The sequence below is a fragment of the Enterococcus sp. DIV0187 genome, assembly GCF_051713785.1.
GTDB lineage: Bacteria > Bacillota > Bacilli > Lactobacillales > Enterococcaceae > Enterococcus_A > Enterococcus_A avium.
On record NZ_JBIOQO010000001.1, the window covers coordinates 3,931,887 to 3,989,557 of the forward strand.

Below are 57,671 nucleotides of genomic sequence, written 5' to 3' on the forward strand. Positions count from 1 at the left end.
GTCCCTCAGACGCACGCCCGTGTTGTGGAGCCGCCGGAGAAGAAAATTCTAAATAAAAATACCGGCAATGTATTTACTCAAATTATCGGCTCTACTGGAAGTATGCGTAATGCAGTAGAGCAAGCCAAAGCAGCAATATTGTATCCACCTCGTGGATTGAATTGCTTGATTACCGGTCCAACTGGTTCGGGGAAAACCTTTTTTGCCCATGCTATGTTTCAGTTTGCTCAGACAGAAGGAGTAGTAGAAGCGGATCGCGAATTGGTCGTTTTCAACTGTGCCGACTATGCAAATAATCCTGAATTGTTGATGAGTCACTTATTTGGTTACGAAAAGGGCGCCTTCACTGGTGCAGACACAGAAAAAGATGGTTTAATCCAGCAAGCCGATGGCGGCATGCTGTTCTTAGATGAGATTCACCGTTTACCGCCAGAAGGACAAGAAATGATTTTCTATTTTATGGATCATGGAACCTATAGCCGGCTTGGTGAAACAGGCAAAAATCGTTTTGCGAATGTTCGAATCGTTGGAGCAACAACAGAAGACCCCCATTCAGCATTATTAGACACCTTTGTTCGACGTATTCCGATCAATATTCAAATGCCGGCATTTGGCAGTCGGCCAGCGGCTGAACAATTGGACTTAGTTCGTGTAATGGTGGCAATGGAGGCTAATCGAATTCAAAGGAAAATCACCTTGACAGAAGATGTTGTGAAAGCTTTATTAGGCAGCGTTTCTTACGGGAATGTCGGACAGCTGAAGTCCAATGTACAATTAATTTGCGCCCGCGGGTTCATGAATCATATGATGCAAGAAGAGATTCATATTACTCTAAATGACCTGACTGAAGGGATCAAAGCAGGATTGGTACAGCTTTCCGCTGATCGAATCAAATCAACAGATGTATCGCCATATCTTGAGCCAGAGATGGTGGTCACCCCCAATGAGATCGATGAGTTAATCAAAACAGACACTTATGAATTGCCATATAACTTATATGATATCATCGGTGATAAAGCGGCTTTACTAAAGACAGAGGGTTTGGATCAAGAAACGATCAATCATTTTATTTCTACGGATATTAATGTTCATTTGAAATCATTTTATAAGGATCATGGCTTTACTTTTGATACGGAGACTCGACTGACAGAGTTTGTTGACAAGCATGTGATCGATGTCAGCAACAAAATTGCCGCTTTAGTTAGTGAACGTTTAGATACACATTTCCAACAAAACTTTATTTATGCTATGAGTCTTCACATTTCTTCCTTCTTGAAAAAAATTCATGTTGGAGAAACGCGAGAGACGAATGCCAATATTCGGGAAATGGCGAAGGATTATCCAACAGAGTTTGCAGTAGCACGTGAAATTCGTCGCTTAGTTGAAAAAGAATTTCAAGTGGATATTCCCGACAGTGAAGAATACTATTTGACTGTTCTGCTTGTTTCCTTACGAGAAGATCAGTCTTCAGGAAAAATCGGTGTAGTCGTGGCAGCTCACGGGAATAGTACAGCTACTTCAATGGCTCAAGTCGTTCGTGAGTTATTAGATGTAACGAATATTATTGCTGTTGATATGCCCTTAGATATGCATCCAAGAGTTGCTTACGAAAAGATGCGTGAAGCTGTGACTCAGATCGATGAGGGCAGCGGAGTATTAATCATGGTAGATATGGGATCATTAGCTACATTTAATGAAGAAATTCAAAAAGATACTGGAATCGAAGTTTGTACGCTAGATATGGTCACAACTCCTTTACTTATCGAAGCTGCTCGGAAATCAAGCGTATTAGGTTCAGGAGTAGATGAATTGTATGAGTCCTTACAAGGCTTTCGAGGATATGGTCACGTAATGAATGAAAAAGCAGAACCGCAGGAAAAACAAGCGATTTTAGCTATTTGTGCTTCTGGCGAAGGAACAGCTCAACGCTTAAAGGAAATTATTGAACGACCGTTGCAGCAACGAAATTTGAAGCATATTGACGTATTGACTTTAGCGGTTGCAGACATTAAAACAAAGGTGCCTATCTTTAAAGAAGAATACAAGATTTTAGCCACGACAGGGATCATGGATCCGAAAGTTGGTGCTCCATATATTCCAATGGAGAAATTTATCAATCAAAAAGCTGATCAGATTTTAGATGAGCTATTGCTGGAAAATGATTTGTCTGAACAAGAAGAAGTTGTGTTAGATGCAAACAAAGCACGGGAATTGTGTATCAAGTTTATGGAGGAAAGCTTTACTTTTATTAATCCGAATAAACTGATCGATCCGCTTTGGCGTTTAGCAAAAACCATCATTACTAATGATGGGGTTTCTTCTGAATATGCATTAATGGTAAATTTCGTAATGCACATGGCCGGAACGATCGAACGAGGAATCTTGCAGCAGCCATTGAAAATTGATGAGGAATCAAAACGGATTTATCAGAACGTTACAGATAATGTAGTAATGAATCGTGGATTGAATGAGTTAGAAAGTCAATTACGTATCACAATTCCAACATCAGAACGATACTATATTTATCAATTGCTTAAGAACAATGAAGAAATTAGCGTATAAATAATACACAAAAAGGGATACAGTATACTGTATCCCTTTTTTGTGTATCGTTGAAAAGGCGTTAAATAAAGAAATTTTAATTAGTGTATTTTGGCACGGTACTTGCTTTATTATAGGTGAGTGCCTATGTAATACTGTACTCAAAGAATGTAGCGCAAGTCTTTTAGCATCTGAGCCTTGTAATTTGCAGGAGGTGGTGGGATGGTAATGGATATTCGACTCACTCGGATCGATGATCGTTTGATTCATGGTCAGGTAGCGACAGTTTGGTCCAAAGCAACAGGGATCGAGCGAATCTTAGTAGTTAGTGATGAGGTTGCGAACGATGAGTTGCGTAAGTTTCTCCTAAAACAAGCCGCGCCACCAGGAATCAAGTCCAATGTCGTCACAAAAAGAAAACTGGTTGAAGTGTATCAAGATCAATTGTTTGATGGAATGAAGGTCATGCTGTTGTTTGCTTCTCCGCAAGATGTAGTAGAGGTCGTTGAGGCAGGTGTTGATTTGAAATCAGTCAATATTGGCGGTATGCGATTTGGCGAAGGAAAGAAAATGATTACTAATTTTATTTCTGTGGATAGTAAAGATGTCGAGTCTTTTCTTGATTTAATGAATGCAGGAATCGAATTAGAAATTCGTCAAGTGCCGACAGATCGAAAAACAGATCTGATGCAATTAATCAAAAAAGAGAAGATGCTGCAATAATTAATTTTGGTTACAGGTTTTGTAAGAACTTATTTATATTTTTGAGCTGTAACAATAATAGTAGGAGGTATAAAGATGGTAGGAATTATCATTGCCAGTCATGGTGAATTCGCTAATGGTATCTTGCAATCCGGAGCGATGATCTTTGGAGAACAAGAAAATGTCAAAGCAGTAACTTTGATGCCGAGTGAAGGACCTGATGACGTCAAGGCAAAAATGGAAGAAGCAATCGCCTCTTTCGAAAACCAAGATGAAGTATTGTTCTTAGTTGATCTTTGGGGTGGAACGCCTTTCAATCAAGCTAACAGTCTGTTTGAAGAACACAAAGATTCGTGGGCAATCGTTGCTGGTATGAACTTACCGATGGTTATTGAAGCATACGCTTCACGTTTCTCAATGGAAACGGCGCATGAAATTGCTGCTCATATTTCAGGAACGGCAAAAGAAGGCGTAAGAATTCGTCCAGAGGAGTTAGAACCAGTTGAAGCAGCTCCAGTAGCGGCTGAAGGCGGACAGCCAACAGGTGCTATCCCTGAAGGAACTGTATTAGGTGATGGTCATATCAAGTTTGTATTAGCTCGTGTAGACTCTCGTTTACTTCATGGTCAAGTTGCAACTGCGTGGACAAAAACGACAGGTCCTAGCCGGATTATTGTTGTTTCAGATGCGGTAGCTAAAGATGATCTTCGCAAGAGATTAATCGAACAAGCTGCTCCTCCAGGTGTTAAGGCAAACGTTATCCCCGTTGATAAAATGATTGAAATCTCAAAGGACCCTCGTTTCGGAAATACAAAAGCGTTGTTACTATTTGAAAATCCTCAAGATGTATTGCGTGCTGTTGAAGGCGGCGTTGATATCAAAGAAGTCAACGTTGGATCAATGGCTCACTCAGTTGGGAAAGTCGTAGTAAGCAAAGTATTGTCAATGGGACAAGATGATGTTGATACTTTTGAGAAGTTGAAAGCAAAAGGAATCAAGTTTGATGTACGTAAAGTACCTAATGATTCTAAAGACAACATGGATGAAATCCTTAACAAAGCAAAAAATGAATTGAAAAACGCTTAAGCAAGATAATTAACTTAAATAGGAGGGCTTATAATGTCTGGTATTTCAATGGTATTAGTAGTAATCGTTGCCTTTCTAGCAGGTATGGAAGGGATTTTGGATGAATTCCAATTCCATCAACCGCTAGTAGCATGTACATTAATTGGTTTAGTAACCGGTAATTTAGAAGCTGGGATCGTGTTAGGCGGCTCACTTCAAATGATCGCCTTAGGTTGGGCAAACATCGGGGCTGCTGTGGCACCGGATGCTGCGTTAGCATCTGTTGCATCTGCAATTATTTTAGTTTTAGGTGGTCAAGGAGTTAAAGGTGTTTCTTCAGCTATCGCAATCGCTGTTCCTTTAGCTGTAGCTGGTTTGTTCTTAACAATGATCGTTCGTACATTAGCTGTGCCAATCGTTCACTTTATGGATGCTGCAGCTGAAAAAGGAAATATGCGTCAAGTTGAAATGTGGCATATTATCGCTGTATGTATGCAAGGTGTTCGTATTGCGATTCCTTCAGCTGCATTATTAGTAATTCCTGCTGACACTGTACGTGGATTCTTAGAATCAATGCCTGCTTGGTTAACTGATGGTATGGCTATCGGTGGTGGTATGGTCGTTGCCGTTGGTTACGCTATGGTTATCAACATGATGGCTACAAAAGAAGTATGGCCATTCTTCGCGATTGGTTTTGCTATCGCAGCACTTTCTGAATTAACGTTGATCGCACTAGGTGTTATCGCAGTTGCATTCGCTTTGATTTACTTGAACCTACAAGAAAGTTCTGGTGGATCTTCTAATGGTGGCGGAGGCAATACTGGCGATCCGCTTGGCGATATTTTGAATGATTATTAATCTTGAAGGAGGAGAAATAAAATGGCAGAAAAAATCGAATTAAGTAAAAGAGATCGTTTAGCCGTTGCATGGCGTTCTACCTTCATTCAAGGTTCTTGGAACTACGAACGTATGCAAAATGGTGGTTGGTGTTTTGCAATGCTACCAGCGATCAAAAAATTATACAAAACAAAAGAAGACCGTACGTTAGCAATGCAACGTCACTTGGAATTCTTTAATACACACCCATATATCGCTTCACCAATCATCGGAGTAACTCTTGCGCTTGAAGAAGAACGCGCAAATGGCGCTCCAGTTGATGATGTAGCAATCCAAGGGGTTAAGGTTGGTATGATGGGACCTTTAGCCGGTGTTGGTGACCCAGTGTTCTGGTTTACTGTACGTCCGATGTTAGGTGCTCTAGGTGCTTCATTAGCGTTAGCTGGAAACATTTTAGGACCAATCATTTTCTTCCTTGCTTGGAATATTATTCGTTGGGCATTCATGTGGTATACACAAGAATTTGGCTATCGTGCTGGTTCTAAAATCACTGATGACCTTTCAGGTGGTCTATTACAAAAGGTTACTAAAGGTGCATCCATTCTAGGTATGTTTGTTTTAGGAGCTTTAGTGCAACGGTGGGTAAACGTGAAATTTACACCGGTTGTTTCTACTGTTAAGTTAGACAAAGGTGCTTATATCGAATGGGACAAATTACCTGCTGGTGCTCAAGGAATTAAAGAAGCTCTTTCTCAACAAGCTTCTGGTCTTGCTTTAGATAGTTCTAAAGTAACTACTTTACAAGATAACTTAGATTCATTAATTCCAGGTCTTGCTGCATTACTATTGACATTGCTTTGCATGTGGTTATTGAAGAAAAAAGTTTCTCCAATCGTTATCATTCTTGGCTTGTTCGTAGTAGGCGTTGGCTTGCACGTATTAGGTATTATGTAAAAAAGTCACTCATTAATGAAAAATGCTCGGGCTTGCCCGAGCATTTTTTGCTTAATAAGAGTAAAATAAAGTATAATGATTCAATAGATACATATAAGGAAATGGAGTAGGTCTTATGGTTCAGTCAATCAATACAAAGGTCGATTTGACAATCGATGCTACCTCGTACTTAGGTGTCGCAGATTATGGGAAGATTATGATTGGTGATAAGGGATTTGAATTTTTCAATAATCGAGATGCAAGAAAGTTTGTTCAAATTCCTTGGGAAGAAGTAGATTACGTTATTGCTTCTGTTGTTTTTAAGGGAAAATGGATTCCACGTTACGCGATACAAACGAAAAAGAATGGCACTTATTCTTTTGCATCAAAGGAACCCAAAAAAGTGTTAAGAGCAATACGTGAATACGTAGATCCAGATCATATGGTTCGATCACTAGGATTTTTTGATGTTATCAAACGTGGGGTACGAAACAAATTTAATAAGTAAGACAAAGTCGTTTATCTATTAGATAAGCGGCTTTTAATTTTGGCTCTAAGTCAAATCGTGTTGTTTTCATTAAATCACTGAAAGGAAATGCTTCGGCGTTTCCTTTTTTCTTTTTGTTTTCTTGTTCAAATAATGTCGCAAAGGTTCTGTTGAATTAGAATTCGCATACGAAGGTGGCGAAAGGTTCTAAAACCGAATGCCACTCTCTTGATCACTTTAATCAAGTTATTCTTCCCTTCAAGTTTTCCGTTCGAATAGGGGTATTTTAATGCATTGATAATCGCTTGTTTGTGTTTGTTTAAGTAAAGAATCGCTTTTTTAAATGCTGGATCAAGCATCGTGGGTAAGTGATCAATGCGTTCGTAAAAGTCTTTATAATCTTTGGCATCAAAGGCATCCAACAAATTTTGATACACATCATAGCTTGTCCGTAAGTGCTCGTCAATCGATAATAAATAGTCCAATACTTCCGATTCCGTCAGGTATTTCCGTTGGAAAAGCGGGTATTGTTTGAGCGAAGAATAATTGATTTTTCTATTTTTCTTCAGAATGGTTCGCCAATATTTCTTAAGCTTGCGATACTTTTTCATGGCTTGCGGGTCGCTCTTTTTCAAGTGATTCATGGTTTTTATCCGTTGTTTGTTAAACGCACGATTGAGTTGTTGGATCACATGGAACCGATCAATGGAAACCCGAGCATTTGGGAAAACGACCTTTGTCACAGAATCATAGCCCGCATTCATATCCATCACGACATGAGAAACGTTTTTCCGTGCGTGATAAGTAAAGCGCATAAAATAAGCGATCAGCTTGAAGCTTCTTCGATCCTCTAAAATATCAAAGATTTTCCCCGTATCCGCGTCACTGAGAATAAAACACATGGCGCCCTGACAGTCCTTAGTTCCTTTGAATTCATCAATCAATAGATGTTTGGGTAAGTAATTGGGCTTCAGTCGTGGTTCTTCAAAAAAAGAATCCAAGACCCGTTCGACCGTTTTAGCGGAAACCAAATAACGCTGAGCGATATCTTTCATCGAAATTTTCTTCTTTAAATCAACAGCGATCGCAAACTTGAGTGCTTGGGAGAGATAACAGTTTTCTGCGACATAATAGGTTTTAGCTGAAAAGGTATGGTGACACTGTTTACAATAAAACCGTTGTTTATAGAGATGAAGATAGGTAGACACCTCTTGATAAGGGAGTAATTGAATCCAGCTATCTTTGTAGCCATGATGGATGACGGAGTCGTAGCCGCAACACTCACATTGAGGAGACGGATAGCTCAGTCGACCAGTAAAGACGGTGGCCATTCTGTCATGGACTTTTTCTTTTGAAACGGCGTCTTTAGAAAAAGTAATGTTGGAATCGTGAATATTTAGGATTTGTTTGATGGTTTTGTCTAGGCAATTATCTTTATATTTGATATTCTTAATACTGGACATTTGGTTCGCCTCCTATGATTGGGTTCAGCGATTTAATTATAGGACAACCAAATGTCTTTTTGTATAAAAAAATGCTTGGTGTTCTCGCTCAAAAAGAGTAACAACACCAAATATTATAGAACCTTAATTTTGGCACAAACTTCTGTGCCAAAACTCTATCTACATTTGATTGAAAGCGGATACTCATGGATATATGATAAATATGTAAACGAAATCATTTCATAATTATTTCTAAGGAGGAAAAGAAGATGGAAATGCAAGCTACTGGACAAAAGGGTGGACTAAAAGCAAAAGTCCAGCGTCTCGGAAGTCATTTGTCGGGAATGGTTATGCCCAATATTGGCGGATTTATTGCTTGGGGTGTTATCACTGCTTTATTTATTCCAGATGGGTATATTCCAAATGAACAGCTAGCTTCACTGGTTGATCCAATGCTGAAATTTTTATTGCCATTATTAATCGCTTATACAGGCGGCAGCATGGTACATGGACAACGTGGTGCAGTTGTTGGGGCAATCGCAGCTATGGGGGTTATCGTAGGATCGGATGTACCGATGTTTATCGGTGCAATGATGATGGGACCTTTGGGTGGATGGTGCATCAAGAAGTTTGATGACGCTTTCCAAGAAAAGATTAAGGCTGGATTTGAAATGTTAGTCAATAACTTTTCTTCTGGTTTGATTGGATTTGCTTTAGCAATTGTTGGGTATTATGCGATTGGCCCAGTTGTTGGCTCGTTAACCAATTTGATGGCAGCCGGTGTTGAGTCAATTATCAACATGCATTTGTTACCATTGGCAAATATTTTTATTGAACCTGCAAAAATTTTATTCTTGAACAATGCGATTAACCACGGAATTTTGACTCCGCTAGGTATTGAACAAGCAGCAGAAGCTGGAAAATCAGTCCTATTCTTATTAGAAGCAAATCCTGGACCAGGTTTAGGAATCTTATTAGCCTTCACATTGTTTGGAAAAGGTGCGGCGAAATCTTCTGCACCGGGCGCGATCATTATTCAATTTTTAGGTGGGATTCATGAGATTTATTTCCCATACGTAATGATGAAACCACTTTTATTCCTAGCTGTTATGGCAGGCGGGGTTGCTGGAACATTTACTTTCCAATTATTAGGTGCCGGTTTACGAGCAGCAGCATCACCAGGTTCGATCATTGCTGTTATGGCTATGACACCGCCAGATGCGATTTTTGCTAACTTAGCAGGGATTGTTGTAGGATGCGTTGTTTCGTTCTTAGTGGCTATGGTTATTATTAAATCGGATCATAATGAAGAAGAAGACTTAGCGGCGACTCAAGCAGCAGTTGCCGATGCAAAAGCACAAAGCAAAGGTCAAAGTGCAATGAAAGCTGACAATCAAGAAATGTTTGGCAACATTAACAAAATCATCTTTGCTTGCGATGCTGGTATGGGATCAAGTGCAATGGGTGCATCAGTATTGCGTGATAAAGTGAAAAAAGCTGGATTATCATTACCAGTTTCTAACTCGGCAATCAATAACTTGAGTGATGATCCGAATGCTTTGATCGTGACACAAGAAGAACTGCATGATCGTGCAAGCCAAAAAGCACCAAGTGCAACCTTCGTTCAAGTGGAAAACTTCATGAACTCTCCACGCTATGATGAAATCGTGGAACGCTTATCCGCAGAACCAGCAGCAGGTGACAGCGAAAAAAAGCCTCTGACAGATGATGTGGTACAAGGTTTAGCAGACTACTCGAAAGTCGATCACATTGTCTTTGGTTATGATCAAGTGAAAGGATCTGCCAATATGGGTGCAACGATTTTGAAAAAATTATTGAAAGACAACGGAATGGATTATCCTGTAACAGTTGAACTAATCAATGTTTTACAAGATAAGCCGAGTGCTTTAATCATTACAAACAGTGAAGAGACAGTTAAAGCAGAGCAACAGGCACCAAGTGCTACACATGTGCCATTAAACGATCTAGTTGCTTCTGAAAAATATGACAAGGTCATTCAAAATTTAAGGAAATAAGTGGTCTTTTATCCAGAATCGTATTACTCTTAAAGCAGTGAGGATTCTCACTGCTTTTACCCTTTTGACATTATTGGAGGAGATATTGTGTATTTTTCGATTCGCGAAAAAAAGATACTTTACCTTTTATTAGATTATCCAAATGGCATTACTTCAGAAGAATTGCAAGATATTTTACAGGTTAGCAAACGAACGGTTTACCGAGAGATCTCAAGTATAGAAAAGACGATTAAGTCACAGGATATTCAGATTATCAAGCCTCGTGGCGAAGGCTATCGAATTGTGGGAGAAACTTTAAACTTAGAACGTTTGCAGCAGCAATTAGGCGAAAAACAAGCAGAACTATTTACAGATAACGTTCAGCGGCAAAGTGCAATTGTTTGTTCTTTATTGTTAATGGATGAAGAAGCGACGATTGAGGGCTTAGCGATTGATTTTAAAGTAAGTTCAGCGACGATTACTTCTGATTTAGCTACAATAGAAAAAAGCTTGATTGATTACCGATTAGAGCTGCAGCGTCTCAAGGGTCGCGGCATACGAATTGTCGGTCGTGAAAAGCAACGTCGTCAGTTATTAAGTAATTTGATCTATAACGGTGTTAGTGAGTTTGATTTTTTCCAATTCATTGATTCCCTAGATGAAAAGAAAAAAACGACGGATAACTTCTTTTTGAATTTGTTGAGTCAATCAAGTCTATTGTTAGCTCGAAGAATTTTTGAGCAGATTTCTCAGCAGTCGTTTGAGCAGGTTACAGACAATCAACTACAGCGTGTATTGATTTTATTGGCTCTATCGATTGATCGTATGTCTCAAGAGCGTTTTGTAGAAGTTGAGCAGGAGACAAAAGCAAAGCCTGAAAGTATGCAGATTGCTAGTCAAATCATGATTAAAGTTGCAACGACGCTGAAAAAATCGATACCGCCACAGGAGGTTCGTTTCTTTGCCTTTCAATTAGAAGGGGTAAATTATAAGAAGCCGCAAAATATTTTCATTGACAGTTTTGATGTAGAGCTTTCCTATAAGATTAAAGAATTGATTCGTTTGGTTTCTGAAACGTCTGGTATTGATTTTCGAAAAGATGAACAGCTTTTCAATGATTTATCGGCCCATATGTCGGCCGCTTTAAAACGAAATTTGACCGTTCTTCAGGGAGCAAACAACCCGTTATTACAAAAAATTCGTGATAAGTATCAAGAATTGACAGCAGCGATCATCAAAGAATTGGCGGTTGTTTTTCCGGATCATCAATTTACTGCTGATGAATTAGGTTACGTCGTGATCCATTTCGCAACTTCTCTGGAGCGTCATCCTAGTGGGCGAGCACTATCTGCATTAGTATTATGTTCCAGTGGGATTGGGACAGCACGAATATTAGAGAGTCGAATTCACAAGTATTTAAACGAGATTGAAAAAGTGCAAGTGGCAAAAATTTCTGAAATGAATCAATTGGATTATAAAAGCTATGATCTGATTCTAGCGACGGTCTTTTTACCAGGATTTAATTTGCCGTACAAAGTGATTTCACCTTTATTATTGGATGACGAAATTAAAGAAATCAAAGACTATATCCAAACGCTGCACCCAGATAAGGCGTATGTACATGTAGATGAACCGGAACAAGAGCCTAGCGAAGCCTTTGATGAGATTTATGAGACCATGCGAATCGCCAATAGTCTATTACAAAACTTTGATGTTAAACAGATAAACACAAAAGAAACAATTGAGCTGACCTTAGAAGAGATTATTGATCAGATGCAAGGTACGATCGTATCAGATGCCAAAATCGTGACGAACAAAGTGATTCAACGATATTTGGTGGCGCCGATTGGTGTGCCGAAAACCAATTTTGCCTTATTTCATTGTGCGGATGCACATGTCAAGGAACCATTATTTACCATTTATGACTTAGATCGGAAGTTCTTGATTCAAGGAATGGATAAAAAAAGTATTGATTTAACCCGGGTACTATTACTGTTAGCACCCGATCCAATGCCAGAAAGCCAACAAAGTTTGTTAGGAAAAATCAGCAGTTCGGTCATCGAAAGTGATCTGAATACTGAAATCTACAAATTCGGCAATAAAGAGATTATCTATCAATTATTGAGTTCTTTGTTTGTCAAAGAAATTCGAGAAAACTAGCGCAAGCTTTTAAAAATCGGGGAGGAATTTAAAATGGAATTACAGCCAGAAATGATTTTATTAGACCAAGAATTTGCCAACAAGGAAGAGGCGATCCGTGCAAGCGGACAGTTGTTAGTGGATGCTGGTTGTGTGGAAGAAGGCTATGTTGATGCCATGATCGAAAGAAATAAGCTGGTCTCTGTTTATATGGGAAACTTTATCGCGATCCCTCATGGAACCGATGAAGCGAAGCGCTATGTAAAGAAAAGCGGTATTTCGGTGATCCAGGTTCCTACGGGGGTTCACTTTGGGAAAGATGATACAGAAGACGTAGCGATGGTGCTATTTGGAATTGCTGGGATCGAAAACGAGCATTTAGATATCTTGCAAAAGATCGCAATCTTTTGTTCTGATGTTGAAAATGTCGTTAAATTAGCAGATGCAAAAACAAAAGAAGAAGTCATTAGCTATCTTCAGGAGGTAGAATAGGATGCAAGCAACACACTTTGGCGCAGGAAATATTGGACGTGGATTTATTGGAGAAATTTTAGCAAAAAATGGTTTTTCAATTGATTTTGTTGATATCAATGAAACAATTATCAATGCATTGAATGAACGCAACGAATACACGATTCAATTAGCAGATGAAAGTCAAAAAGAAATTCATGTCGCAAATGTGGACGGCTTGAACAATCAAACCAATCCAGAGGCTGTGATTGATTCCGTTAGTAAAGCAGATATTGTAACGACAGCGATTGGACCCAATATCTTACCCTTTATCGCAGAATTAATTGCTAAAGGGATTCAAAAACGTCGCAGTGAAGGCAATACAGCTGCTCTAGATGTAGTAGCCTGCGAAAATATGATTGGCGGTAGTCAATTTTTATTTGAAAAGGTCCAAACTTTTTTATCCGCAGAAGATCTGGCTTTTGTAGACCAATGCATCGGATTTCCCAATGCGGCAGTCGATCGAATTGTGCCAATCCAACATCACGATGATCCATTGTTCGTATCAGTGGAACCTTTCAGTGAATGGGTAATTGATGCGACACAAAGTAAAAACAAAGAGCTGCGTCTAGAAGGTGTGGAATATGTAGAGGATTTGGAACCTTATATTGAACGGAAGTTATTCTCCGTCAATACTGGACATGCGACGGTTGCTTATACTGGAGCATATGCAGGGTATCAAACAATCGATGAAGCGATTGCCGATGAACGTGTGCTAGAGAAATTACGTGCAGTTCTTGGCGAAACGGGAGAGTTATTGATTAATAAATGGAATTTTGATAAAGAGAAGCATTTTGCTTACATTGATAAGATCGTTAGTCGTTTCGAAAATAAATACATTTCAGATAGTATCAGTCGTGTGGCGCGGACACCGATTCGTAAGTTGGGCTTTGATGAACGATTCATTCGTCCGATTCGGGAATTGAAGGAGCGCGGACTTGAATACGATAATTTAGTAGATGTCGTAGCAATGGTTTTGAAATACGATGATCCGAACGATGAACAAAGTGTTGAATTGCAAGGGTTGCTAAAAGAGAAATCAGCAGCCGAAGTGATCCAGCAGGTTACTGATTTAAAAGATAATGAGTTAATCGCTGAAATTTCAGCAACATATCACAAATAGCTCTTCCTTTCTCCACCGCGATAAATAATTGCGGTGGGGAATTTTTTTATTTATAAAGAAATTTCGTTTCAAAAACCGGCTGAAAATTATCTGTTTTCAAATTTATAAATAAGTTTTTTGGACGAGTTTTGAAAATTACATCATTTTAAACATTATCTATTTGGCAAATAAATAAACATTATGAGTTGTGATTGCCGAAATAGTTCGTGTTTTTGGCAAAATGCTCTTGATTCTTTCTTTTTAAAAAGATATTATAAACAAGTCGAGAAATTTCGTTTCATGAAGCACTCGAATGAAATAGGCGTTCTATGCTTAAAGAGTGACAATTTATACTAGTTTCTTAACTATTCATTTTTGAATGACAATAAGGGGGAGTTAAATGACGACGTTTGCTAAGTATTATCAACAATTGAAGGAATTTACGGAAGATTTATTTTTACATCCAGAACTGGGCTATAAAGAACATCGCACATCTGAAAAAGTAATCGAAGAGTTGACCCGAATTCATCCATCGATAGAATTGTCTAAATTTTCAGAAACAGGGATTAAAACATTTTTATCAACAGATAAAAAACGAACGATGGCATTTATTGCAGAGTTAGACGCGGTTTATGCACCGACACATTTTCAAGCAGATCCTCAGACGGGGGCTGCTCACAATTGTGGGCATTTTACTCAGGTGGCAATCGCATTGTCCTTGTATGATCATTACATTAAAACTGGAAACTATAAGAAATTAGACTTTAATTTATGCTTTATCTTTGTACCGGCGGAAGAATATTTAGATTTGGATTATCGTAAAGAGCTTCGAGCTGCTGGTAAAATCCAGTTCTTAGGGGGAAAACCGGAAGCAATGTCATTAGGGATTTTTGATGATGTTGATTTTGGTGTTTGTGTCCATGCTATCGGGGAAGTCTTCGAACGGCCGACGATCGAAGTGAATTGTGATTTAGCCGGCTTCCTGTATAAGCGTTATCATTTTTCTGGAAAAGCGGCTCATGCGGGCTTTGATCCTTTTTCAGGTATTAATGCCTACAGTATATCGACGTTATTCAATACAGCGATCGGGTTAAGTCGCCAACAGTTTAAGGATACAGAATCGATTCGAGTGAACCCCATTGTAATGGAGAGCGATATGTCGACAAATGTTGTTCCGAATCACATTACGGTAGGAACTGACCTGCGCTGTAAGACACTAGAATACATGCCAGAAGTAGCGCGAAAGCTAGATCGTGCCGCACAAGGAAGTGCGTATGCTTTGGAGGGCGAAGTAACGATTGAAACGGAGCTGGGCTACCTGCCATTTGTTCAAGATCGTTATCTAAATAGTTTTGTGGAGCGGACCTTTGCGAAGTTCGATAAGATTCCGGACATTATTGATGATCGTGGCGGGATTGCAGCAGCTGGTGATATTGGTGATTTAGCATTTATGATGCCTTGTATCCAAATCAGTTATGGTGGATTTGAAGGAACAATTCATGGAGATGATTTTAAAATGATCGATCCAGAATTTGTTTTAGAGACCTTCCCAGAATTTTTATCAGAGGTGCTAATGGAAATGTCTGGCAACTTGGATGAGGAAAAAATCTATCGTCGTTCATTTAAAGAATATAAAGAATTAATTGATTCAATTGGAGGGAATGTATGAAGAAGCAATTAGTGTGGTTAGTTGGTTTTGTGGTGGCGGTGGTAACGATCGCAGAATTGATCGGGATGCAATTCATTACGTTAGGAAATACGACTGTTACCGTTTTACCGTTAGTATTTTCTGTTTTATTGGCGATGCTGTTTGGATTACCAGTGCTTCGCAAAGGGTTAGTTGCTAAAATTTATTCAAAGGGCAATATTCAATTTTCAGCGAAGTATTTATTGTATATTATGCTGCCGTTAATGGCACGTTATGGCGCGGATGTAGCCCCAAGATTGAAGGAAATATTGAGTGTTGGCTGGGTGTTCTTATTCCAAGAATTGGGAAACGTGGGAACGGTTCTTATTGGTTTGCCAGTAGCGCTTATGTTAGGCTTGCGTCGGGAGGCTATCGGTGCAACTCTGGGTCTAGGTCGGGAAGGCGAGCTAGCGTATATTTCTGAAAAGTATACACTAGATTCTGCCGAAGGACGCGGGGTATTATCGCTTTATTTGATTGGTACATTATTCGGGTCGATTTTCTTTAGTATTTTTGCGCCGATCATGGCTGGGCTTGGTTTTGATTATCGCGCGTTAGCCATGAGTTCAGGAGTCGGCTCTGCCAGCATGATGACGGCAGCTTCATCTTCTTTAATTGCTTTAATGCCTGAAAATGAAACGACGATCGCAGCCTATGCCGCTGCGAGTCAATTGTTGACCAGTTTTTTAGGAACCTATACGATGGTATTTATTGCAGTGCCATTGCAGCGTTTCATGTACAACTTACTGACAGGAGGATCACGCCGTGGAAAAGAAACAGTCTAATGAATATATTAAGATTTCACTTGTATTATTATTAAGTATCTGCTTGATTTTATTTACACAGGGAATTAAATTACTTAAAAATCCAGCCTCTACTCCGATTACCTTTAACACGATTCAAGGATTAGTGGTATTGTGGGCTTTTTCTATGATTGGCGTATTTATCTCAACGTTAGTGAAGAAAACCAACATCAAAATTCTAGCTGATTTTCCAATTTTAGGCTGGGTGTCCTTAACATCCTTGTTTTTCTGTCTACTTTCTGACTTTTTTGTTCAAGCGATTGCCGGTGTTGACTTTTTATCGATCACCACGCCGATTTTAGCGTTTGCGGGTCTGTCAGTGGCAGATAGTTTGATGGATTTACGGAAGACTTCTTGGCGCGTTGCGATTGTTGCTATCTTTGTTTTTATTGGAACGTATCTTGGAAGTGCGATCATTGCACAGATCGGATTGCTTTTAACAGGGAAATAAAAAAATCTCCAGAGCAGAGAAAATTCTGTTCTGGAGATTTTTTTGGAAAAGCTTTACCTTCTTAATGAAATTGATAATAATGATCTTAAGCATGAACAGTAGAAAAACTTAATATTTTGGTCTAGACTTTCTTATTGAAAAATTCGTTGATCGGTGTTAAAATTGGTGTATACCAAATTGATAAAGGAGCGTTTACCCATGAAAGTAATTCGTGTGAAAGATGCCAATGAAGGCGGAAAAAAAGCATTTGAAATCATCAAAGATGGAATGGAAAACGGCGTAAAAGTATTAGGTCTAGCAACAGGCAGCACTCCTGAAACCTTATATAAAGAAATGACAACTAGCGATTTAGATTTTTCAGATATGACTTCTGTAAACTTAGATGAATATGTAGGATTAGATGGATCAGACGATCAAAGCTATCGTTATTTCATGAATGATCATTTATTCAACAAAAAACCATTTAAAGAAACATTCGTGCCAAATGGAAAAGCAGAAGACTTGGAAGCTGAATGCAAACGTTACGATGAAGTGATTGCTGAACATCCACTTGACTTGCAAGTATTAGGAATTGGCCGTAATGGACATATCGGTTTTAACGAACCAGGAACACCATTTGATGTCACTACGCATGTGGTTGAATTAACAGAATCAACAATCGAAGCTAATAAACGTTACTTCGATAAAGTTGAAGATGTTCCGACTCATGCATTGTCAATGGGAATCGGTTCAATTATGCAAAGTAAAAAAATCTTGTTGATGGCTTTCGGTACGGATAAAGCTGACGCAATCAAAGGCATGATTGATGGTGAAGTAACTGTTGATCTACCTGCAAGTGTTTTACAAAACCATGCTGACGTAACAGTGATCATTGACGAAGACGCAGCAAGCAAATTATAATCGTATTCAATGAAGTGCCGAGGAAAATTCCTCGGTACTTTTTTTGTGAGTTCCTCTTCGTACTTCAAGTACGTTAGTGGAATCGTGTATGCGGAGATAATAAAACTCATTTTTCGCTGTTTGCTTAGTGAACGTATTAATAGCTAGCTACTATATTAATTAAGGTTAAGGTTAAAGCTCTCAAGTGATATACTTATTTCAAGGAGCGTGAACGTATGAAGCGGTGCATTGTTTTAACTGGAATGGTTAGCTAACGAAAAAAAGGAGGAGAGAACTATTCCAGTAGAAAAGCTTTACCCTAGAAGTAATGATCATGAAACGATTTATTTGCAGCAAGCGATTACCCGACCGGCTATTTCAGTTGGAGACTACACGATTTATAATGATTTTCGCAGCGATCCCTGTGACTTTGAAAAGAACAATGTCTTGTATCAGTATCCAATCAATCATGATCGTTTGGTTATTGGCAAATTTTGTTCGATTGCTTGTGGTGCAACGTTTATTTTTAATAGCGCAAATCATAAGCAGTCAGCCCTTTCGACCTACACCTTTCCTTTATTTTATGAGGAATGGCAGCTGAAGAAGGAAGACGTGGCTTCAGCATGGGACAATAAAGGCGATATCGTGATAGGAAATGATGTCTGGATCGGCTATGAAGCAACGATTTTATCCGGTGTAACGATCGGAGATGGCGCGATCATCGGAGCAAAGGCAGTGGTGACGAAAGATGTTCCACCCTATAGCGTAGTCGGCGGTGTTCCAGCAAAGAAAATCAAACAACGATTTGATGCGGAAACGATTCAAAAATTGCAGCAGCTCAAATGGTGGGATTGGCCGGATGAAAAAATTCGACAAGCAATCCCCTATTTAAAAAATGGTGAGATCGATCAATTATTTGAATAAGCAGTACAAGCTCAGTCGATTATACGGCTGAGCTTGCTTCTTTTTCTTCTTTTGACTATAGTGAACACTAGAAAAGTAAGGTGGAGGATTTAAAGAATATGCGTTTAGACAAATTTTTAGCGGAGGTCGGCTTAGGCAGTCGTAAAGAGGTGAAACAGCTGATCAAAAAAGGTCAAATCAGCGTGAACCAGAAAATCGAAAAATCAGATAAAAAACAGATTGATCCAGAGAAGGATCAGGTTGACTATCAAGGCGAAATCTTGCATTATCAAGAGTTTTACTACTATTTATTACATAAGCCGGCTGGTGTCGTGAGTGCAACAGAGGACAAGCACGATCAGACCGTGATGGATATATTTTCACCCTCTGATTACCGCAGTGATCTTTTTCCAGTGGGTCGTTTGGATAAGAATACTGAAGGGTTATTGTTAATTACCAATGATGGGAAATTAGCGCATGATTTGCTGTCTCCAAAGAAACATGTAGAAAAGGAGTATTTCGCTGAGGTTCAAGGAGTAATGACGGCTGAAGATCAACAGCGTTTTGTTGACGGGTTTTTATTAGATGGAGAACGGACGCTGCCAGCAGAATTATTGATTGATGAAGTAACGGAAAATAAATCAAAGGTACGAATTATTCTACATGAGGGGAAATTCCATCAAGTCAAACGAATGGTTAAGGCCTGCGGCAAAGAAGTGACTTATCTAAAGAGAATTCGTATGGGGAAGCTGCTGTTGACTAAAGAGTTAGTCAAAGGAGCCTACCGCTCATTAACTGAAGATGAATTAAAGGGACTAAAAGGTTAATTGGCGTTCTTTTTTTACTACCGTGCTATACTAAAGGAGAAAGCTTTTCAGAATAAAAGCAGAACTGAAGGGGTGGTGCACAGATGGATTTGAAATTATCCGTTTATGAAATTATGCTGCGGCTATTTTTAGCTATGATCATGGGTGGTGCCATCGGGATTGAACGGGAATATAAAAACCGACCTGCTGGAATTCGTACGCATATTTTAGTTTGTATGGGTGCGACGATCATCGCATTGATCCAAGTGGAGATTGCTGATCAGGCCTTGCGTTATGCAGCGGCGAAGCCAGAATTCGTCGGTGTGGTACGAGCAGATGAAGCGCGTCTAATTGCACAGGTCGTCAGCGGAATCGGTTTTCTTGGCGCCGGTACAATCATGGTCAGCAACCGTTCGGTTAAAGGGCTGACAACAGCTGCTTCGATTTGGGCAGGTGCTGGTTTGGGGATTGCCATCGGTATGGGCTATTACACGATCGCTATTTGCAGTTTTGTTGGTATTATTTTGGCTTTGACAGTGGTAAAAAGGGTCATCAAAATTAATGCCATCAAAAAGCTGGAGATTCGTTATATCCACCGCGAAGCAACCAAGGAATTTATTATGAATTATTTTGAGAGTAAAAAAATCGAAGTCGAAGATGTTGATTTCGACGTGGATTTCATGGATGATTATCGGATTTATACGAATGTCTATACGATTGATTTACCACGTGGAATGAATTATACGGATGTGATTGAGGATCTATCCATGTATAAAAATATCACAAAACTACGCATGATTAACGTGTGAAACAGAGGATAAAATCATTTAACGATGATTTTGTCCTCTTTTTTTGAATAAAGTAGTATTGTCAGAGCTTCTGTTCATTGATAGAGTTAGAAGTAAGAGTTAGAAGTAAGAGTTAGTAAAATGGGATTATTTGGTATATATAGGAGGAAAAATGGGGAAAATTCTTTTATTAGAGGACGATCAAAATTTAAATAATGGGATTCAATTATGTTTGACCAGAGAAGGATACGAGGTCACGGCTTGTTTAGATATTACTTCGGCTGAACGGGCATTTGAACAACAGGAGATTGATTTAATCATCAGCGATCTTTCTTTGCCAGATGGCAGCGGCTTGGATTTTTGTCAGAAAGTTCGTGAACGATCGAATGTCTTGATATTAATGCTGACTTCTTATAATCAGGAACACGACATTGTGTCGGGTTATGTTCATGGCGCTGATGATTATATGACCAAGCCCTTTAGTTTAATGGTTTTAGTCTCAAAGGTACAGGCACTGATGAAGCGAGTAGTGCGTAATCAAGGACAAGAATTGATTTCTGGAGAATTATCAGTCTCGTTAAACGAAATGAAGGTTAAGCTGCAAGGAGAACTTTTGCCGTTGAGTAAGACGGAGATCCAATTGCTGGTGCTTTTCATGGAAAATCCGAAGCAAATTCTCTCAACAGATCAGTTACTTGATCAAATCTGGGATACTAAAGGCGAGTACGTTGACACGAATACTGTTTCAGTGAATATTAGCCGCCTGCGGCAGAAAATCGGTAAGGAACGAATTAAAACTGTTCGAGGAGTGGGGTATTTATGGATCAACGACGTTCAAAAAAAATAGTTTTGATTTACGTGTTGATATCTGTAGCCTGTTTTGCGTTGTTTATCACTCAAAATTTTAAAATGTATTCGGAAATTGAACAAGATCGCCAAGCGACTTTAGCACTGTTAGTAAAGGAAGAAAAATTTTCAGAAGCTGCGTTAATCAAGACTTTTAAAGTAAATAAGACCTCTGACTTGGCTAACGAGGGGGCTTCCTTAGAAGCAAAATATAATTTGATTGATAAAATGGATCATCCACGCCTGCTACGGACACTTCTTATTAGAAACCTGCAAATATTTACACTTTGCTGGCTGCTGATTTCGTTACTATTTTTCTGGCAGATGAAGGAAAAAATAAAACTTCAAAAAAGCTTAGAAAAGGAAACCAAAGAGTATCACGAGAGTTCAATTCAAAATGAATTGTTATTGCAGCGAAGTCAGCGTGAAGAAGGAAATTTGAAATCCAGTATTACGGATATCACGCATCAGCTAAAAACTCCAGTGGCATCATTGAAACTAAGCTTGGATATCGCACTTTCAGATCAATATGAGGAGCAGGAGCGAAGAAATTTTGCCGACCAAGCAGAAGTTCAGATCAACAAGTTGAACTTGATGCTGGATGGTTTAGCAAAAATCTCACAGCTAGAAACGGATCTGATTCAACTGAAGCCACAAAAGCTTTCCTTACAACAATTGATTAATGAAGCAGTCAATGGTGTAATCATGAAAGCAGTCGAAAAGGACATTGAGTTGGAAGTTGAATTGTCAGAGGATACTTTTGTTATGGTTGATAAAAAATGGACGCTAGAAGCTTTAGGAAATGTGTTGGAAAATGCGGTGAAATATTCGCCAAAGCAAACCACAGTGATTCTTCGGGCTTCTTCATTGGTGACTTATGTGTTGGTTGAAATTAAAGATGAAGGACCTGGAATTCCTACTGATGAGCAAAATAAGATTTATCAGCGTTTTTACCGCGGCAGTTCTAGCACGACGGCAGAAGGTTCTGGAGTAGGACTATATCTGACTCGGAAAATCATTGAAGAACAAGGCGGGACAGTTATGGTGAAGCAACGGCATCCTCGGGGATCGAATTTTCAATTGACCTTGCCAGCAACGTAATTTCTTTTCTTACAAATTTGTTATGTTCGGTGAAAGAATCCTGCAAGGGTTCTTTTTTATACTAAGAGTATAGAAATGAGATGAGGAAAGAAGGAGACGAAAATGATTTTAACAATTAGAGATCTAGTAAAGCATTATAATGATGGGGGTTCCGTCGTAAAGGCAGTTGACCATATTGATTTGGAAGTACAAAAGGGTGATTTTGTTGCGATAGTTGGTAAATCGGGCTCTGGTAAAAGTACGCTGTTGAACTTAATCGGTAGTTTAGATCGACCAGATTCAGGGCAAGTCATCATTGATGGGAAGAATGTTTTTCGAATGAAGGATGAGCAATTGGCTGTCTTTCGTCGTCAAAAGATCGGTTTTATTTTTCAGAATTACAATTTAATCCCATCATTGAATGTTTGGGAAAATGTCGTTTTACCGATCGGTTTAGATAATCGAAGAGTCAATACAGCATTTGTCGAAGACTTGTTGAAGACAATTGGATTAAGTGACCGTAAAAAAGCCTTGCCAAGCATGCTTTCTGGTGGTCAGCAGCAACGTGTGGCGATCGCACGAGCGATTGCAGCAGAACCAGCAATTATCTTGGCCGATGAGCCGACAGGAAACTTAGATACCAAGACAGAATTAGAAGTAATGTCACTTTTAAAAAAATCAGTTGAAAAATTTGGCCAAACACTAATTATGATTACTCACGATGAAGGAATCGCGCAAACGGCTGATCACATTGTCCACCTTGAAGATGGGCGGGTGATCTAAATGAAGATGATCAACCGGGTAGCGTTGGCCAACACGAAGTATCATAAAGGGAAAAATCTACTTTCCGGGATTGCAATTATTTTGACAAGTGTGTTAGTTTTCTTGATAACTTCGATTGGATTAGGGGTAGTAAATGTTCAGAATGCGGCAGTCAACAAGGTTTATCCAACATGGCATGCGATGTATCGCCAAGTCTCTGAAGAAAATATGGAGAAAATTGCTCAGCATGATTTGATTGGGGAATACGGTCTGCGTCAGGATGTCGGTGAATCCGTACTAAATAAAGATGACTTTGTCCTCATTAGCTATTTGGATAACGGTGCACAAAAATTAGCTAAACAAACCTTTACGAAAGGACACGCTCCGAAAAAAGGGAACGACGCGGTGCTTTCAAGGGATGCATTAAAGACGTTGGGTTATCCGAATGCGAAAATTGGGGATACAATTAAAATTCCGATTCAGATCTATGAAGCGGACGGCATGGGTTTACAGCAGGAAAAAACATTTCGCTTAACTGGTTTTTCTCCTGATATAAAAAACCAAAATGATGAAAAAATTTTTTCAATGCTCGTTTCAAAAGATTTTATGGAGGAAGTCATTCCCAAAAAACAGCGAAGCTATCGCATGATGATTCGTCTGAATGAAACTGCTGCGACTTCAACCGATGCTATTAAGGAGCAAGTCAAGGAAATTGGAAAAAATTTCGATGTTACTGAAGATAATATCGTTGAAAATAGCGACTATCTTTTTGCTAATTATATCGATCCTGCTTTTTATTCAGGGATGGCGATTATTGTAGGAATTATTTTGATTGCCGGAGCGTTAACGATTTACAGTATTTATTATGTATCTTTGATCAATAAGGTCCAAGAGTTTGGAAAATTGGCAGCTTTAGGAGCGACTAAAAGACAGATACGTCAAATCATTTTACGAGAGAACTTGATCGTTGCAGGGCTTTCGATTCCTGCTGGACTACTAATCGGGATTGCTGCAGTAAAATTTGTTTTCTTTCAGTTGATCTCATCAATTTCAAGTGAACAAGCTATGACAAAGGAGATGCGTCAGGTACTTGATAATGGCGAGGTATCCTTGATCCTTCCCTGGATTATCGCGATGACAATTGGGGTCACTTTACTAACAGTTATTTTGGCTTCTTTGAAACCTATGCGTCAAGCTAGTAAAATCATGCCGATTGAGGCAATGCGCTATACTGGGCAAATGCAAGGCAATAAAAAACAACGTAAGGGATTTATTGATCTTAATCTGCGACGCTTAGCCAATGCAAACCTTTCTAGAAATAAAAAGCGAACAATGGTCACGATTTTTTCATTGGGGATGATTGGAATTTTGTTTGTCGTCATTTCAACTGTTTTTAGTTGTATGAATCCCAAACAGGCCGCCCGTGATACGATCGCTGAAGATTATTGTATGAGTATTGCTTCACGAGAAGGTGATAAGATGCGACCAGAACTTAAATGGACTGTGATTCAACAAAATAATCCCTTAAACAATAAGGTAATTAATAAAATTAAAGCAATCGATGGTGTTGAAAAAGTAGATGCATTTCAATCTATTACAGGAGAAGTTCCGAGTGTTAAGGATCCTGGGACAGACAAGCCAATGAGCTTATCAATTGGCGGTATTTCTAAGGATCAAATGGCTCTGATCAATAGAGATATTGAGAAAGGACATGCGACTTATGAGGAATTAAACTCAGGAGATAAAGTTATTGCGACAGGTTATATATTAGCAAATTATCCAGAAATCAAGATCGGCGATACATTGACCTTCAAATTCTTTGATGGGAATCGTACGTTTGAAAAAGACATGACAATCATTGGTGGAGGAAGCTTTGCACAATCGGTTACGAACTTTGATAATTTCTTAATGAGCAACGAGGCGATAAAAAAACTATCGAAAAATAATTTAACCTACTATGTGAATATTAAAGCTGCTAAAGGAAAAACTAAAACCGTTCAATCAGCCATTGAAAATATTGAAGAAGGAAATGAGCTGTTTCGTTTAGAAAGTTATGAAGAAGTTTTGAAACAGTGGGAAGACACGTTGCAACTGACAGCTGGGGCTGGGTATGCGATTATGCTAGTTTTGGCAATCGTTGGGATCATGAACCTAATCAATACGACAATCGATAGTATTTTAAGTCGAAAAAAAGAATTAGGCGTTATGCAGGCAATCGGCATGTCTAATCAACAAATGAAGAAAATGCTTCGAACAGAGGGTTTCGTCTATGCAGGTGGTATTATTTTACTAGCGGGAGGCCTAGGCAGTATTCTCGGATATCTGGTTTACTTGTATGCGGAAAGTCATTCGTTGATGCAAATTAAAGTGTATCAATACCCATTAATCCAAGTTTTGCTGATGATTTTCTTAGTTGTTATCGTACAATTGATTCTGACTTATGCAACGACCACGATCGTCAATAAAGAAACAGTCATCAAACGAATTCAGGCGTCAGAATAAAAAAATGCAGCCCGCAAGAAACTGCGGGCTGCATTTTGCTTTATTCTAAACCAATCAAATAATCATCATCATTCATGGCTTCCACTTGACCAAGCAAGTAGCCATTGCCGACTTGTGAGAAGAAATCATGGTTACTAGTTCCGGTGGAAATCCCGTTCATAACGATCGGGTTCACATCATCTGCGGTATCTGGGAAAAGTGGATCCATGCCTAGATTCATCAAAGCTTTATTGGCATTGTAGCGCAAGAACGTTTTGACTTCTTCGGTCCAGCCGATTTCATCGTATAATTCTTCGGTATAACGTTCTTCATTTTCGTACAATTCATACAATAAATCGTACATCCATTCCTTCAAACGTTCTTGTTCTTCTTCGGTTTGTTCGTTGAATCCGCGTTGGAATTTGTAACCAATGTAGGTGCCATGAACCGATTCATCACGAATGATCAATTTGATGATCTCCGCTACATTGGCCAACTTATTATTTCCTAAATAATATAGAGGTGTGTAAAAACCAGAATAGAAAAGGAAAGTCTCAAGAAAGACACTGGCGATTTTCTTTTCTAATGGTGTGCCGTTTTTATAGATCTCGTTGATCCGTTCGGCCTTTTTTTGCAGGTATTGATTGGTATTGGTCCATTCAAAGATTTCATTGATTTCCGTTTTGGTATTCAAGGTACTGAAAATTGATGAATAGCTTTTCGCGTGAACAGATTCCATAAATTGAATATTGTTCAAGACAGCTTCTTCGTGGGGCGTCCGAACATCTTTACGCAGCTGATCCATTCCGCTTTCTGATTGGACGGTATCCAATAAGGTCAGACCGCCGAATACATAACCCACAGTTTGTTTTTCTAGGTCAGATAGTTTACGCCAATCGTCTAAGTCGTTAGACAACGGAATCCGTGTATCCAACCAAAATTGTTCAGTCAATTTTTCCCACGTCGATTTATCGATGACGTCTTCGATTTCATTCCAGTTAATGGCTTCATAATAAGTTTCTGCCATGGATATTCCCCCTATTTCGTATTAATAAATTTATTTTTTTAAAGTCCAAAAAAATAAATTTAATGCTCTCCACGTATATCATCCAACTATACATGTTCATATCTAATATAAATCAATTTGTCCTGTTTTAAGTGAATGAAAACTGTGAAAAGTTGGCCTGACATCCTAAAGTAGTTATTTACGCAGAGCATTCCCTCTCGAACAGAAGTGCGAGAGGGAACAATGATTTAGATTACACAGCTTTCACATTGGTTTGAGCCAATTTCTTCGGCATCATCAGTAAATGTTCGAACGTAATAAATGGATTTACAGCCCTTATAAAAAGCGTAGTTACGCAGGATGTTCAAATCACGTGTTGTTTGTTTGCTTTCAGTTTTCCATTCATATAGTCCTTCAGGAATTTCCGAACGCATAAACAAGGTCAAGCTCATTCCTTGGTCGATATGTTGCTGAGCAGTCGCATAAACGTCAATGACTTTGCGCATATCCATATCATAGGCAGAAGTATAATAAGGCAAGGTTTCATTATTCAAGTAAGGCGCTGGATAATAGATCTTACCGATTTTCTTTTCTTGACGCTCTTCAATTAAACGAGTGATTGGGTGTAAGCTGGCACTTGTATCGTTAATATAAGAAATCGAACCATTTGGTGCAACAGCTAACCGATTTTGGTGGTATAGGCCATCTTTTTGAACAGCTTCTTTTAGTGCTTGCCAATCTTCGGCAGTTGGGACAAAGATATCCTTGAAGATTTCTTTGACTTTATCTGTTTTAGGAACAAATTCGCCAGTCGTGTATTTATCAAAATATGAGCCATCAGCATAGGCTGATTTTTCAAAGTTATGGAAGGTTGTCTGGCGTTCTTTTGCTAATTCATTGCTTTCCATCAAAGTCCAGTAGTTAAGCAGTGTGAAATAAATATTTGTGAAGTCAATTGATTCTTCTGAACCATATTCCATCAAGTGTTTCGCAAAGAAGCTGTGCAGGCCCATCGCACCTAAACCGATCGTATGATTTAGTTTATTCCCATTTTGAATCGAAGGAACGACGTCAATATCGGATTCATCTGTTACAAAAGTTAGAGCACGAACCATTGTCCGAACAGATTGACCAAAATCGGGACTTTCCATCAAGTTCACGATATTGGTTGAACCAAGATTACATGAAATATCTGTTCCTAATACATCATATTCTTGCCGACCATTGATCGTAGAAGGTGTTTGTACTTGCAGAATCTCAGAACATAAATTACTCATGACAATTTTTCCATCCACTGGATTTGCACGGTTTGCTGTATCAATGTTGATGATATAAGGATAACCAGATTCTTGCTGCAATTTTGAGATTTCATTTTCTAAATCGCGGGCACGAATTTTTTTCTTGCGAATATTTGGATTTGCGACTAAATTATCGTATTCCTTCGTAATATCTACATAAGAATAAGGAACACCGTATTCACGTTCAATGCCGTAAGGACTAAACAAATACATATCTTCATTTTTACGAGCCAATTCGTAAAATTTATCTGGCACAGTCACACCAAGAGAAAGAGTCTTCACACGGATTTTTTCGTCGGCGTTTTCCTTTTTGGCAGATAGGAACATTTCAATATCCGGATGGAAGACGTCTAAGTAAACGACACCAGCACCTTGACGTTGGCCTAATTGGTTCGAATAAGAAAAGCTGTCTTCAAATAATTTCATAACAGGAACGACACCACTAGCAGCGCCATCATAACCTTTAATCGGTGAACCGGCTTCACGCAAGTTCGATAGATTGATTCCGACACCGCCGCCGATGCGTGATAATTGCAAAGCGGAGTTGATTGACCGCCCAATACTATTCATATCGTCCGTTACTTGAATTAAGAAACAAGAAACCAATTCTCCACGACGTTTGCGGCCCGCATTCAAGAAGGATGGGGTAGCAGGCTGGTAACGTTGATGGATCATTTCATCTGCTAAGGATAAAGCTAATTTTTCATCGCCGTCTGCAAAGTATAAGGCATTGAAAGCAACCCGATCCTCATAGCTTTCTAAATATTCCGTTCCATCATTGCTTTTCAACGCATACTGAGAATAAAACTTATATGCCGCCATAAATGATTTAAAGGTAAAATTTTGTTCCTCTAAATAGGTATAAAGTTTTTCGATAAAAGCAGTCGTATATTTTGCAAGAAACTCGGCCTCTAAAAATTCTTCTTCTATTAAATAGTTGATTTTCTCTTGCACTGAAGAAAATGCATGGGTATTTGGTTCAACATTTTCTTTGAAAAAAGCGGCTAATGCTTCTTTATCTTTATTTAGTGGAATCTGTCCATTCACTGGACGATTAATTTCGTTATTCAGCTTGAAGTAAGATACTTCACCTAGGTCTTTCAGGCTCATTTCGTCACATCTTTCTATATATAGTGTCTGTATGTTTTTGTTTTGGCTGACTAATCGTTCAAATAAGTTTCTTCACCAGTGATCAATTGTGAATCAATATTTACTCTTTCACTAAGCAAACTGTAAAAAGGTGGAACTGGGAATAAAGAAAACTTTGCAATCGTGGATCGCAAAGTTTTCGAAAAAAGGTGCTCTAGAAGTAGCTTATTCGGAAATAATTCTTCTTATTGCTGTGAGACACAGCGATTGTTCATCTGAACTAATCTGGAACAGTACCTAATTGGTACTTGAAGCAAAACGCTTCTGCCGCAACCTTTCAAATTTACGCTAATGCTTTCAATTGATCTGGACGAAAACCGATGATGGCTTGTTGTCCGCCGAAAATAACTGGGACACTTTGGAAACCTTGATCTTTTAGAAAACCTAGAGCTTCGGGTTCATTGTCGATGTTGATTTCTTCGAATGAAATTTGATTTTCGGTTAAATAACGCTTTGTCATTTTGCACTGCATACAATTATTTTTTGAATAGACTTTTACCATAAGACTACCTCCCTTGATTTCTACAATTACTAGTATAAAAGATGTAGGGAAAAAGTCAATCGTTAAACACCATATATTGTGTTGGTAGATTATTGGTATACTACTCTTTGTGTTTTTTGCAAAAAGGTTGAAAACGGATAGCTGCAAAGAAAAATCCCTTTACAGAATTAGAAAAACTGCTATAAGATGTTTTTTTACAAGGAAAAAGTTTTTTTAATAACGAGAAAAACAGGATCGAACCAAATAAATCAATGATTGTCAAACAACTTGCTCAGAAAAAAGAGAAAATCTTCGACCATTTATTGACTTTGCACTCAAATGAAGCTATTCTTAGTGAGAAAGATTCTCATTATTAATTAGATGCAAAAGTCGAACAGTAAGGTGGAGGAAAATATGACAACTTTGGCAGATATTTCATTGAACTATGTCGTTCAGATTAGCGAAATGCCTTTAGAAAATGATTTAAAGCACCGGTTACAGGACTTGGGAATGATTGTCGGTTCAAAAGTTGCCGTCGTAAATCATTCTGGCGATAATGGCATTATTCTACTACATAATACACGACTGGCTTTATCCCAGTCTTTACTTAAGCAGATACTTGTGAAGGAACTAACGGAAGATCAAGAAACTTGGGTTTCGCTTGACCAATTAAATGCAGGCGAAGAAGGCGTTGTAGTGAATGTTCACGGCAGCGGGTCGATCAAACGTCGCTTAATGGATATGGGTTTAACAAAAGGCACAGCAGTAAAAGTTGTCAAACTGGCTCCTTTAGGTGATCCAATTGAACTTCGTGTTCGTGGATATGAGCTGAGTTTACGAAAAAGCGAATCAGAGATGGTGGTTGTATCGAAGGAGGTAGAATAAATGGCTAAGATACATATTGCTTTAGCAGGAAATCCCAACAGCGGAAAAACGAGCACTTTTAATGTTTTAACCGGAACCAACCAATTTGTGGGAAATTGGCCAGGCGTAACGGTTGAACGTAAAGAGGGGATCTATAAGAAGGATTCTGAAGTAAGTATTGATGACCTGCCAGGAATTTATTCACTATCGCCTTACTCTCCAGAAGAAGTAGTGGCTCGGGATTATTTACTCTCAGGCACGCCGGATGCCATCATTAATATTATTGATGGGACGAACCTCGAGCGTAATCTTTACTTAACGACACAACTGATCGAAACAGGAATTCCAGTAGTCGTTGCTGTGAATATGATGGACATCATCAAAAAAAGTGGTAAGCAGATTAATCTAGAGAAGCTTGCTTATGCTTTAGGTGTTCCAGTAGTAGGAATCAGTGCATTAAGGAATTGGGGACTGGATAAAGCAGTCAGCGAAGCCCTTCATCTAGTTAAAAAAGGAGTAGAGGAAGTCAATTTTCCTCACTATGATAAACGTTTAGAGGCGGCCTTAAGTGAAATCGAAGATGTTTTAGGCAGTACGGTTGTTGCTAAGTATAGCCGCTGGTACAGTTTGAAATTATTTGAACGGGATGAACGCGCACAAAAGGGCTTAAATCTGAGTCCGATTCAGGAAAAAGAGTTGCAAGAGATTATAAAGATCACAGAGAAAATCTTCGGTGAGGATGCGGAAAGCTTAGTTATTAATGAGCGTTATAATTTCATAACCGATTTGAAAACGTTATGTGTCATTGATGAGGATCAGTTTAAGCTATCGATCTCAGACAAAATAGATCGAATTGTAACCAATCGTTTTTTAGCATTGCCGATTTTTGCGTTAGTCATGTGGTTAATCTATTATATTGCAATCCAAACAGTTGGGGCGATGGGAACGGATTGGGTGAATGATAATTTATTTGGCGATATCGTGCCAAATTTTGTCAGCTCGACTTTGCAGTCGTGGAATGTTGCTGAATGGATGCAAAGCTTGATATTAGATGGAATCATTGCTGGAGTGGGAGCTGTTTTAGGCTTCCTTCCACAATTAATGGTGCTTTTCTTATGTTTGGCGCTTTTGGAAGATTGCGGCTATATGTCTCGAATTGCATTTGTTATGGATCGAATCTTCCGTAAGTTCGGTTTATCCGGGAAGTCATTCATTCCTATGTTGATTGCGACAGGCTGTGGTGTACCTGGAGTAATGGCCAGTCGTACGATTGAAAATGAAAAAGATCGACGAATGACGGCAATGTTGACGACATTTATGCCTTGTTCGGCAAAACTGCCGATCATTGCTCTAATTGCTGGAGCATTCTTCCCCAATAGTAGCTGGGTAGCACCATCAGCATACTTTGTTGGAATGGGTGCCATCGTTTTATCGGGAATCGCTTTAAAGAAAACCAAACTGTTTGCTGGTGACCCAACACCATTTATTATGGAGCTTCCCTTATACCATATGCCTCGAATCGGCAATACAGTACGGTATACCTATGATCATAGTAAAGCTTTCGTTAAACGTGCTGGAACAATCATTTTTGTATCTAGTATCGTGATCTGGTTTATTTCCAGCTACAACTTCTCGTTACAAGCGGTAAATGAAAATGACAGCATTTTAGCTGCTTTGGGTGGCTTGATTGCACCATTATTTGCTCCATTGGGTTGGGGCGACTGGCGTGGAGCGGTTGCAGCGATTACTGGTCTGGTAGCAAAAGAGAATGTGATTGGGACCTTCGGAATTTTGTATCGTCATGCCGAAGTTGCTGAAAATGGCGTAGAAATCTGGAAGTCGTTACAGGCAGCCTATACACCGATTGCTGGTTATTCGTTCTTAGTCTTTAACTTGCTATGTGCACCTTGTTTTGCCGCAATTGGTGCAATCCATCGTGAAATGGGTGATATCAAGTGGACGTGGCGTGCGATCGGTTACCAATGTAGTTTGGCTTATGCTGTAAGTTTTGTTGTCTATCAATTCGGTCATGTGATGTTTGAAAACGGGAAGTTCGGTATTGGTTTAATCTTAGCGGCTTTCGTACTTGCTGCGATGATTTACTTCATCGTAAGACGCCCTGTTAAACAAGCACCGACGATTACAATCGAAGAAATCAAAGAGGTGAAAGAATGGCAACTATAATATTGAGTATCTTAATCTTTGGTGGTGCTGGAGTGGTTGTTTATCGAAGAATCAAAAATGGCAGCTCATGCGAAGACTGTGACAGTGGTTGTCCAGTAAAAGAGGAACAGCATAAACATTAATCTGAAGTAAGAGCCTAGTGAATCTCACTAGGTTCTTTTTTGTCATTCATGCTCTTAACCATTTAATTGAATAAATAAAAAAATATTACAAAGTTGTTGACAACTGTTCGGTACCGAACTATAATGGCAAGCGTAATAAAGTTAGGTACCGAACTTTATCGTTATTTCTCTAAATTTTGACAGTATTAGAAAAGATTAGCCAATAACGATGAGCTCGTTTCCAACAAACGAAGAAGAAGTTACGGTACGAATATCAATAATAGTAAGGAGATCCTTTTTATGAGTGAGTTTACAAAAGATTTGATGCGTCAGCTGCGTTTTATTAGTTCAGCTAGTAATGCATTTATGAGTACAAGACAGAAGTTAACTGGTCAGCAACGAGTTTTAGCAATTTTGGTAAAAGAAGACGGACTAATCCAAAGCCAATTAGCTGAAATTCTTGATATTCGCCCAAGTTCCTTAGCAGAGTTAATGAAGAAAATGGAGAAAAGTAACGATGTTCTGCGAAAAGAAGAAAAGCATGACAAACGAATCAAACGTGTTTTCCTAACTGAAAAAGGAAGACAAAAGGCGAAAAAAATAAGTCATGTCGGTGAGGATATGAGTGAAGCCTTCTTTGCCGGATTGACGGAAGAAGAACAGGAAAATTTCAGCGAGTATCTGCAAAAGATTTCCGCTGGCTGGCAGGAAGAGTTTCAAAAACAAGCAGGACGATTTGTTGATCCAATGGATCGTTTGCGTCAGATGCAAGCAATGCGTGAACATTTCGCTGAAAATTGGCAAGAGGATTGGCAAAATCTTTCGCGAGAAGAGCAGCATCTTATACGGCATCAAATGCAACGGGAGATGCGCAATGCGTCACGAGAGTTTTCTCGGAATTTCAATCATGATTTTCGTCGAAACTTTTGCGGCAATCCTGACTGCTATAACGGACCAGACAAAACGAAAGGTCCAGAAAATACAGAATGGGACGATTTTTAACATAGAAGGGAAATTGGTTTCGTATAAATAAATGAGGATGTCAGTTCAACTTTTCGCAGAAAGTATAGGCGAAAAGGTACTCAGTAAAAAAGTGAATTAATTGATTGAGCGCATTAGTTGAATGGTATACGGCATTCGAATCAAACTAATTTTTTCTAAAAAAAATTAGTAGATTTACGCGAATAAGGAGGTACCAATTATGGATCGGGATATGAGTATAGCGCCTGAAGAAACAATTAAAGAAGAAAAGAAGAGTAACTATAAATTAAAAGATTTTTTACGTTTGATTATGAGTGTCAATCCTAAGAAATCACTGTTTGCTATCGGTTTGTTTTTGAGTCTATTAACAAGTGGGGCAAGCTTGATCGTTCCGCAATTGACGAAAGGATTAATTGATACAAGTAAATTGGCACAAATCGACAAAAGGATGCTGATTGTTTTAGTTTTGGCTTTCGTAGCACAACTAGCATTTGGTGCGATTGGCAGCTTTTTATTGCGATATGTTGGTGAAAGTGCTGTTAAAACGTTACGAGAAAAATTATGGAGCCATTTATTACAAATGCCCGTGGGTTACTATGATGATCATAAATCAGGTGAGAGCAGCTCACGGCTGGTGAATGACACGACAGTTATTAAAGATTTAGTCGCAACGCAGTTTCCTAATTTTATTACTGGTGCGATCCAATTAGTTGGATCTATGATTATTCTATTTGTAATGGATTGGAAAATGGCGGCGATGATGTTCTTAGCAGTGCCGATCATGGCATTGATTATGATGCCGATTGGACGAATTATGTCACGCTTGGGTCGGCAATTGCAGGCGGCAACCGCTGACTTCAATGCGGAAGCCAGTGAAAAGTTATGGCTCTTCGTCAAATCGTGTTGGTGAAGACAAATTTGAATAAAACTTAGTCCGATATGCGGCGCGTTCTGTGCGCCGCATATTTTTTTAGTTTTCAAAGATCAGACCTTGTTGTAAATAGATCCGTGCCCGAAAGTTATAAAAGTTGCGATAACCAAACGCAATTCGTTTAATCAGCTTGATCTTGTTATTCAGCCCCTCCGTGACACCGTTTGAGTGGGACACTTTAAAGGCATTTGAAATGCCCGATTGGTAGCGATGGAAGATCGTGAATTTCTTTTTAAACGACTGAGGTAACGTAGATGAAATTGTTTTAAGGGTTTCTTGAAAGCCTTCCGTATCTCGTTTAACGAAATAATAGCGTAATAATTGACAAAAATGATACGCTGTTCGCAATTCTTCGTTGTAGCTTAACAGTTCATCGACGATTTCTGTTTGACTAATTGGTCGTTTAAACAGTCGATGATAATGCCGTTTGAGTGGCTCCAATGTCGTGGAATCTTTGAGTAAGAGTTTCCAATATCGCTTGAGCCGACGGTACTTCTTCTGATTTTCAGAGTGTGAGGTTCGAAAACGATTCATGATCTGGACACGTAATTGATTGAAGCTGCGATTGATGTGTTGGACAATATGAAAGCGGTCAGTTACGATCTCCGCATTTGGAAAGACCGTTTTAAGCAACTGACAATAGCTGGCATTCATGTCCATCACTAGGTACTTGACCTTTAAACGGGCCTTTCTAGGAAAGCGCAGGAAGTATTGAGTTAGTTTGTAAAGTCTGCGATCTTCAAGGATCGTAAATAGCTGATTGGTTGTCCCATCAACACAAATAAAACTCATGGAACCAGAAACAGACTTCATTGATTTGAACTCATCCATACACAACACCGTCGGAAGGAAGTTCATACGTGGCTGGTAATGCTTCGTTGCTTCACGCAAGATCCGTGTCACCGTCCCATCCGAGACGAAGTACTTCTTAGCGATTAGTTTACGTGATTGATTTTCGTACAGTTCCATGAGAATCGCCTGCTTCAGTTCCTTTGTTAGTTGATGATGTTCATCAACTAAGTCCGTTTTCGCAGAAAAGGTCCGTCCACAATCATGGCAGAGAAAACGGGTACGTTTTAATTCTAAAATAGTTAACTTTTCTTTGACTTTCAACATCTGAGTGCGTGTCGTATAGGAACCGTTGCGGATAATACGAACCGATCGACAGTGTTCACAACAGGAAGGAGAGTCATCCAATTTTCCTTTAATAAACTGCGCTTGAACGCCTTTATATTCTTTTTCAATCAGCCATTCTTCATCAAAAAATAAATGTTTATCTGTTAATCCGAGTAATTTTCTAGTATGATTATCCATTGAGAGACTCCTTTGGTAGGGTGACGTTTTGGTCGACTAAATTTTACCAAAAGTGAGTCTCTTTTTGAGTTGAAACGAAGAAAAAAGTGTTAGTAGAAAATCGCCTTCGATTTTCCACCAACACAAAATATTATAGAACCAAAGTTATCTGAGATTCGTCTGATTAAATCAAGCAATGGTGAAGAATTTGAAAAGAACAGCGGCGGTTCATTTATCAATAAGATTTTTAACTTAGGAATTAAAGATGCAAAAGTTGAAGCGATGTTGCAGCCAATCATCACGACGGTTATGTTAGGATTGTTTGTCGGCATTTTAGGTTATGGCGCAGTCCGGGTCCAAGCGGGTACATTGACGAGTGGGCAATTAGTAGCTTTCTTGTTGTATCTATTTAATATCATGATGCCAGCAGCTAGTTTTGCGATGTTTTTCTCACAAGTACAAAAGACCATGGGCGCGACTGAACGAATCGAACAAATTCTGAAAACAGAATTAGAACCCATTGAAATAGGAAAAGCAGTTGATGTAGCAGGTAAGACGATCAAAGCAGAAAATCTTTCCTTCCATTATGTAGCGCATCGTCCGATTCTGAAAAATGTTTCCTTTGAAGCGAAACCAAATACCGTGATTGCTTTCGCAGGTCCAAGTGGAGGCGGAAAATCTACTATTTTTGCTTTATTGGAACGCTTTTATCAACCAACAGGCGGTACAGTTAAAATTGGTGATGAAAGAATCGATGATCTTAGTCTAACGAATTGGCGTTCACAAATTGGCTATGTATCACAAGATAGTGCTGTTTTTGCTGGGAGCATTCGTGAGAATTTGCAGTATGGGTTAGATCGAACATTAACAGAGAAAGAATTGTGGCATGGATTAGAATTAGCCTATGCCGATCAATTTGTCCGTGAATTTCCCGATCAATTAGAAACGGAGCTAGGGGAACGCGGAGTGAAATTATCTGGAGGACAAAAGCAACGGATTGCTATTGCTCGTGCATTTTTACGTGATCCAAAAATTCTAATGCTGGATGAAGCAACTGCTAGCTTGGATTCACAATCTGAGGAAAAGGTTCAGCGAGCGTTGGATCAATTGATGGAAGGGCGGACAACATTGGTAATCGCTCATCGTTTATCAACGATTGTGGATGCTGATCATATTTACTTTATTGAAAAAGGCGAAGTGACCGGTCATGGAACTCATAGTGAGTTAATCGCCAGTCATCCGCTTTATGCGCAATATGTGCAGGAACAAGTGGTAAATTAAAAAGAGCGTATCAAAACTTTTTATTATAAAGTTTTGATACGCTCTTTTCGTTTATTCGTAAGTAGGTATTTTTTCTTCGTATGCAGTGATTTCATCTTCATACTGCAGGGTAATGCTAATATCATCTAACCCATTTGCCAATTTCTCTTTCCAGGTCGGATCAATTTGAAAGGCGTAGGTGGCTTCAGCAGTCTGAATCTCTTGTTTAGGCAGATCAATCGTGATTGTCTGATCTGCCGGGATTTGACTAAGAATTTCACGGACACTTTGATCCATACGAATTGGCAGCAGGCCATTTTTCAAAGCATTCATATAGAAGATATCGCTATAGCTGCCGGCAATGACTGCTTTGAAGCCGTAGTCTTGAATGGCCCAAGCTGCGTGTTCCCGAGAAGAGCCAGAACCAAAGTTTTCTCCAGAGATTAAGATAGTTGCGTCTTTTCGTTCAGGAGCGTTTAAGATAAATGCAGGATTTGGTGATCCATCTTCTAAGAAGCGCCATTCATCAAAAAGATGTTTACCAAAACCAGCTTTATCGACTTGTTTCAAAAAGCCTTTAGGGATGATTTGGTCAGTATCGATGTTATCATTCATTAGTGGAACAGTTTTTCCTGTATAAGTCGTAAATTTTTCCATTAGATGACCTCCTTGCGGCTATCGACAAAGTTTCCATGAATGGCTGCCAATGCGGCCATCGCTGGACTACAAAGGTGTGTGCGAGCATCTTTACCTTGGCGTCCTTGGAAATTTCGATTAGATGTTGAAGCACAATGAACACCAGCTGGTACTCGGTCAGGGTTCATCCCTAGACACATGGAGCAGCCAGGTTCGCGCCATTCAAAACCAGCCTCGATAAAAACTTTGTCCAATCCAATTTTTTCAGCTGCTTTACGGACGGGTCTTGAACCGGGAACGACGATGGCGGTAACATTGTCATGAACTTTCTTACCTTCCACGATTTTTGCCGCTTCCTGCAAGTCAGACAGTCGACCATTCGTACAAGAACCAATAAAGACATAGCCGATTGGAATATCAGTCGGTGTTTGACCAGGTTTTAGATCCATGTAATCATAAGCTTTTTGCAGATCCGGTGATGTGGCTGCCGGAAACGTGCCATCAAACGGCACGCCCATCTCAGGATTCGTACCCCAAGTCACGAAAGGAACTAATTCGTTGACATCAAGCGTTAGAACTTTATCATAATGAGCATCTTCGTCTGTATAAAGTTCTTTCCAATCATTGATCGCGGCTTCCATATTCTTCGGAGCGTATTCGCGGCCAGCCACATACTCAAAAGTCTTTTCATCTGGAGCGATCAAACCGATTTTCGCGCCGCCTTCGATTGCCATGTTGCAAATTGTCATGCGTTCTTCCATCGAAAGGTTTTCAATCGTTTCGCCACAAAATTCCGCACCGTATCCTACGCCGAAATCCGTTCCATATTTAGCGATTAGCGCCAAGATGATATCTTTTGCATAGACACCTTTTGGTAATTTCCCAGTAATTTTAATTCCCATATTCTTCGGTTTGTTTTGCCAAAGACTCTGAGTTGCAAAAACATGTTCCACCTCGCTGGTGCCGATCCCGAAGGCAAGTGCACCGAAAGCACCGTGAGTTGCGGTGTGTGAATCCCCACAAACAATTGTTTTACCCGGTTGCGTCAGACCGGTTTCCGGTCCGACCATGTGAACGATCCCCTGGCGATCACTACCGTTGTCACAAAGCTGGACACCAAATTCTTGGCAATTTTCTCTCAAGGTATCAATTTGTTTTTTTGCCACTAGGTCAGTGAAATTAAAAATATCGACAGTCGGTGTATTATGATCCATCGTCGCAAACGTCCGCTCAGGATGACGCAATGTTCGACCTGCTTCACGAATTCCCGCAAAAGCTTGAGGGGAGGTGACTTCATGAATCAAATGCAAATCAATGTAAAGCAATTGCGGGGAGCCTTCTTCGCCATGAACGACGTGACGATCCCACAGTTTATCAAATAGTGTTTTTCCCATAATTATGCTTCCTCCAATTCTTGAATCACCGCGTCGGTAAATTCGGCTGTCGTTGCTTGTCCACCCAAGTCATGAGTAAAGAGCCCTTTAGATAGAACTGTATCACAGGACTTTTCAATTGCTTTGGCCGCTTGTTCTTCTTGGAATGATTGTCGTAGCATCATCGCCACTGACAAAATCATTGAGATTGGATTTGCGATTCCTTTTCCCGCGATATCTGGAGCCGAACCGTGGATCGGTTCGTACAGAGAAGGTCCGCTATCGCTGTGACTTGCACTTGGCAGCACACCCAATGAGCCTGGTAGTACAGAAGCTTCATCGCTCAAAATGTCGCCGAAAAGATTTTCCGTTACGATTACATCAAATGCTTTAGGATTTTGAATCAGTTTCATTGTTGCCGAATCAACATATTGATGCTCTAGTTGACAATCTGGATATTCTTTTGCGACTTCTTCCGCAGTCGATCGCCATAATTTGCTAGAAGCGAGAACATTTGCTTTATCGACTGAGGTCACTTTTTTATCTCGTCCTTGAGCAATTTTAAAGGCTGAATGAAGAATACGTTCGATTTCCACTTTGTGGTAACGAGCTGTATCGTAAGCCATCGTATCGGTCAATTCTCGAGGTTCACCAAAATAAATACCGCTACTCAATTCTCGTACAATAATCAAATCAGTGCCTTCAAGAATCTCTGGTTTTAAAGGCGACAGATGGAGCAGGGCTGAGGAAACTGAAACTGGCCGAATGTTCGCGAATAAGTTCAAAGACTTTCTCAATGCGAGTAAACCTTTTTCTGGAGTATCCTGCATTTTTTCCCATTTCGGACCGCCGATTGCTCCCAAAAGAATCGCGTCAGCCGCCTGACAAGTAGTGAGTGTTTTTTCTGGAAGAGAAGCACCAGCTTCATCAATTCCTGCACCCCCAAAAGGAAGTTCTTCAAGTTCAAATGTATGCGCGCATTTCTTTTCGACAGCTGCTAGTACCTGCAGCCCACTGTCCATAATTTCTGGTCCAATACCGTCTCCGGCTAAAACAACAATTTTACTATTCATGTATCTGCTCCTATCTCATATAAAAGTATTCATTTTTCGAAAACGAAAAATGAGTCTGACTATCGTCACGTATACTATCCAACTAAATATGACGAAAAAGAATTAACTGCTTCATTAATATTAATCCCGCGTACAAAAAGAACTGTGAAAAGTTGGACTAGCATCTTATCTCATATAAAAGTATTCATTTTTCCAAAAGCGAAAAATGAATCTGATCATCGCCACGTATACTATCCAACTAAACGAGACGAAAAAGAATCAACTGCTTTATTGATGCTAAGCCCGCGTGCCAAGAGCTCTGCGAAAAGTTGGACTAGCATCCTATCTCATATTAAGGTATTCATTTTTCAAAAATGTGTATCTAAGTAATCCATTCTTAGGTTTCAGTTTATTTGACTAGCCATTTTGTTTTAAATGATTACTGGCTTGAACGTAAGCTTTGGCCGATGCATGAAGGACATCGAAATCAACGCCGATTCCGCGAAATTCATCGTTGCTTTTCTTATCTCGCAGAGTCACACGGACTTCAGCTTGAGCGTCTTCTCCGCCAGTCAATGCTTGAATTTCATATTCAGTTAGTTCAGGATCTTGCTGGAGTAATTCATCGATAGTATTGTAGATCGCTTGAATACTTCCGGAACCAATCTGAGAAGCTACTTGCGTTTCGTTTTCTTCATTAATAATAGATACAATCGCACCTTGATAGCCATTTGAACTGTATTGAACCTGAACATCCACCAGCTTGTATTTCTCAGTTTCTTCTCGGTATTGGTCCGCCAGTAGGGCAACTAGATCCTTGTCAGTGATTTGTTTCTTTTTATCGGCTAACGCCTTAAAGCGTTTAAAAGCTTCCTTGCTATCCGTATCGTTTAATTGATAGCCCAACTCTTCCAATTTTGCGTTAAAAGCATGGCGCCCCGATAATTTTCCAAGCGGAAGAGAATTTTGATTGACGCCTACTAAAGTAGGGGTAATGATCTCGTAAGTCTCTGGATTTTTCAGCACACCGTCTTGGTGAATACCAGATTCATGCGCATAGGCATTATCGCCGACGATCGCTTTATTTTTGGGAACCGGAATACCAGAAAGGCGTGAAACTAGCTCACTCGTTCTTTTCGTTTCATTTAATACAATATTCGATTCGCATTGATAAAAGTCTTTGCGAATTGCTAGTGCCAAGGCAACTTCTTCCAACGCGGTGTTGCCCGCACGTTCGCCGATTCCGTTAATCGCACCTTCAACGCGGTTCGCGCCATTTTCGATGGCAGCTAGTGCGTTTGCGGTAGCCATTCCTAGATCGTCGTGACAATGGGAAGAAAAGGAGATTTCTTGTTCACTTTGAATATTTTCGATCAGTGATTTAAAAATCGCGCCATATTCCGTCGGGTTTGAATATCCGACTGTGTCAGGGACATTAATGATAGTAGCTCCAGCATCAATGGCCGTTTGTACTGCTTCTAATAGGAAATCTTTTTCTGTTCGAGAGGCATCTTCAGGCGAAAACTGAACTTTTTCAAATAAACTGCGTGCATAACTGACATGCTCTTTAATAGAAGCAAGAACTTCCTCTCGAGTCATTTTTAATTTGTACTGCATGTGGACATCGCTTGTTGCCAAGAACACGTGAATCTGCGGATCAACGGCGTCCTTTAAGGCTTCGTAGGCACGAGCAATATCTTTTTTTTGACAACGCGCTAATCCTGTTACCGTCATATTCTTTACCTGACGCGCAATACTTTGCACTGCTTCAAAATCACCAGGCGAAGCGATCGGGAACCCAGCCTCAATAACATCAACGCCCCATTTTTCTAATTGAAGGGCGATCTGAACTTTTTCTTTCGTATTAAAATTTACTCCCGGTGTCTGTTCACCATCTCTTAATGTGGTGTCAAAAAATTGAATTTTTCTCATTTTTACTCCTCCTTAAATCAAAAACGGGTATAAAAAAAGCACTCCATCGGAAAAGAACCACTTTCTTTTCCGATGCAATGCGAATAGGGACTTTATGAAATGATTTTCAGAAAGTCCCAGCTATAATAATAAAGTTGCGTTGAAAGACTTAATTGATTTTATCATGGCAACCACCCGTTATTGTCAGAATTTTTTAAAAATTGTTGTATTCATCGTATAAAAAAAGAAAAGAATTGTCAATACGATTATGAAAAAAAGATTAGAATATTTTCTAATAAAATTATACGCTGATGAAACGTTGTTGGATGAAAATAAATTCCTTAGATAATTAGAAAGAATTTTTTCTGTAAATGAATATTTAATTATCTATCATGCTTATGTCACTATGCAAGAGTAGAACAGAAAATAGCAAAATAATTTTAGTTTGAAAAAAAATCTTTAGAAGAATTGCCGATTTTACAAGATTTATTAGGAATAATTTGCGAAAAAGCAAAAAATATTAGAACATTCGGAGCATATGGTTTGATTTATTAAAAACAAATGATTAAACTACTCTTCATATTCAGAACTTCATAATTATTCTGAAAATTGAATCAAAAGGGGAAAAAGATATGAGGAACAAATTTGCATATGGTATTATCGCGATTTGCGGGCTCGCATTGGCGGGTTGTTATGGAGGCAATAGCGCAACGACTGATGAGAGCAGTTCGAGTGCGAAAGCTAAGGGAAACGGAACATTTAACTTAGTGGTCCAACAGGAAATGCCGACAGCCGATCTGTCAGTCGCAACAGATACAATCAGTTTTGCTGCACTAAATAATGTTTATGAAGGAATCTACCGTTTAGATAAAGACAACAAGCCACAACCAGCTGGCGCAAGTGAGAAAGTGAAAGTCAGTGATGACGGCAAGACCTATACTGTCAAATTAAGAGAAGATGCCCAATGGTCTAATGGCGACCCAGTTACAGCTAAAGATTATGTTTTTGGCTGGCAGCGTACCGTTAAGCCAGAAACCGCTTCAGAATATGCGTATCTTTTTGAACCTGTTGAAAATGCAGCCGATATCTCTGCTGGTAAAAAAGCTCCAGAGGAATTAGGAATTAAAGCTGTAAGTGATTATGAGTTAGAAATCAAATTAGCAAAACCAACACCATATTTTGATTACTTGTTAGCTTTTCCATCATTCTTCCCCCAAAACCAGAAGGTCGTGGAAGAAAATGGGAAAGAATACGCGACTAAGAGTGACAAATCTGTTTACAATGGTCCATTCACGTTAGAAGGATTTGACGGACCTGGTACTGATACAGAATGGGAATACAAGAAAAATGATACTTACTGGGATAAAGACGAAGTCAAATTATCTAGTGTAAAAGTTAATGTTGTAAAAGAATCCTCTACTTCATTGAATCTATTTAAAGATGGCGAGGCGGATGATGTCATCTTATCTGGCGAATTGGCACAACAAAATGCCAATGATTCCGCCTATAAATCGTTTAAAGAAGCACGAACAAGCTATCTTGAATACAATCAACGGAAAGCAGATTCACCATGGAAAAACGAAAACTTACGTAAAGCTGTTTCGTATGCCATCAATCGTAAATCTTTAGTGAATCAAGTATTAGGTGACGGCTCAGTCGTATCAACTGGATTAGTGCCATCAGGTATGTCAAAAAATCCTAAGACTGACGAAGATTTTGCTAAGGAAGCCGGGAAATTAGCACCTTATGATAAAGAAAAAGCCAAAGAATATTGGGATAAAGCAAAAAAAGAATTAGGCATCGATAAATTGTCCTTTGAGCTGATGGCTTCTGATACAGATTCATCTAAAAAAGTTATTGAGTATATTCAAGGTGTTCTGGAAGACACGTTGCCAGGAATGACCGTGAAACCAACCCCAGTGCCATTTTCTGTTCGATTAGATCGATCAAATGCTGGAGACTTTGATGTCTTACTTGGTGGTTGGGGAGCTGACTATGCTGATCCATCAAGTTTCACTGATTTGTTTGTAACAGGAAACTCATATAACCGCGGACGTTGGAGCAATGAAGAGTATGACAAATTAGTTGATGCTTCAGGCAATAAGGATGCTAGTGACGAAGAAGCTCGATGGGAAGATCTGCAAAAAGCCAATGAGATCATTTCGAAAGAATCAGGTGTCGCACCACTGTACCAACTATCTGAAGCTCATTTAGTTAATGAGAAAGTCAAAGGGATCGTTCATCATCCTGCCGGTGCTTCATGGGACTATAAATGGACGTATGTTGAAGAATAGTCTTAGCGTAAAAGAGGCGTTTCAAGCTTGTTTTAATAATAATTCTGAAGCGTCGATGATAAATAAAGAGAAGTTGGAACGAGTAACGTTCCAACTTCCTTTTAAATCAATGTCAATGATGCGCAGATGATCGAAGCTAAAATTAAAATAGCTGCAATGATCAACCAAAAAGAATAACGCCCCTGTCCAACTTGCGAAAGGGCTTGGAATTCTGATTTTTTCTTTTGTTTTCTACTGAAGGCTTGATGCATCGAATGCTGAAAGTGGTCAAAGAAGCCTGAAGAAAAAATCCAAAACAAGGTACCAATAATTAGAAATGGTAGTCCAATTAAGAAAAATCGGTTAGATAAGGTTAAAAAAGTAAGTGATCCTTTCAAGATCGAGTAGATCGTGATGATCACCAACAGACCTCCGCCGATTCCAATGGGAAATAATTTATTTTTCATACATACACTCCAATAGTTAATAGCAAATGTGAATCAGAAAACAGTTATTCACAATGTCTTTCTACTCTAAACCATAATAAAAGTAGAAGTCAAAATATAAGAACGGAACATCAGACTTATTTTAGGAGGCACCTCATGGGCAGTTATTTGAAATATTTTTTAAAGCGTGTCTTTTTTATGTTGATTACTCTATGGTTGATTGCTACCATCACATTCTTCTTGATGCAATTATTACCAGGGACACCTTATACCAATCAAGAACGCTTAAGTCCTGAAACTATTGCAATGCTGAATAAGCAAGTTGGTTTAGATAAACCAGTGATCGTTCAATACGGGATTTACCTATCAAACCTTGTACAAGGAAACTTTGGAATTTCCTTCCAATTTAAAAATCAAGCCGTTGCTGCATTGTTAGCTGGTCGAATCGGTCCATCATTGCAATTAGGTTTGCAGGCAATCGTATTTGGTACCTTTGTTGGAATCATCTTAGGCACAATCTCAGCAATGAAGCAAAATTCATGGGCCGATACTGCTTCAACTTTAGTGGCGATCTTAGGACGTTCGATCCCTAACTTTGTATTCGCTGTTTTACTTCAATATATTTTCGCAATGAAATTGCAAGTTTTACCGATTGCCAAATGGGAAGGATTTGCTTATACGATCTTGCCAACTCTGGCGTTAGCTATGTCGCCGCTGGCCGATTCGGCTCGTTTCATCCGAACCGAGATGGTGGAGGTGCTTCACAGCGATTACGTTGAACTGGCACGGGCGAAAGGATTGAGCCGATGGGAAATTGCTTTCAGGCATGGATTACGAAATAGCCTGATTCCCTTAATGACCTTATTAGGCCCCTTAGCGGTCGCATTGATGACTGGATCACTCGTGGTTGAAAACATTTTCGCCATTCCAGGAATAGGAGAGCAATTCGTAAAATCAATCATGACCAATGATTATCCAACGATCATGGCCGTAACAATCCTTTACTCATTCATGCTGGTCTTCGTCATTTTAGTCGTTGATCTACTTTATGGGTTGGTTGATCCTCGAATTCGTCTATCAGAAGGGAGCAAAAGCTAATGGAAATGAAATATCCTTCAATCGTTGATATTCCTGCTGATGAATTTCAACCCTTACAAAAAAATACGGAAGAGGAGCGCGAGGAGATTGCGGCCCCTTCGTTGAATTTCTTACAAGATTCTTGGCGTCGTCTGAAGAAAAATAAAGCGGCAGTCATTTCAATGGTGCTTTTGATCGTAATCATCGCGATTTCGATCCTAACAATTTTTGTCTCGCCTCACAATCCAAGCAAGCAGAATGTGGATTTTATTAATTTGCCGCCACGAGTACCTGGATTAAATATCAATGGTCTAAATGGGAAAACCATGGTTGCTGGTGAATTAGTCGATAAATACGCGCAAGCAGATGTTCCAGATAACGTAAATTATCTATTAGGAACAGACGGGTTGGGTCGTGATGTGCTAAGCCGTTTGTTCATGGGGACACGGATTTCATTGTTGATCGCCTTTATCGCAGCCCTTTTTGATATAACAATCGGCGTCGCTTACGGATTAATTTCCGGAATGCTAGGCGGCAAAGTCGATAACGCGATGCAACGTTTTTTAGAGATTCTTTCGGGAATCCCAAACTTGGTGGTTATGATCTTGATGCTGGTTGTTTTTGAACCAGGAATATTCTCGATCGTGGCTGCAATGGCGATCACCAACTGGATACCGATGGCACGGATTGTCCGAGCCCAAACCCTTAAGCTGAAAGATCAGGAATATGTTTTAGCGGGAATGACTTTAGGTGAATCAAAATGGAAGATCGCCTTCAAGCATATTATTCCGAACATCTCCAGTGTGATTATTATTCAAATGATGTTCAGTATTCCGACTGCGATTTTCTTCGAAGCCTTTCTAAGTTTTATTGGGTTAGGATTGACACCGCCAGCAGCTTCATTAGGTACTCTATTGAACGATGGATACAAAACATTCTTGTACTTGCCATACTTACTATGGATTCCAGCGGTAACTATCTCGCTGATCATGATTTGTTTCAATTTATTAGCCGATGGTCTACGTGACGCATTCGATCCGAAAATGAAAGAGTGACGATATTATGGAGAAAATTTTAGAAGTAAATAATTTGAACATTTCGTTCGACACCTATGCCGGAAAGGTTCGAGCGATTCGCGGTGTGGATTTTGATTTGAACAAAGGAGAAACTCTGGCAATTGTAGGGGAATCAGGCAGCGGGAAATCTGTTACAACTCGTACGATCATGCGCCTGCTTTCCAGCAATGCCAATATTGATGAAGGACAGATTCTTTTCAAAGGTCAAGACATCGTTAATAAATCAGAAAAGGAAATGCAAAAGATCCGTGGCCGTGAGATTGCAATGATCTTTCAAGACCCCATGACCTCCCTTGATCCTACGATGACAATTGGCAAGCAAGTAGCAGAATCGTTGCGAAAACACAAAAATGTATCGAAGAAGGAAAGCTTAAAAGCGGCGTTAGATTTGTTGAATCTAGTAGGGATACCAGATGCGGAAAAACGCTTGAAAAACTATCCTCATCAATTTTCAGGTGGGCAACGTCAACGGATTGTAATTGCGATTGCGTTAATCTGTAATCCAGAAATTTTGATTGCTGACGAGCCAACGACTGCTTTAGATGTAACGATCCAAGCGCAAATTTTAGAATTATTAAAAGAAATTCAAGAAAAAATTGAAACGTCGATTATTTTTATTACCCATGATCTTGGTGTCGTGGCGAATGTTGCAGATCGCGTGGCTGTAATGTATGCGGGGAAAATTGTAGAAGTTGGAACCGCTGAAGAAATCTTTTATAATCCGCAACATCCATATACCTGGGGATTGCTTGGATCTATGCCGACGCTAGAAAGCGAGAACGATCGTCTGTACGCAATTCCCGGCTCGCCTCCAGACCTATTAGATCCGCCAAAGGGCGATGCCTTTTATCCGCGAAATGAGTTTGCTTTGAAAATCGATGCAGAGCTGGAACCGCCATTTTTTGAATTATCTGACACCCACAAGGCTGCGACTTGGTTGTTAGCACCACAGGCACCAGTAATTGCACCACCAGCCGAAATTCAACGACGTTGGGATATTTTTCGTAAAAAACAAAATCAGTATTCTGCTTAAATCGCGTATAGAAAACGGAGGACTATGATGGAAAAACGATTATTAGAAGTAAAAAATTTAAAACAATATTTCAATACTGGCAGTAAAAACGAAGTCCGTGCCGTTAACGATGTTAGCTTCCATATTAACGAAGGAGAAACGTTTGGTTTAGTAGGAGAATCCGGTAGCGGAAAGTCCACTACCGGCCGAACAATTATCCGTTTAAACCAAAAAACAGATGGAGAAATACTTTTCGATGGCAAAGATGTGACTAAAATTCACGGAAAGAATGCACTGACGGAGTTTCGTCGTGATGTGCAAATGATTTTTCAAGATCCTTATGCCTCTTTAAATCCGCGAATGAAAGTCAAAGATATTATTGCTGAAGGTATTGATGTTAATGGAATAGCTAAAACACCAAAAGAACGGGACAAGCTTGTGAATGATTTGCTGGAAACAGTCGGATTGAACCCAAGTCATGGCACTCGATATCCACATGAGTTTTCCGGTGGTCAACGGCAACGGATTGGGATTGCCCGTGCATTAGCAGTTCGTCCTCGTTTTATTATTTGTGATGAACCAATCTCGGCGTTGGACGTTTCAATTCAAGCACAAGTAGTAAATTTATTACAAGATTTGCAGAAAGAACATAATTTGACCTACTTATTTATCGCTCATGATTTGTCAATGGTAAAGCATATCAGTGATCGTATCGGTGTCATGAATAATGGCCATCTGTTAGAAGTCGGAACTAGCAGTGAAATTTACCATTACGGTGTGCATCCGTATACAGAAAGCTTACTGTCGGCGATTCCAATGCCTGATCCCGACCACGAGCGCCAGCGTCGCCGAATCAAGTATCAGACAGAGCCAAATGATGGAAAAGCACGTTCATTGCGAGAAATCGCACCGGGTCACTTTATCTATTCTTCTGAAGATGAAGTCGCCTATTATAAGAAGAAATTGCAGCATTTAAAAAATGAAAAAGCCATAGCAGTTTAAATAAAATAGAAAGTAAAAAAATGGAGACACATTAGATTCTTGCTAAAAACAAGATTAAATGTGCCTCATTTTTTTCTACTCATATCCAAATTTGAGAAATAACCAAAAGTTCGTTACAGCTCTTTTTAATGTATGAAATCCTTTAAGAAGCAATGTGTTTTTTTAAAGCATCAAGCCTGAGATTATGATAGTGGGAGTTTTTAAAACATGAAATAACCATCTCTAAAAAGTTAGCTTTTGCCTAACTTTTAAAGACGGTTTAAGCTTAGAGTGATGAAACACTCTTTTGACGTTTATCTTAATGAAAAATAAATTACTATCTAAAAATTTATCCAAAAAAACAAAAAATGCCACCGCGCACATTCTTTTCGAAACGTCCGAAGACGCCAAGAATGTACCGATGACGTGGGTTTGGCACCCAATGGGCCGTGAGGGGCTCGAACCCGCGACCCGCTGATTAAGAGTCAGGGATTTTGATGTTTAACTAATGTTGGATGGTGACAATATGGTTTATCAAGTATTGTGATATAGGGATTATTGGGGAATAAAAGTACAGTTTAACACTTGTTAAAACAGGATAAAATGGATTTTTTTGAGAAAAATACTGGAAAAAAGTTGGCAAAGATATCTATCTGACAAAAATTTAACTGACTTTTTCTATAACAAGAATTTTAGAATCATAGAGGTTTAAGAACTGACTGCAAATGTGAATAAAGATGAAAGAGAATTAGTTAAAAGCTGATTCTCTTTTTTGTTTGGAAAATTAATTTAGGTCAATACAAAAGAAAAGAGGAAAAGAATTTGAAGTTAAAAAAAATTAAAGTAAAAAAAGAATGGGTCGGTAGAATCTTCATTCTAGGAACACAATTTAAAGAAGCTCCAAAAGAAGTAAATGGTGTTCTTGGAAGTTATGTGAAGTTTTACGGCGATTCGGAAAAACATGGTGCCTTGCCAATCGTCGTTGACCGAAGCGCTTCTGCTGTTTTGCCAGAAGGGGAAGTTGAGGTTGAATTTGAAGAAGCGTACTTAGTACCGGATAAAGTACGGATTACGAGTCGTGAAACCAATGATGATGGTCGAACGGTCAATTCGGTCAATGGCTATTTAGACTTTTCTCTTTATTTATCTGGTTTAACTGTTAAGGAAGGTGTGTAGATATGGTTTTAAAATTTAAAGACAATAACAACATTACTGCAGCTTTAGATATTTACAGTTTAGGTGCGATTCGATTTAGTTCATTAGAAGAACCCGTTTTAGGATTTGATGAAGAAACTCGTCAAAGCACAGGGGAAATTACTAAAAAAAGAGCGGAACTAGTCTTTGGCGATAAAAGAAAGCTTTCCAGTCGTGTAACATTTCCACCAACTGCTGAAATCGACCAATTTAAATGGCGTGAGGCGGTTGAATTAATCAATCCAGAATTTCACTTGACGTATATCGCTGCTCAAGATGGCAATCGTGAGTATTATGAGTTAGATATTTATGCGGATGGATTGAAGAAAGTGACGGATCAAAAAGAATTAGCAAGTCCGACTCAACCAGATGCAAGGGATAAAAAGAAAAAATAAATAGAGAGAGGTAGAAAGGTAGAAAGGGAAGGTGATTCTTTGAAAGGTATGTTTTTCTACAAAGGAAAGAGGATTCAACTGTATTATCAATACCTAGATATTGGGTACACCTTCCTTTTTTCTTTTCCATCCATTGCTATTGTTGTTGGGTTATGTTGGGCAAATCAGACAGAAATCGGTGGTTTTATCAATGGAAACCAACAATACCAACAACAATTCATATTTTTTGGCTTGCTTGGTTTGATTCTTGTACTTACAAATATCTGCATTGCTCTATCTGTTATTAAACAATCCAAATTAAAAGGTGGCTACTTTAGCCGACTTCAACGATGCCAATGGTTGCTAAAATATTTGGTAGAAAATAGTTTGGTGGATATGAAAAAGAAAAAGACGGAAAATGGCTCACAAGAAGTGATTCAAACGCCCAATGTTTATTATCGAAGAAAGAATTCATTGGATTGTTTCACCTTTAAATTGGGTGGAAAACACCACAAGGAATTTTTATTGATGGGATCAGTGCTAGAAGAGCTTTTCCTTGGAGATTTAGTTGAAGTAGATCGAGTACCCATGTTTGTTACGTATAAATTGTTGCTGGATACAAAGGATCGCCGGATGTCTATTCGAGAAGTCAAAGCGAAAGATGGATCAATCGAGCTGATGAAAGATGTCTTTTGGGACTATGATAAAATGCCTAATCTGCTTATAAGCGGAGGTATTGGCGGAGGCAAAACGTATTTTATTTATACGTTGATCAAGACATTTATGGAAATCGGCACGGTGAAAATTGCTGATCCAAAGCGATCCGATTTAGGTGTACTTGCTGAATTGCCTGCATTCAAAGGACATGTCGTCATGGAGAAAGAAGAGATTTTTCGTTTGCTTGAAGATAGTTATGAAATGATGATCAAGCGCTATAAGTATATGCGTGAACATCAAAACTATACGATGGGAAAAAACTATGCTTTCTATGAAATGCCGCCTTATGTCGTGATTATTGACGAGTGGGCCGCGTATTATAGTACGTTGGACTATAAAGAATCAGAGAGAGTCTTAAAAGTATTAATGCCGTTGATCTTACAAGGTCGTCAGGCAGGAGTCTATATGATCATTGCTTTACAACGGCCGGATGCTCAAAATTTACCCAACGGGTTGCGAGACAATCTACTCGCAAAAGTTTCACTAGGTCGATTATCTGAGCTTGGGTACAAGATGACTTATGGTGACGACAACAAAAATAAAAGTTTCGTCAATAAATCTGGTGTCGGTAGAGGGTATCTGGATATCGGTAAAGGGATTCCTCAAGAATTATACAGTCCATTTGTTCCCGATGACTTTGATTTTCTAACGGAGTTCGCTAAATTTGATCGAATGATTGAGCTTGATTTTGATGCGATGCGAATCACGAAAAAAGACCAGGAAATGATGAATGCCATGTATAACGAGAAAGATGAACTGCAGACAAGAAAGCTGATTTCAGAAGAATATCAAAAGGAAAGACAAGAACGACTGAACCAGTTGGAAAACATTACGATAGAGTAGCTTAATGTTGTTCTGTAACGAGGAGGTGACGGACTGTGAGTGAAAAATACTACCGAGTAAAAACGGCTGCTAAGTTAATTGATCCAAACTTTTCTGCTCGAACCTTATATTCTTGGATCGCAAAAGTTGAAAAACGAACCACCTATCATTTTTTACGAAAGAGTATTTTGCGAAATGGCATTCCTGTTGTTCAGATTTTATTGAAGGAAGAGGACATTCAACTACTGAAAAAATTGTATTTATTGAGGAATAAGGACAAGAAGGATTTAACTGCAGCTATTTTCGCCACTTTCTTGTCACCGGAAGAACTCGATGAACGATTAACCATGGAACGAAATATTTTTTAACCAACTACTAACCAACCTAGATACTGGTGGGAAACTATGCCCAGCATAGCCATGCACTCAATCGAGCGTGGCGTTTGCACTGACAGCGGCGCCAGCCGCTTATGTCAAGGGCAAACGCACACGCCATGAGTGTGCGTGGATGGATGAGGGCAGGCGCCAGCCTGCCCTCATCCGTTCCCCCCCAGTATCTAATAGGGGGGGTAGAATTAAAATAACGAAAAGAAAAAAGTGTCAGAAAGATTGCTAGGACAAGGCTCATCGAAGATGACGTTTTGTGTCCTTTTTGATGGTTTTGAAGGGACACAAAAATGAAAACCAAGTCCTATCAAGGGTTTGAATACCTTTTTCAGTCACTCTGAAAAATGCGGTTTCGTTATTTATCAAAGGTGTGGAACAATTGGAGCCTAAAGACTTACGAAAGTATCGCTACAAATTTGGGTTATCCAATGAACAAACAGGAAAAGTAAAACCCGTCTCACAACGTAAATTTGCCCAGATATTGGCGATCTCTTTATCCTATTACAAAAAAATGGAACAAGGAAAACGTCCAATACCTGCAGAAGTGAAACAAAGGCTGGATGATTATTTTCGTGTATACATGAAACACGGCATAGAGATGCGAGTGATGATTGACTATTTGCGTTTGTCCTTTTTCGAGGCTGATCCAAAAGACGTGATTCAATCCGTATTAGGGATGAATGAATTAGAATTTGAGACTCGCTCAACAGGACTCTATATGTTTGACCAAGTTTCTGTTCGTGGAAATATTTGGGTTTTTTGGCATACGAAGGAAACAACAAAAAATGTGCTGGTCCAATTTTCAGGTCAAGGTTGTCGAGAATACGAACTTGTCTTGAAGGAACGACAAACAGATTGGCAGGAATATTTATTGCAGCTTTGGCAAAAACAGGGAAGGTTGGAAAGCTGTTATGATCGTGTGCAATGCAGCCGAATCGATATTGCCATTGATGAAATGTGGCTGCGTGAAGATGAAGAGTATTTTGATTTATTCTCTATTTTGGAGAAGGAACACAAAGGACTGATCGAAGACAGCTTTAAATTATTTGAAAATTATGGCGGATATTATACCGAATCAGGGATGGCTAGAAACAAAGGGCTATCCCTTTATTTTGGGTCAAGAAAGTCTCCATTATTCTTCAACTTCTATGAGAAGCGCTATGAAATAGCGAATCGTGAACGGATATCAGTGGAAGAGGCTTTATTGAACTATGGCATTTACAATCGGTATGAGTTGCGGTGTGCGGCAGAAAAAGCCATGAATGTCATTGAGCGATTTATCACAGGAACGAATCTTGGTGAGATTGGTGCTGGACTAATCAATGACAAATTAACCGTCTATGATCTATTGGATTCCGAATCAAAGATTGTCAACGAGCGTTGGGCCAAAATGTTTCGGACAGTGAGAGAGTTAAATTTTTCGATGAAAGCAGAGAAGTTTTCCATTGAACGAGCGGAGCGCTGGTTTGAAACACAAGTCGCTCCTACGTTAAAGCTGTTAAAAATAGTGGATGAATTGTCGGGACGTGATTTCGTCAATGCCACCATTGAAAATGTGGAATTGAGTGAAGACAAGGAAAACTATCTCACTTGGTTTCAATCGTCAGGGGGTGATTTGATTGGAGGATAAGAAGGATTGTGTTTATTCGGGTATCAAATACCGAAAGAAACAATTAACGATGATTGATGAACAAATCAAGGAATTAAGCACGTTCAATTATTCCAGAGATTTGATTCAGCGAAAGCTAAAACGAGGAGAACACCAAGGTGATCCAGCGTGGCAAGAAATTGCCCGTCTGTTGGAAGTACGAAAAAATCACGAACTTGAATTGGAAAATTTGTATTGGCAAGTGGCTCCTAGTGATTTACGTTTGATTGAGTTTTATTTATTCAGTCTACCAATGCAGGCGTTAGTAGCGGTAAAAGTTGGTGTAAAACCAATGGTCGTTTATTCGAACTGCGTAACAGAGATTTATCATCAGAAAGTGTGTTACGAAAAATTGTCGTTGTTAGAAGTACAAGAGGCATTAAGAAATGCCAATTGTGAAGGAACACAAGGTGGACTGACCGAGGATCGTATTCAAGAAGAACTGGTTGATCTTGGAAAACACGGTAAAGAGATCTTTTATCAAGGATCAGTCTTACTAATAAAAAATGAAGTTATTTAGATTAAGGGGGAGCTTGATGCACGCACAAATTTATATTGCTAATCTCTCAAGGTATGTCGGTGGAACCATTCAAGGCGGTTGGTTTGATTTGCCAGTGGAGTATTCAGAAATTGTAAACAAGCTAGGATTAAATGACTCCGAAGAAGAAACGATTATTTTAGATTCTGAGACACCATTCATTGTAGGTCAATACGATAGTTTGGATCATTTGAATGAACTTTATGAACAATATTTAGAATTGCCAAGTGAAGTTCGTGACCACGCTAAAGAATTGATTGGGGATTTGTTTGATTCGGAAGAAGACTTATTGGAAAATGCCGGAGATGTTATGTTTTTACCAGAAGTAGATTCAGATGAAAAGTTAGGCAGTTATTGGGTAGATGAAGGACTGATTACTGTACCAAAGGAACTAATCTATTACATTGATACGGAGGCGCTTGGTCGTGATATCCGATTGGAGGGACAAATCACCTATGTTTCAGATGGTTGTTTTATGAGGTAGGGGAACAATACACGAATGACAACAATAAACTATGCAGGCTCTTTTCATTATGGAAATCAGGATTTATTGCAGACTACAGAAGAATACCAAGCATTCTTTGGTGAAATTTATCATTGGTACAAAGAAAAGCTAAACAACTATCTTGAAACCAATCCATTTAAAGATTTAACGTTTGAACCCTTTTTCGAACGGTTTAGAAATCTATACATTAAAGAACGAGAACAGTTGAAAAAGCAAGATAGCCCCATCACATTTGAGAGATTAGATGGACTCTTCAAAATGAACGTTTATGATCCGATACTTGGTCAAATAGTTGAACGATTGAGAGAGGTGGACCAAGAGCGGACGTACTTCATGAACTATGTTAAAAAGCGCCAATGGCAGGTAACAGATCAATTTTGGCAAGGCCTTTGGACATATGGAGAGGTTCGTGTAAATGAGATCAATTCCCCTTATGCTGAAAAGCTGATTCCAATTGATTTTGTCGAAAAGTGTCAGTTGAAAGTTGTTCGATGATCCAGCGTTTTTTTTCAGTAATAAAAAATTAAATAGCGAAACGAAGCCACATCCTAAGAAATCAATTTCATAGAATGTGGCTATTTTTGTGTCTAAAAATGGTGGTGATTGCTTTTTATCCAATTAGAAATAGAAGTCCTTAAATCATTCCAACAGGAAAAGAACCAACAAAACTAGTATGGAGGAAGTTTATGAAAACAAAAATCAGTCGAATTATTTTTTCATTGTTTATGATTGTTACGCTGCTTACACAGTTGATTCCTTTTCAAACGATCACTGCCTATGCGGAAAGTATCGAAACAACACAAACGCAAAAGAGTGACGAGAAACAAAAATCGACAGACTCTACCAAAAATACACCGCCAGAGTCAACGAGTGAGCCAGATAAGAATACCTCAGAGAGTACAAACAACTCAAAAATTCTAGAAAAACCAACAGAACAACAATCTGTTGAAACTAAAAATAAAGTTGATAGTGACAAAGAAAAAGTTGACCTAGATGGTAGTGTCTATGGTTCAGGTGCAGGCGTACCTGGGAAACAAGCTCTTCTTCCGAAAGCGAGAGCACTTTCGCCAGATTTACCTACATTCTTTGGTATTTCAACCAATGCGATTACTACCGAATTGGCCGCCCACCAAAATGATTCCTTCTACTTGGGCACACCTTATCGTGGGCTGTATCTGAATCCTGATGAAGCGTATTGTTTGAGTCCCAACGGTGCGCCAACAAGCTATGGACCTGGGATGAATTGCACAGGATTTGTGGCAACAGTCATTCGTAGAGCTGGTGGCGATATCTCAAGAATCACCAACAACAGCTCTGGTTTCGGTGGTGCTGCGAATGCCTATAACTGGCGTGATGTGTTACGCTCAACGACTTATGCGGATACCTACAATTCGGTATCTGAAATGTTGGCAAGCGGCACGATGCGTAAGGGCGATATTATCTACTTTGAACCGGATAAATCAGTGACGAATTACGACTGTCATATTGGTTTTTTCTGGGGAAATAATTCCAGTGAGAACAAATTTTGGCATAGCTATGATCCAGGAGGAAACATCATTTCTGATATCAAAGCAAAGTCCCCTGCAGAAAAAATCTATGTTTTCCATAATGCACCACCAGAAGTACCAAAAGGAAAAGTACTGTTGAAAAAAGTCGATGACACTGGTAAGACACTTGAAGGCGTTGAATTCAAGCTTACTGCGAATGGAAAAACGACTACGAGTAAAACCAACAGTAAAGGTGAATTGACAACCTCTGATTATGAAGTTGGAACAGAACTTCATTATGAGGAGACTGCTACCATTGCAGGCCATTATATCGATACTGCTTCCAAAGGAACCGTCACAATTAAAGAAGGAACAAATACGATTACAGTGAAAAATCCTCGATATGCCAATCTGACGTTGAATAAAAAGAATGATGCAGGCACTAACTTAGAGGGTGTTGAATTTAAACTTACTTATAACGGGAAAGAACACAAAGTGAAAACTGATAAAAACGGTCAAATCAATGTGTTGAATCAGCTAAAGGACAATACCAAAGTGGATTGGGAAGAAACCGCCACAATCGCTGGTCATTACATTGACACTGCCAATGCCAAAGGATCGCTAGTCGTTAAATCTGGTTCCAATATTATTAATGTCAGTAACCCACGATATGCCAACTTAACCCTCATCAAACAGGCCGATAAAGGGAAAAACCTAGAAGGTGTGGAGTTCAATCTTCATTACTATGGCAAGGATCATAAAGTGAAGACGGACAAAAACGGGATGATCAAAGTGACCAATGACTTGAAGCACAATACAAAGGTCGATTGGGAAGAACTGAAAACAATTAAGGGCCATTATATTGATCCAGAACACTCTAAAGGTTCTCTAGTGGTGAAGTCTGGTGAAAACACCATTAATGTGAATAACCCAACGTTAAACTTTGGGATGACTTCTCAAGCGAGTAATCAAGATGGCGCTCAATTTGTCAATCCAATGAAGGGCCAACAATTACAGGATGAGGTCATGATTCAAGCCAACCAAGCACCTGCCAATGCAAAATTACGGTTGACGAGTGATTTTGTCGAATTTGGGACAGGGGAGCAGTTGGGTGAAGAATCATTGAAACAAGTCAATGAGTTCGAAGTGAAACAACCAGTATTTGTGAAGAACGTTTATTTAGACTTTGACGCAACAGGCATGAATGGTAAAAAAGGTGTTTGGACGAATGTCTTAGAATTTTACAATCCTTCTACCGAGGCTTGGGAAGAAGTGGCTCGTCATGATGACTTGAAGAATGAAGCAGAGTCGATTCAGTTTGTGGCTCCTGAGATTCATACTGAGTTTTTCTTCTAT

Annotated in this window: 50 protein-coding genes and 1 pseudogene (2 of these 51 cut by a window edge); 41 read left to right on the forward strand and 10 right to left on the reverse strand. The window is 39.3% G+C overall.

All coding sequences use genetic code 11. From position 1 onward, the window contains the following. The 6 genes from IGI52_RS19120 to IGI52_RS19145 form a co-directional block, all read left to right on the forward strand. Positions 1-2,562, forward strand: partial view of a sigma-54-dependent transcriptional regulator gene (locus IGI52_RS19120; protein ID WP_016180395.1) — the 3' portion only. 213 nt of this gene lie to the left of the window's left edge; 2,562 of the gene's 2,775 nt are visible here — the last part of the coding sequence; its start codon lies beyond the left edge, outside the window; it ends in the stop codon at positions 2,560-2,562. A gap of 201 nt (positions 2,563-2,763) precedes the next feature. Continuing rightward, positions 2,764-3,264 carry a PTS system mannose/fructose/N-acetylgalactosamine-transporter subunit IIB gene (locus tag IGI52_RS19125; protein WP_016180396.1) on the forward strand — a complete coding sequence of 167 codons (501 nt, stop codon included), beginning with the start codon at positions 2,764-2,766 and terminating at the stop codon, positions 3,262-3,264. Positions 3,265-3,339: 75 nt separating this feature from the next. Next, entirely contained in the window at positions 3,340-4,329 is a 990-nt protein-coding gene (locus IGI52_RS19130) for a mannose/fructose/sorbose PTS transporter subunit IIA (protein WP_016180397.1), read from the forward strand. 33 nt (positions 4,330-4,362) lie between these two features. Further along, complete coding sequence (locus IGI52_RS19135) at positions 4,363-5,166, forward strand: PTS mannose/fructose/sorbose transporter subunit IIC (RefSeq protein WP_016180398.1); 804 nt, start codon at positions 4,363-4,365, stop codon at positions 5,164-5,166. A gap of 21 nt (positions 5,167-5,187) precedes the next feature. Then, on the forward strand, positions 5,188-6,099 hold the full coding sequence (locus IGI52_RS19140) for a PTS system mannose/fructose/sorbose family transporter subunit IID (protein ID WP_016180399.1): 912 nt from the start codon (positions 5,188-5,190) through the stop codon (positions 6,097-6,099). Positions 6,100-6,214: 115 nt separating this feature from the next. Next, positions 6,215-6,586, forward strand: a complete 372-nt coding sequence (locus IGI52_RS19145) for a DUF956 family protein (protein ID WP_016180400.1) — start codon at positions 6,215-6,217, stop codon at positions 6,584-6,586. Between the two features lie 125 nt (positions 6,587-6,711). Here IGI52_RS19145 and IGI52_RS19150 read toward each other — a convergent pair whose 3' ends face one another. Next, positions 6,712-8,028 carry an ISL3 family transposase gene (locus tag IGI52_RS19150; RefSeq protein WP_438780469.1) on the reverse strand — a complete coding sequence of 439 codons (1,317 nt, stop codon included), beginning with the start codon at positions 8,026-8,028 and terminating at the stop codon, positions 6,712-6,714. A 248-nt stretch (positions 8,029-8,276) separates the two neighbouring features. Between IGI52_RS19150 and IGI52_RS19155 the strand changes: the two genes are divergently transcribed. The 15 genes from IGI52_RS19155 (at position 8,277) to IGI52_RS19225 (ending at position 25,280) form a co-directional block, all read left to right on the forward strand. Next, complete coding sequence (locus IGI52_RS19155; RefSeq protein WP_016180401.1) at positions 8,277-10,043, forward strand: PTS mannitol transporter subunit IICBA; 1,767 nt, start codon at positions 8,277-8,279, stop codon at positions 10,041-10,043. Between the two features lie 87 nt (positions 10,044-10,130). Beyond that, positions 10,131-12,182, forward strand: a complete 2,052-nt coding sequence (locus IGI52_RS19160; RefSeq protein WP_438782121.1) for a BglG family transcription antiterminator — start codon at positions 10,131-10,133, stop codon at positions 12,180-12,182. Positions 12,183-12,215: 33 nt separating this feature from the next. Further along, positions 12,216-12,653, forward strand: coding sequence for a PTS sugar transporter subunit IIA (locus IGI52_RS19165; RefSeq protein WP_016180403.1), 438 nt, complete (start codon positions 12,216-12,218; stop codon positions 12,651-12,653). A gap of 1 nt (position 12,654) precedes the next feature. Next, positions 12,655-13,794, forward strand: coding sequence for a mannitol-1-phosphate 5-dehydrogenase (locus tag IGI52_RS19170; RefSeq protein WP_016180404.1), 1,140 nt, complete (start codon positions 12,655-12,657; stop codon positions 13,792-13,794). A 379-nt stretch (positions 13,795-14,173) separates the two neighbouring features. Then, positions 14,174-15,442 carry a M20/M25/M40 family metallo-hydrolase gene (locus IGI52_RS19175; protein WP_016180405.1) on the forward strand — a complete coding sequence of 423 codons (1,269 nt, stop codon included), beginning with the start codon at positions 14,174-14,176 and terminating at the stop codon, positions 15,440-15,442. Then, a complete protein-coding gene (locus IGI52_RS19180; protein WP_016180406.1) occupies positions 15,439-16,245 on the forward strand; it encodes a DUF3100 domain-containing protein in 807 nt (268 codons plus the stop codon). The genes IGI52_RS19175 and IGI52_RS19180 overlap by 4 nt, the downstream gene beginning before the upstream one ends. Continuing rightward, positions 16,226-16,714, forward strand: a complete 489-nt coding sequence (locus tag IGI52_RS19185) for a hypothetical protein (protein ID WP_016180407.1) — start codon at positions 16,226-16,228, stop codon at positions 16,712-16,714. The genes IGI52_RS19180 and IGI52_RS19185 overlap by 20 nt, the downstream gene beginning before the upstream one ends. A 198-nt stretch (positions 16,715-16,912) precedes the next feature. Beyond that, the gene (gene nagB / locus IGI52_RS19190) at positions 16,913-17,614 is read left to right on the forward strand and encodes a glucosamine-6-phosphate deaminase (protein WP_016180408.1); all 702 of its coding nucleotides are present in this window, start codon (positions 16,913-16,915) and stop codon (positions 17,612-17,614) included. A 276-nt stretch (positions 17,615-17,890) separates the two neighbouring features. Then, on the forward strand, positions 17,891-18,517 hold the full coding sequence (locus tag IGI52_RS19195) for a CatB-related O-acetyltransferase (RefSeq protein WP_034876180.1): 627 nt from the start codon (positions 17,891-17,893) through the stop codon (positions 18,515-18,517). A 98-nt stretch (positions 18,518-18,615) separates the two neighbouring features. Beyond that, positions 18,616-19,323, forward strand: coding sequence for a pseudouridine synthase (locus IGI52_RS19200; RefSeq protein ID WP_016180410.1), 708 nt, complete (start codon positions 18,616-18,618; stop codon positions 19,321-19,323). 83 nt (positions 19,324-19,406) lie between these two features. Next, on the forward strand, positions 19,407-20,111 hold the full coding sequence (locus tag IGI52_RS19205; protein WP_016180411.1) for an MgtC/SapB family protein: 705 nt from the start codon (positions 19,407-19,409) through the stop codon (positions 20,109-20,111). A gap of 151 nt (positions 20,112-20,262) precedes the next feature. Beyond that, entirely contained in the window at positions 20,263-20,937 is a 675-nt protein-coding gene (locus tag IGI52_RS19210; protein WP_016180412.1) for a response regulator transcription factor, read from the forward strand. Beyond that, positions 20,910-22,037 carry a sensor histidine kinase gene (locus IGI52_RS19215; RefSeq protein ID WP_016180413.1) on the forward strand — a complete coding sequence of 376 codons (1,128 nt, stop codon included), beginning with the start codon at positions 20,910-20,912 and terminating at the stop codon, positions 22,035-22,037. The genes IGI52_RS19210 and IGI52_RS19215 overlap by 28 nt, the downstream gene beginning before the upstream one ends. A 102-nt stretch (positions 22,038-22,139) precedes the next feature. Beyond that, on the forward strand, positions 22,140-22,799 hold the full coding sequence (locus IGI52_RS19220) for an ABC transporter ATP-binding protein (RefSeq protein ID WP_102872451.1): 660 nt from the start codon (positions 22,140-22,142) through the stop codon (positions 22,797-22,799). Further along, positions 22,800-25,280 carry an ABC transporter permease gene (locus IGI52_RS19225; protein WP_438782122.1) on the forward strand — a complete coding sequence of 827 codons (2,481 nt, stop codon included), beginning with the start codon at positions 22,800-22,802 and terminating at the stop codon, positions 25,278-25,280. Between the two features lie 40 nt (positions 25,281-25,320). Here the strand turns inward: IGI52_RS19225 and nrdF are convergent, their stop codons facing one another. From nrdF to nrdH, 3 genes are all read right to left on the reverse strand, one after another. Further along, complete coding sequence (nrdF, locus tag IGI52_RS19230; protein ID WP_016180416.1) at positions 25,321-26,286, reverse strand: class 1b ribonucleoside-diphosphate reductase subunit beta; 966 nt, start codon at positions 26,284-26,286, stop codon at positions 25,321-25,323. Between the two features lie 227 nt (positions 26,287-26,513). Further along, positions 26,514-28,673, reverse strand: a complete 2,160-nt coding sequence (nrdE, locus tag IGI52_RS19235) for a class 1b ribonucleoside-diphosphate reductase subunit alpha (RefSeq protein WP_016180417.1) — start codon at positions 28,671-28,673, stop codon at positions 26,514-26,516. A 322-nt stretch (positions 28,674-28,995) separates the two neighbouring features. Beyond that, complete coding sequence (gene nrdH / locus IGI52_RS19240) at positions 28,996-29,214, reverse strand: glutaredoxin-like protein NrdH (protein ID WP_016180418.1); 219 nt, start codon at positions 29,212-29,214, stop codon at positions 28,996-28,998. A gap of 393 nt (positions 29,215-29,607) precedes the next feature. Here nrdH and IGI52_RS19245 point away from each other — a divergent pair, with 393 nt between their 5' ends. The 5 genes and pseudogenes from IGI52_RS19245 to IGI52_RS19265 all read left to right on the forward strand — a co-directional run. After that, positions 29,608-30,078: a FeoA family protein gene (locus tag IGI52_RS19245; RefSeq protein ID WP_016180419.1), complete on the forward strand. Its 471-nt coding sequence runs from the start codon at positions 29,608-29,610 to the stop codon at positions 30,076-30,078. Further along, positions 30,079-32,241: a ferrous iron transport protein B gene (gene feoB / locus IGI52_RS19250; protein ID WP_016180420.1), complete on the forward strand. Its 2,163-nt coding sequence runs from the start codon at positions 30,079-30,081 to the stop codon at positions 32,239-32,241. It begins immediately after the preceding gene. After that, entirely contained in the window at positions 32,229-32,363 is a 135-nt protein-coding gene (locus IGI52_RS19255; protein WP_016180421.1) for a FeoB-associated Cys-rich membrane protein, read from the forward strand. The genes feoB and IGI52_RS19255 overlap by 13 nt, the downstream gene beginning before the upstream one ends. Before the next feature lie 279 nt (positions 32,364-32,642). Next, positions 32,643-33,344, forward strand: a complete 702-nt coding sequence (locus tag IGI52_RS19260) for a MarR family winged helix-turn-helix transcriptional regulator (RefSeq protein ID WP_016180422.1) — start codon at positions 32,643-32,645, stop codon at positions 33,342-33,344. Between the two features lie 199 nt (positions 33,345-33,543). Beyond that, positions 33,544-34,206: pseudogene (locus tag IGI52_RS19265) on the forward strand (ABC transporter ATP-binding protein); the annotation flags it as partial. Positions 34,207-34,293: 87 nt separating this feature from the next. Here IGI52_RS19265 and IGI52_RS19270 read toward each other — a convergent pair. Then, on the reverse strand, positions 34,294-35,568 hold the full coding sequence (locus IGI52_RS19270) for an ISL3-like element IS1476 family transposase (protein ID WP_016252543.1): 1,275 nt from the start codon (positions 35,566-35,568) through the stop codon (positions 34,294-34,296). A 99-nt stretch (positions 35,569-35,667) separates the two neighbouring features. On the opposite strand from IGI52_RS19270, the gene IGI52_RS19275 reads away from it, so the two are divergent. Next, entirely contained in the window at positions 35,668-36,828 is a 1,161-nt protein-coding gene (locus tag IGI52_RS19275) for an ABC transporter ATP-binding protein (RefSeq protein WP_438782270.1), read from the forward strand. Between the two features lie 51 nt (positions 36,829-36,879). On the opposite strand, the gene leuD is transcribed toward IGI52_RS19275, so the two are convergent. From leuD to IGI52_RS19295, 4 genes are all read right to left on the reverse strand, one after another. Continuing rightward, positions 36,880-37,464: a 3-isopropylmalate dehydratase small subunit gene (gene leuD / locus IGI52_RS19280; protein ID WP_016180424.1), complete on the reverse strand. Its 585-nt coding sequence runs from the start codon at positions 37,462-37,464 to the stop codon at positions 36,880-36,882. Continuing rightward, entirely contained in the window at positions 37,464-38,837 is a 1,374-nt protein-coding gene (leuC, locus tag IGI52_RS19285; RefSeq protein ID WP_016180425.1) for a 3-isopropylmalate dehydratase large subunit, read from the reverse strand. The genes leuD and leuC overlap by 1 nt, the downstream gene beginning before the upstream one ends. Positions 38,838-38,839: 2 nt before the next feature. Beyond that, the gene (leuB, locus tag IGI52_RS19290) at positions 38,840-39,889 is read right to left on the reverse strand and encodes a 3-isopropylmalate dehydrogenase (protein WP_016180426.1); all 1,050 of its coding nucleotides are present in this window, start codon (positions 39,887-39,889) and stop codon (positions 38,840-38,842) included. Between the two features lie 396 nt (positions 39,890-40,285). Then, the gene (locus tag IGI52_RS19295) at positions 40,286-41,800 is read right to left on the reverse strand and encodes a 2-isopropylmalate synthase (RefSeq protein WP_438782123.1); all 1,515 of its coding nucleotides are present in this window, start codon (positions 41,798-41,800) and stop codon (positions 40,286-40,288) included. A 611-nt stretch (positions 41,801-42,411) separates the two neighbouring features. Here IGI52_RS19295 and IGI52_RS19300 point away from each other — a divergent pair. Then, positions 42,412-44,073, forward strand: a complete 1,662-nt coding sequence (locus tag IGI52_RS19300; RefSeq protein WP_438782124.1) for a peptide ABC transporter substrate-binding protein — start codon at positions 42,412-42,414, stop codon at positions 44,071-44,073. Positions 44,074-44,174: 101 nt separating this feature from the next. Here the strand turns inward: IGI52_RS19300 and IGI52_RS19305 are convergent, their stop codons facing one another. Then, entirely contained in the window at positions 44,175-44,519 is a 345-nt protein-coding gene (locus IGI52_RS19305) for a DUF3899 domain-containing protein (RefSeq protein ID WP_161169247.1), read from the reverse strand. A 135-nt stretch (positions 44,520-44,654) separates the two neighbouring features. Here IGI52_RS19305 and opp3b point away from each other — a divergent pair, with 135 nt between their 5' ends. The 13 genes from opp3b to IGI52_RS19370 form a co-directional block, all read left to right on the forward strand. Next, positions 44,655-45,596, forward strand: a complete 942-nt coding sequence (gene opp3b / locus IGI52_RS19310) for an oligopeptide ABC transporter permease (protein WP_016180430.1) — start codon at positions 44,655-44,657, stop codon at positions 45,594-45,596. Then, a complete protein-coding gene (gene opp3C, locus IGI52_RS19315) occupies positions 45,596-46,630 on the forward strand; it encodes an oligopeptide ABC transporter permease (protein ID WP_127978655.1) in 1,035 nt (344 codons plus the stop codon). Before opp3b ends, opp3C begins: the two co-directional genes overlap by 1 nt. Before the next feature lie 7 nt (positions 46,631-46,637). Next, the gene (locus tag IGI52_RS19320) at positions 46,638-47,684 is read left to right on the forward strand and encodes an ABC transporter ATP-binding protein (RefSeq protein ID WP_102872462.1); all 1,047 of its coding nucleotides are present in this window, start codon (positions 46,638-46,640) and stop codon (positions 47,682-47,684) included. Between the two features lie 27 nt (positions 47,685-47,711). Further along, positions 47,712-48,665: an ABC transporter ATP-binding protein gene (locus tag IGI52_RS19325; protein WP_438782125.1), complete on the forward strand. Its 954-nt coding sequence runs from the start codon at positions 47,712-47,714 to the stop codon at positions 48,663-48,665. Positions 48,666-49,466: 801 nt separating this feature from the next. Continuing rightward, positions 49,467-49,820, forward strand: a complete 354-nt coding sequence (locus tag IGI52_RS19330) for a hypothetical protein (protein ID WP_438782126.1) — start codon at positions 49,467-49,469, stop codon at positions 49,818-49,820. Positions 49,821-49,822: 2 nt separating this feature from the next. Beyond that, positions 49,823-50,233, forward strand: a complete 411-nt coding sequence (locus tag IGI52_RS19335; RefSeq protein ID WP_438782127.1) for a DUF961 domain-containing protein — start codon at positions 49,823-49,825, stop codon at positions 50,231-50,233. A gap of 48 nt (positions 50,234-50,281) precedes the next feature. Continuing rightward, positions 50,282-51,772, forward strand: coding sequence for an FtsK/SpoIIIE domain-containing protein (locus tag IGI52_RS19340; RefSeq protein ID WP_438782271.1), 1,491 nt, complete (start codon positions 50,282-50,284; stop codon positions 51,770-51,772). Between the two features lie 35 nt (positions 51,773-51,807). Then, on the forward strand, positions 51,808-52,119 hold the full coding sequence (locus IGI52_RS19345) for a hypothetical protein (RefSeq protein ID WP_438782128.1): 312 nt from the start codon (positions 51,808-51,810) through the stop codon (positions 52,117-52,119). Between the two features lie 388 nt (positions 52,120-52,507). Next, on the forward strand, positions 52,508-53,767 hold the full coding sequence (locus tag IGI52_RS19350; protein ID WP_438782129.1) for a replication initiation factor domain-containing protein: 1,260 nt from the start codon (positions 52,508-52,510) through the stop codon (positions 53,765-53,767). Then, entirely contained in the window at positions 53,757-54,305 is a 549-nt protein-coding gene (locus tag IGI52_RS19355; RefSeq protein WP_438782130.1) for a hypothetical protein, read from the forward strand. The genes IGI52_RS19350 and IGI52_RS19355 overlap by 11 nt, the downstream gene beginning before the upstream one ends. Before the next feature lie 16 nt (positions 54,306-54,321). Further along, positions 54,322-54,807: an antirestriction protein ArdA gene (locus tag IGI52_RS19360; RefSeq protein ID WP_438782131.1), complete on the forward strand. Its 486-nt coding sequence runs from the start codon at positions 54,322-54,324 to the stop codon at positions 54,805-54,807. 15 nt (positions 54,808-54,822) lie between these two features. Continuing rightward, entirely contained in the window at positions 54,823-55,323 is a 501-nt protein-coding gene (locus IGI52_RS19365) for a hypothetical protein (RefSeq protein WP_438782132.1), read from the forward strand. 191 nt (positions 55,324-55,514) lie between these two features. Beyond that, on the forward strand, positions 55,515-57,671 hold the 5' portion of the coding sequence (locus IGI52_RS19370; RefSeq protein WP_438782133.1) for a VaFE repeat-containing surface-anchored protein. Its footprint extends 1,122 nt past the window's final position; the window shows 2,157 of its 3,279 coding nt (coding positions 1-2,157); the start codon lies at positions 55,515-55,517; the stop codon falls past the right edge of the window.

Excerpts from the sequence above, each read along its gene's own strand:
- leuC (WP_016180425.1), bottom strand. The coding sequence starts at position 38,837 with ATGGGAAAAACACTATTTGATAAACTGTGGGATCGTCACGTCGTTCAT.
- IGI52_RS19170 (WP_016180404.1), top strand. The coding sequence starts at position 12,655 with ATGCAAGCAACACACTTTGGCGCAGGAAATATTGGACGTGGATTTATT.
- nrdF (WP_016180416.1), bottom strand. The coding sequence starts at position 26,286 with ATGGCAGAAACTTATTATGAAGCCATTAACTGGAATGAAATCGAAGAC.
- IGI52_RS19180 (WP_016180406.1), top strand. The coding sequence starts at position 15,439 with ATGAAGAAGCAATTAGTGTGGTTAGTTGGTTTTGTGGTGGCGGTGGTA.
- IGI52_RS19215 (WP_016180413.1), top strand. The coding sequence starts at position 20,910 with ATGGATCAACGACGTTCAAAAAAAATAGTTTTGATTTACGTGTTGATA.
- feoB (WP_016180420.1), top strand. The coding sequence starts at position 30,079 with ATGGCTAAGATACATATTGCTTTAGCAGGAAATCCCAACAGCGGAAAA.
- IGI52_RS19140 (WP_016180399.1), top strand. The coding sequence starts at position 5,188 with ATGGCAGAAAAAATCGAATTAAGTAAAAGAGATCGTTTAGCCGTTGCA.
- nrdE (WP_016180417.1), bottom strand. The coding sequence starts at position 28,673 with ATGAGCCTGAAAGACCTAGGTGAAGTATCTTACTTCAAGCTGAATAAC.
- IGI52_RS19360 (WP_438782131.1), top strand. The coding sequence starts at position 54,322 with ATGCACGCACAAATTTATATTGCTAATCTCTCAAGGTATGTCGGTGGA.
- IGI52_RS19165 (WP_016180403.1), top strand. The coding sequence starts at position 12,216 with ATGGAATTACAGCCAGAAATGATTTTATTAGACCAAGAATTTGCCAAC.
- IGI52_RS19210 (WP_016180412.1), top strand. The coding sequence starts at position 20,263 with ATGGGGAAAATTCTTTTATTAGAGGACGATCAAAATTTAAATAATGGG.
- IGI52_RS19130 (WP_016180397.1), top strand. The coding sequence starts at position 3,340 with ATGGTAGGAATTATCATTGCCAGTCATGGTGAATTCGCTAATGGTATC.
- IGI52_RS19155 (WP_016180401.1), top strand. The coding sequence starts at position 8,277 with ATGGAAATGCAAGCTACTGGACAAAAGGGTGGACTAAAAGCAAAAGTC.
- IGI52_RS19150 (WP_438780469.1), bottom strand. The coding sequence starts at position 8,028 with ATGTCCAGTATTAAGAATATCAAATATAAAGATAATTGCCTAGACAAA.
- IGI52_RS19125 (WP_016180396.1), top strand. The coding sequence starts at position 2,764 with ATGGTAATGGATATTCGACTCACTCGGATCGATGATCGTTTGATTCAT.
- IGI52_RS19365 (WP_438782132.1), top strand. The coding sequence starts at position 54,823 with ATGACAACAATAAACTATGCAGGCTCTTTTCATTATGGAAATCAGGAT.
- leuD (WP_016180424.1), bottom strand. The coding sequence starts at position 37,464 with ATGGAAAAATTTACGACTTATACAGGAAAAACTGTTCCACTAATGAAT.
- IGI52_RS19340 (WP_438782271.1), top strand. The coding sequence starts at position 50,282 with ATGTTTTTCTACAAAGGAAAGAGGATTCAACTGTATTATCAATACCTA.
- IGI52_RS19320 (WP_102872462.1), top strand. The coding sequence starts at position 46,638 with ATGGAGAAAATTTTAGAAGTAAATAATTTGAACATTTCGTTCGACACC.
- IGI52_RS19145 (WP_016180400.1), top strand. The coding sequence starts at position 6,215 with ATGGTTCAGTCAATCAATACAAAGGTCGATTTGACAATCGATGCTACC.
- opp3C (WP_127978655.1), top strand. The coding sequence starts at position 45,596 with ATGGAAATGAAATATCCTTCAATCGTTGATATTCCTGCTGATGAATTT.
- IGI52_RS19255 (WP_016180421.1), top strand. The coding sequence starts at position 32,229 with ATGGCAACTATAATATTGAGTATCTTAATCTTTGGTGGTGCTGGAGTG.
- nrdH (WP_016180418.1), bottom strand. The coding sequence starts at position 29,214 with ATGGTAAAAGTCTATTCAAAAAATAATTGTATGCAGTGCAAAATGACA.
- IGI52_RS19325 (WP_438782125.1), top strand. The coding sequence starts at position 47,712 with ATGGAAAAACGATTATTAGAAGTAAAAAATTTAAAACAATATTTCAAT.
- leuB (WP_016180426.1), bottom strand. The coding sequence starts at position 39,889 with ATGAATAGTAAAATTGTTGTTTTAGCCGGAGACGGTATTGGACCAGAA.
- IGI52_RS19300 (WP_438782124.1), top strand. The coding sequence starts at position 42,412 with ATGAGGAACAAATTTGCATATGGTATTATCGCGATTTGCGGGCTCGCA.
- IGI52_RS19335 (WP_438782127.1), top strand. The coding sequence starts at position 49,823 with ATGGTTTTAAAATTTAAAGACAATAACAACATTACTGCAGCTTTAGAT.
- IGI52_RS19245 (WP_016180419.1), top strand. The coding sequence starts at position 29,608 with ATGACAACTTTGGCAGATATTTCATTGAACTATGTCGTTCAGATTAGC.
- IGI52_RS19225 (WP_438782122.1), top strand. The coding sequence starts at position 22,800 with ATGAAGATGATCAACCGGGTAGCGTTGGCCAACACGAAGTATCATAAA.
- IGI52_RS19305 (WP_161169247.1), bottom strand. The coding sequence starts at position 44,519 with ATGAAAAATAAATTATTTCCCATTGGAATCGGCGGAGGTCTGTTGGTG.
- IGI52_RS19260 (WP_016180422.1), top strand. The coding sequence starts at position 32,643 with ATGAGTGAGTTTACAAAAGATTTGATGCGTCAGCTGCGTTTTATTAGT.
- opp3b (WP_016180430.1), top strand. The coding sequence starts at position 44,655 with ATGGGCAGTTATTTGAAATATTTTTTAAAGCGTGTCTTTTTTATGTTG.
- IGI52_RS19135 (WP_016180398.1), top strand. The coding sequence starts at position 4,363 with ATGTCTGGTATTTCAATGGTATTAGTAGTAATCGTTGCCTTTCTAGCA.
- IGI52_RS19270 (WP_016252543.1), bottom strand. The coding sequence starts at position 35,568 with ATGGATAATCATACTAGAAAATTACTCGGATTAACAGATAAACATTTA.
- IGI52_RS19295 (WP_438782123.1), bottom strand. The coding sequence starts at position 41,800 with ATGAGAAAAATTCAATTTTTTGACACCACATTAAGAGATGGTGAACAG.
- IGI52_RS19200 (WP_016180410.1), top strand. The coding sequence starts at position 18,616 with ATGCGTTTAGACAAATTTTTAGCGGAGGTCGGCTTAGGCAGTCGTAAA.
- nagB (WP_016180408.1), top strand. The coding sequence starts at position 16,913 with ATGAAAGTAATTCGTGTGAAAGATGCCAATGAAGGCGGAAAAAAAGCA.
- IGI52_RS19175 (WP_016180405.1), top strand. The coding sequence starts at position 14,174 with ATGACGACGTTTGCTAAGTATTATCAACAATTGAAGGAATTTACGGAA.
- IGI52_RS19220 (WP_102872451.1), top strand. The coding sequence starts at position 22,140 with ATGATTTTAACAATTAGAGATCTAGTAAAGCATTATAATGATGGGGGT.
- IGI52_RS19205 (WP_016180411.1), top strand. The coding sequence starts at position 19,407 with ATGGATTTGAAATTATCCGTTTATGAAATTATGCTGCGGCTATTTTTA.